Raw genomic sequence first — 56,099 nt, forward strand, 5'->3', positions numbered from 1 at the left:
GGTTACAGGGCATTTGTTCAATGGAGGCTGCAAATGACTTCGCTGAGGCCTATATGGCTGACTATAACCGCCGTTTTGGCAAAGTACCGCGACATGATTTTGACGTACACCGTGCTGTAGAACATGATGAGGACCTGGGGCTTATTTTCACTGTTCGTGAAAAACGTAAAGTCTCAAAATCGTTGACGATACAATATGATAAAATGTTGTACCTGATTGAAGACAGCGAACTGAGTCGCCGTGCAATAGGTAAATATATCGATGTGTATCACTATCCTGATGGCAGAAAAGAGCTGCGCCTGAACGGTACGCTACTTCCCTACTCTACCTACGACCGACTGTCAGAAATCGACCAGGGCGCGATTGTCGATAACAAGCGTCTTGGCCGAACCCTGGAGTTTATCAGTCTGGTGCAGAGCAAGCGGGATAACACGCGCTCTCAGTCAATTCCCGCTGGAGATGGCCCTTCCCGACGACGGCCAAAGCAGGAAGGGAAGAAATCCCAGCGCTCACTGGATAATGATGACATGCTCGAAGCACTCAAACAGCTTCAGTCACGTTCAGAGGACATTTTTGGTAAAAGAGCCCGCTGATGGTACTCACTGGCCGGACAGTGGTTGCTCACCAGTTGATATTGTCCGGCCAGACCCATGATGTATTATTCATTTCGTTCAGCATCTTTATGTCCTGCTTTTCACGGGCATACTTACCCCATAATGAATGAAAAGAACGAACAATACTGATTAACTGCTTTTTTCTTTGCTCCGGAGATAGGCTGATAAAATAGCAGCACCTGCTGTCAATATTATCCTCAATGAAATTAAAATCAGAGTCTGATGCATATTTTACTGTTAGCATAATATCATTCGACGTTGTTCTCTCAGACTCTGTTAATGCTGATTCTATCAGGTATTCAAAGGCATACATGACAGACAGCTGGTTTTTGTCTGTCTGAATATAACCCATTGAGTTTCTGAGTATTGAGGACTGTACCAGGACCAGAGGCCATAAAAGCTCAACACCATAAAGCTTATATGTATCATGTTGATCATACTGATGTTGCTCAACACGACGATTACCTTCCCGTGCTTTACGAATATCATAGGCAAGGGATAACATAAATCCGTCTTTAACTTTAATCAGTGGGCTTTCATCCACGATGTAATGAATGAGTTCATGTAATTCATTCAGGGCTTCTGAATCTCCCCACAGTATAAAACCTGCATTGTTCGGCGTTAACTCGTATCGAAGCATGGGCTCAATCATCCTGTTGTTTCAGTCGGAGGAAAGTCTATCAGTAAAGAGAATGAGAGATCAAAGTGGTCATTTTAATTGAGCTGGATAACGGACATTTCAATTGAGCCTTGACATGGTAAGTATATCTGCACCGGCCATCCTCGGCTTGCCACAAATGCGTACGGAAGTTGCCGGACACTATTTACGTTGTGATACCGATTGTGAAATGTGGGCGATGAGTGCACCCAATGCCGAACTTTTGTTCACTGCGAAGAATCTTTGGAAACATGCATTTGATATTTTAACGCTACATCTGCAACGCTATTTTCAACGAGAAAAATTGCAATCGCATCGTACTATCCGTGAATTGATTATTGAACACCTGAAATATATTTGGTCGATGGAGCCTGAGATGCGTGAAAACACATCTGTGTATACATTCATTCTCGCTCGAAATCATATCTCACGCAGTGCTATCCACAAAGTATTGCAGGAGTTAGTGAGTGACGGAAAAATAATTATGAAGCGAGGGAAACTCTCTTTTTTTGTATGTTAAAGTTAACATTAAAAGCATCTGACGTGTTTTTTTGCACTCAGCTGGAATGATAATGAAAAAACTGGGTTTGTGATTTTTGTTGATTATCAGTATGTTGGTTTTTGTCTTTTTCTTCACCGCTGATGCCAGCTACGCGGAATGTCCATTTTTATCTATAAATTAGTATTTATTTATTAATTTGATATGAATATGATGTTCCCTCCAATAATAACAAAAGTCATATCGCCAATGACCAACGGCAGGCCGGAAAACCTTGAGGCACAGCATAGCCGACTGTTTGGCAACCCTACTACCGATACAACGGATGTTCGCGCTGCACTGCAAAACGCGTTGGATCACAATACCTTTGTCCTGCTGGCCCAGCCTATCGTCAGTACTCGTGGTGATGAATCCTATCATGAGATATTGATCCGCATGCTCAATGAGCACGGGGAATTTCTTTCCCCTGACCATTTTCTGTCGGTTGCACGCGACACAGGGTTAGCACCCGATATCGATCTTTGGGTTATTGAGAACACCCTGAAGTACATGCGCTACCATCCGCTGAGTTGTTTTTCCATTAACCTGGCGCCAGTGACGCTATGTCGTTCAGGTATCGTTGCAAAGATAACTGCGTTGTTGCAGGAATATGTGGTGATACCGCAACGGATTATTTTTGAGATAACCGAGGCTGATACCCTGTCAGATAAAGAACACACGGCAGATACACTACGCTTACTACGTCAATTGGGATGCCGAATCGCGATTGATGACTTCGGTGCCGGGTTTGCAAGCTATGAACGCCTGATGAACATTGAAGCAGATATTTTGAAGATTGATGGGTCTTTCGTTCGTGGGATTATAAAATGTGAGGTTAGTCGCTATATCATCGAATCTTTCTGCCGGGTTGCGGCAATGAAAGGTATGCAGGTTGTCGCCGAGTTTGTTGAAAGTGCCGAAATCCAGATGCACCTGGAACACATGAATGTCGGGTGGTTACAGGGATACCACATTGGCAAGCCAAAACCGTTGTTCACGTTAGAGTAATCTATAATCCGTTTATTTAAACGTATTATCACGATGCTGTAATCTGCCGATAATATAACCTCCTGGCGGAGGCTATATTAATATCAAGAACATTAGCTGACCAATAATTTACGGATCCTGCAGCTGAAGCTGATTCTCTAAACGCCGATCTCGCAGGGTTGCATAAATAAAGGTAATCACAAACAGCAGGGAAAATAGTACGACGATGGTGGGAGCCGGCGCGCTGTCGATGAAAAATGACAGGTACACGCCCATAAATGAGGTAATGACCGACATCGCCACCGCAAGCCATAAGGCGTGGGAAAATTTCCGCGTCATTAAAATCGCGATGGCGCCAGGTGCAATCAGTAATGAAATTGACAAAATAATCCCTACCGATTTTAGCGTGGCGACAATCGTCAGGGCGATCATGCACAATAGGCCGTAATGCAGCAGTGCGGTGTTAAGCCCACTGGCCTTTGCCTGATGTGGGTCGAACGCATGCAGCAGCAAATCTTTCCATTTAAGTCCGATGATAAGCGCGATCCCCAGAGTAATAACCGCGGTTTGCATGATATCGCTTAACGATACGCCCAGCATGTCGCCGAACAGAATATGATCGAGATGGACTTCTGACTGGATAGAGACGTACAGCACCAGACCCGCACCAAACATCCCGGAGAAAATAATACCCATGATGGTGTCGCGTTTGATGCGGCTGTTATCGTCGAGGTATCCGGTCGCCACCGCGCAGAACAGACCGGCGATAAACGCGCCAATTGCCAGCGGGATGCCCGCAATCCACGCCAGGACAATCCCTGGGAAAACCGCATGACTCATGGCATCGCCCATAAGCGCCCAGCCTTTGAGTACTAAAAATACCGACAGCAGCGCGCAGGGCACAGCGACGATGGTAGAGATGACCAGCGCATTAACCATAAAGCTAAACTGAAAAGGTTCCAGCAGCGTTGTTAAGATCATACTTGCTCCTTGTTCACCAGACGGGCGCGGCGGCGATTTGCCAGCAGACCGTGTTTTGGTGCGAAGACAAATGCCAGCAGGAACAGCAGCGTTTGCAGAACGACGATAATTCCGCCGGTTGCACCGTCCAGCCAGTAGCTTAGCCAGGCGCCGAAAAAGCTGGTCAGGCTGCCGAGCGCCACGGCGATGGTGAGCAGGCGAGGAAAACGATCGGTCAGCAGCCAGGCCGTCGCACCGGGCGTAACCACCAGGCAAATCACCAGAAAGGCGCCGACGGTTTGCAGTGCGGCGATCGTGGAAACGGAGAGCAACGTAAAAAACAACAGCTTCAGCCGACCCGGATTCAGACCGATAGACCGCGCGTGGTTTTCATCAAAAAAGACCACCATCAGATCTTTCCACTTCAAAAACAAAATGGTCAGCGAAACCACGCCGATGATCGCCAGTTGCAGAATATCTTCCGGCGCAATCGCCAGGATGTTACCCAGAATAATGGTCTGAATGTTCACCGACATCGGATTAAGCGACACCATAAATAGCCCGATACCGAAAAAGGACGAAAAAATCAGCCCGATAATGGCATCTTCCTTCAGGCGTGAACGCTGATTGAGAATCAGCATGCTGCCCGCCGCCAGTCCACCGGAAAGAAATGCGCCCAGCGCGAAGGGAAGCCCTAACATATAGGCTCCGGCCACGCCTGGAACGATCGAGTGCGACAGCGCATCGCCAATCAGCGACCAGCCTTTGAGCATCAGATAGCAGGAGAGAAATGCGCACAGGCCGCCGACCATCGCCGAAACCCACATGGCGTTGAGCATGTACTGGTAGCCAAACGGCTCCGTCAGCCAGTTCATGATTACTCCCCCTCGCTTGCCGCGCGTCGCGAAATAAACGGACGTTCATCATCGGTAATCACGTGTTGTTCACCGCCGCTCAGCGCGACGTGACGCAGAACGCCGCTGAATGCCAGCTCGAGATTCTCGTGGGTAAAGGTGGTTTCGGTTGGTCCACTTGCCAGCACCGTGCCCTTAATCATCACCGTGTAATCGCAAAATTCGGTGACGGATCCCAGATTATGGGTAGAGACCAGCATAGTCCGGCCTTCATCACGCAGTTCACGCAGCAGATCGATGATCCGGGCCTCGGTTTTCACATCCACGCCGGTGAAGGGTTCATCCAGTAAAATAACCTGCCCGTCCTGTGCGATGGCTCTTGCCAGAAAAACGCGTTTTTTCTGCCCGCCGGACAGTTCACCTATCTGGCGATGGCGATAGTCCAGCATATCTACCCGCGCCAGCGCCGCATCCACGCAGTCGTGGTCGATCTGTTTTGGTCGACGCAGCCACCCCATATGGCCAAAGCGGCCCATCATCACAACATCTTCCACCAGTACCGGAAACGACCAGTCCACCTCTTCTGACTGGGGGACATAGGCGATCAGATTCTGTTTGAGCGCCTTATTAACCGGTTGTTGCAGAATAGATATTTTCCCTTTCGCCAACCGGACAAAACCCATCAGCGCTTTAAAAAGCGTTGATTTTCCCGAACCGTTTACGCCGACCAGAGCGGCAATTGAGCCGCCCGGAACCTGAAAAGTGGCATCCCGCAGCGCGGTGTGGCCGTTGCGATACGTCACCGTAACCTGATTCACGGTAATCGCAGATTGACTCATTTTTGGCTCCTTAACCCGTCGTTGATGCCGCTGACGATGGTTTCTGTCGTCACGCGCAGTAAATCCAGATAGGTCGGTACCGGACCATCGGCAGCGCTGAGCGAATCGACATACAGCACGCCGCCGTAATACGCGCCAGACTCGCGGGCGACCTGACGCGCAGGTTTGTCGGACACGGTGCTTTCGCTAAATACGGTAGGGATTTGATGTTTTCTGATCGCATCGATCACTTTGCGTACCTGCTTGGGCGTGCCTTGCTGATCGGCATTGATCGGCCATAGATACAGCTCTTTCAGGCCGTTATCACGCGCGAGGTAAGAGAATGCGCCTTCGCTGGTGACCAGCCAGCGTTTATCAGCAGGGAGCTTCGCCAGTTCTGCATGCAGTGGCGCCAGAGTCTGCTGGATTTTCGCTTTATAATTCTCCGCATTTTTCTGGTAGGTTGCGGCATGGTCGGGATCGTATTTCATCAGCGCATCGCGAATGTTATCCACGTAGATAAGCGCGTTCTCCGCTGACATCCAGGCATGCGGATTCGGTTTGCCGTTGTATGGCCCTTCGCTGATACCCATTGGCTGCACGCCATTTGAGACCATGACCTCCGGTACGCCGGACAAATTTTGATAGAAGCGGGCAAACCATAGTTCGAGGTTAAGGCCGTTGGAGAGAATAAGCTGTGCGCCTTGTGCCCGTTTAATATCCCCCGGTGTGGGTTGATATTCGTGAATTTCTGCCCCGGGTTTGGTGATGGAACTGACGTCCGCCGCGTCACCTGCCACATTGCTTGCCATATCGGCAATCACCGTAAAGGTGGTTATCACTTTGAACTTTTCTTTCGCCCAGGCAGGTGACAGCGTAAGCGCCGTTAACACGCTGGCAAGGAGAAATGACTTCAGATGGGGCAGATGCGGCATAGTATCCCTCACAACAAAGTGGTTAATTTATCATCGAATATAGCCTTTGCTATGTTATATAGCACACGGCATAAACAAATGAAAATAATTCTTATTTGCGTAGGGTGCTAAGGAATGTATCACCCCCAGGCAATAGTCCTGCGCTTAGTTAAGGTGTATTATTTATGCAACTTAATTATGGAGGCATCATGTCCGGCAAACGTATTGCACGTGAGAAAATGACGATCCAGAGAATGATCTCGCTGTATGAGAGCCAGTGTCCGCAGGCTTCAGATGAACCGGGGCATTACGATGCGTTGTTTGCCTATGCGCAAAAGCGCCTGGATAAGTGCGTATTTGGTGAGGAAAAACCGGCCTGCAAACAGTGTCCGGTGCACTGTTACCAGCCCGCTAAACGCGAAGAGATGAAGCAAATTATGCGTTGGGCTGGACCCAGAATGCTCTGGCGTCATCCGATCCTGACCGTGCGTCATCTGATTGATGACAAACGTCCGGTGCCGGAGTTACCCGAGAAATACCAGCGGAAGAAGTGATTTAGCAATTCTATGCCGGATGGCGGCTGCGCCTTATCCGGCCGACAAAGACAAACGCACCAGTGGCGTAGGCCCGATAAGCGTAGCGCTATCGGGCAATAATCCGTTAAACCAGTGCGTCCTTATCAATGCCCAGGCGCTTCATGCGCGAGAGTAACGTTGTGCGTTTCAACCCCAGTCTTTGTGCCGCGCCTTTAGGACCGGCGACGACGCCATTGGTTTCTTTCAGAACGCGCATTATCAACTGGTATTCATCTTCGCCATCCTGCGCGACTTCGGTCGCCACCGGCGGCGTAGACGGCGCCATAGCGATTACATCCGGCAGGGACAGTTGCAGCACGTTGCCCCGGGTGAGCAGAACCGCGCGTTCTACGACGTTTTCCAGCTCGCGCACGTTACCCGGCCATTCCATGTTGCTCAGCGTACGCAGGGCTTCGGCGGGAATGCTGTCGATATTGCGCCCCATCCGGCGGGCAATTTTGAAGGTGAAGGCTTTCACCAGCAGCGGAATATCTTCCGGGCGCTCGCGCAGCGGCGGCAGATGGATCGGGAAGACGTTCAGTCGATAGTAGAGATCGTTACGAAACTCGCGATCGGCGACCATCTTTTTCAGATCGCGGTTAGTGGCAGCGATCAAGCGAACGTCGGTCTGGATCAGCTTATTGCTGCCCAGACGTTCAAACTCCTGCTCCTGCAGAACGCGCAGCAGCTTGGGCTGAAGCTCCAGCGGCATGTCGCCAACTTCATCGAGAAATAACGAACTTTTGTCCGCCAGTTCAAAGCGTCCAATCCGCTGCGTGCTGGCCCCGGTAAATGCGCCACGCTCATGGCCAAACAGATCGCTTTCCAGCAATCCGGCAGGCATTGCCGCGCAGTTCATTTTCACCATCCGACGGGCGTTACGTCCGCTCAGGTTGTGAATTGCTCGTGCAATCAGCTCCTTACCCGTCCCGGTTTCACCAAGAATCAGGACAGTGCTGTCGCTTTGCGCCACCATTTCGACCTGTTTGAGTACGCTGTACATCGCTTCGCTGCGGCCAATGATTTCTCCGAACTCACTTTCCACGTTGTTGAGTTGTTCAGTCAGCGCCAGGTTTTCATCGACCAGCCGCTCCTTCAGGCGGTGGATCTCCTGGTAGGCGAGGGCGTTATCCACGGCGATCGCCACGCGTTCTGCGATTTGGCGCAGCAGTTTGAGATTGGCGGTGGTGAATACTTTCTCTTCACATTGCGCCAGCTTAAGTACGCCGAGCATATTATTGCCGGACATCAGCGGCAGCAGGCACAGAGTCTGTAGCTGGTTGCCCCAGGTTTCGAACAACATTCTTTCGTAAGGGGCCAGGGTATCGCGTTCGCTCAGGTTAATCAGCAGCATCTCTTTACTTTTGAAGACCCGTTCAGAGAGCGTGCCGGCTTCGTCCACTTCACTTTGTTCGTGTGCCGGATGATGTTCATCCAGATAGTGAGTGGAATAAATGCTGAGCTTGTTTTTGCGATCGCTGCGTAACACGATGCTGATGGCATCAATGTCGAAGTAGTGATGGATCTCTTTGGCGACTTCGCTGACCAGCTCATCAATATCCAGACGTGAGAGCACAGCATTGGTGATGGCGACCAGGATGCGAAAGTTATCACGCTCACGGCACAGGAGATCGTAATCGACATTGTTGCTGACCCGGCTTTGAATTTGTTCAGCAACGACGCCGACTATTTGGGTGAAGGTCTGCAGCCGGTTGTACTCTTTTTCACTCCACGGTTAGTCTTCGTTACGGATAAATTCGCAACCGCCAAAGATTCGTCCATCTGCCGCCAGCGGCAGCAGGCAGTAGTGACCAAATTTAGAATACAGCCCGCCAGAGGCCAACTGTGGCCAGGTTTCGCTAAACTCGTGATAGTTGCAGTGCAGCGCATCGGGGCGAGACAAAATACGGCGTACCGGGCCATGCGCCAGCACCGTTTCGTCTTCATAATCGATGGGGTTACCATTTTCACGCGTCGCAAAATAACGCGCACGCTGCGTTTGTGCCTGCCATAAGACAATAGCCGCGCAGTCGGCCAGCGCTGAACGCTTGACCAGTTGCGAAAGCGCCTCGCTGAGAGACGGCAGGTCGGGCTGCTGTAATAATGTACGAGTAATATCGAACAGGCCTTGCTGTCCGAGGTCACTCATCGGTGTATACGACATATTGCTTTTCCAGGAAAAGCACCGCAGAACGGTGCGAAAACGGTAAATGAATTATAGGTATAAGTCGTAAATTATTGCCGGACTGGTCCAGCTACACGAACCGTAGACCCGATCGGCAAAACGCCATCAGGTGATATTGCAGCGTTAAGGCCGGATGTCGACGCAAATGCGTCTTACCCGGCCTACAGCTTGCTGCCAACCGGCTGTTAGCATATACGAGGTAATGGTTCGGCGTGTGGTAAATCGAGAGTGCGTTTCACGCCGTAGAGTCCGGCAAGACGCACACCTTTGCGTTCTACCACTTCACCAATCATTGCGGCATCGCGTCCTAACGGATGTGCGCGCAGCGCGGCAAGCACCGTTTCAGCAGCCTGACGCTCAACGGCAATCACCAGCTTGCCTTCGTTAGCAAAGTTAAGCGCATCCAGACCCAGCAGTTCGCAAACGCCACGCACCGCGGGCTTCACGGGCAGTGCCGCTTCAGACAGCTCAATACCAAACCCGCATGAGGCGGCAAATTCATGCGTTACCGCATTTACGCCGCCACGGGTCGCGTCACGCAGCGCCTTTACGCCGGGAATATCACGCAGCGTCTGGATAAGCGGTGTCAATACCGCGCAGTCGCTGACCAGTTCGCCATCAAGACCCAGCTGTTCGCGCAGGTTAAGGATAGTTGCGCCGTGATCGCCAAGCGTACCGCTGACCAGCAGCACATCGCCTGGGCCGAGGGTCTGTGCGCCCCAGTGAATGTTGGCGGGGATCGCCCCCATTCCGGCCGTGTTGATGAACAGCTTGTCTGCAGCGCCGCGCTGCACGACTTTGGTATCGCCGGTCACGATGGCGATGCCTGCTTCACGCGCGGTCGCCGCCATACTGTTGACGACGGTTTTCAACGTCTCCATCGGCAAACCCTCTTCGAGGATAAAACCGCAGGAGAGGTAGCGAGGGATCGCGCCGCTGACCGCCACGTCGTTAGCCGTACCGCAGATGGCCAGCTTGCCGATATTGCCACCCGGGAAGAACAACGGATCGATAACATAGCTGTCGGTTGAAAACGCCAGACGATCGCCTTCTGCAACCAGTTGTGCCAGGTCCAGACGGGCCTGATCTTCTTGTTCCGCCAGCCACGGATTAGCAAAAGCCTCCATAAACAGACTGTTGATCAACTGCTGCATAGCCTGACCGCCGCTACCGTGGGCGAGTTGTACGCTGTTCATGCTTCACACTCCTGCTGACGATACTGATACCAGGCGGCACATGCGCCTTCTGAGGAGACCATCAGGGCGCCAAACGCGGTCTCCGGGTTACAGGTTTTGCCAAATAGCGGGCACTGATGCGGTTTGCATCTGCCGGTCAATACCTCGCCGCAACGCGCGCGCGGATCGTCATACACCTGCTGCGGCGCTGGCTGGAAATGCGCTTCGGCATCAAAGCGCTGATAGTCTGGCGTCAGGTGAACGCCAGAGGATTCAATGACGCCCAGACCTCGCCATTCGCTATCGCCATTGACGCAGAACACTTCGGCGATGGCCTGTTGCGCTAGCAGGTTACCGGCGTCCGGCACCACGCGGCGATACTGGTTTTCAACCTGGCTATGCGCGGCAATCTTCTGTTCAATCAACATCACCACGCCCTGCAGCAGATCGAGCGGTTCGAAACCGGCGACCACCAACGGACGATGGAAATCTGAAGCAATGAAATTATAGGCATCGGTGCCAATCACCATGCTGACATGGCCCGGCGCTAAGAAGGCGTCGATGCCGTTGTCCGGCTGTTCCAGCAGGCTGCGCAGCGTAGGGATAAGCGTGATGTGCTGGCAGAAAAAGTAAAAGTTCTGCACGTCACGCTGTTTTGCCTGCTGAAGGGTGATGGCGGTGGTTGGCATTGTGGTTTCAAAACCCAGGCCAAAGAACACAACCTTACGCGTTGGGTTTTCCTGCGCCAGCTTCAGCGCATCCATCGGTGAATAGACGATGCGGATATCCGCGCCGCGCGCTTTGGCTTGTAGCAAAGAACCTTGTTTACCCGGAACGCGCATCGCATCGCCAAAGGTGCAAAAAATCACTTCCGGATGGCTGGCGATTTCCACACAGCTGTCGATTCTGCCCATCGGCAGAACGCATACCGGGCAGCCCGGGCCATGAATAAACTCGACGTTGTCGGGCAACAATTGGTCGAGACCGAACTTGAAGATAGCGTGGGTATGACCACCACACACTTCCATGATGCGCAGCGGGCGTTCAGCAGTGTAGGGGAGGTGTGCGGCACGTTCACACAGGTGCTCTATCAACTGCATCACCTGTTCTGGTGCGCGGTATTCGTCAACAAAACGCATTATTTTTCCTCGCCATACAACAACGCGCCGACATCCGGCTCAACGTCAAACATGTTTTGCAGCGCGTCGAGCGTGTCGCGCGCTTCAGCTTCATTAATGATGCTCATGGCAAAGCCGACGTGGACCAGTACCCACTGGCCCAGACGGGGTTGACCGTGTTCATCGCAGCTTCCGACCAGCGTCAGGTCGACGTCGCGCTGAATACCGCAAACGTCGACTTTGGCCTGGTTGCCATCAATGGTGCGGATTTGACCCGGAACACCTATGCACATCGCTGCGTCTCCAGCCAGGAGAGCCATTGGTCCATGCCTTCGCCACTGGTGGCGGAAATCAGGATAATCTCAATTTCCGGGTTCACTTCCCGGGCGCTGGCGATGCACTTTTCTACGTCAAAATTGAGGTACGGCAGTAGGTCTACTTTGTTGAGCAGCATCAGCGACGCGGCGGCAAACATATGCGGGTATTTCAGCGGCTTGTCTTCGCCTTCGGTGACGGAAAGCACCGCCACTTTATGGCGTTCGCCGAGGTCGAAGCTGGCCGGGCAAACCAGGTTCCCGACGTTTTCAATGAACAGGATGCCGTTGTCTTCAAGCGGCAAACGTGGCGCGGCGTCAGCAATCATTTGTGCGTCAAGGTGGCAACCTTTACCGGTGTTGACCTGGATGGCGGGCGTACCTGTGGCGCGAATACGGGCGGCATCGTTAACCGTCTGCTGGTCGCCTTCAATGACGGCGCAAGGCACGCTGTCTTTGAGCTTCATCAGCGTTTTGGTCAGCAGCGTGGTTTTACCGGAGCCTGGGCTTGAGACAAGGTTTAATACCAGATGTTGACGGGCAGCAAAGCGTGCGCGGTTGCGCTCGGCCAGACGGTTGTTTTTATCCAGCACGTCAATTTCCACTTCCAGCATCCGGCGCTGACTCATGCCTGGTGCGTGGGTGCCTGCTTCACCGTGACCGTAATGCAAATCGCCTTCTTCAGTCTGGCTCGGTGTGAAACTGGAGGTCTTCACCCCGGTAATATTCAGCGCCGGACGAGCCGCTGGGGCAAATGGCGCGCTGCGAAACGCCGAGTGGGGATTATGCTCATCACCCTCTATATAAAGGTTGCCTTCAGCGCAACCACATGTCGTACACATCGCTCACTCCTGATCTTATTACTTGCGATACTTCAGTTGCCGGATGATGACGCTTAGGCGTCGGCATCCGGCGCTGGAGTTTCATCTATTTCAATACGTCGAATCTGTAAGCCGTCATCGGCCACAATTCTCAACATATCGCTGTTGCATTGCGGACATCTGCGCACGCGTTGCGTCAGTAAGGTGACGTATTGCTGACAAGATTCGCACCAACATTCGGCTTCTTGTTCTTCGAGGTGGAGTTTACAACCTTCTGCAAGGGTCCCGCGGCATACCAGATCAAAACAAAAGGCGAGAGCGCTGGTTTCTACGCAAGAAAATGCGCCAATTTTGAGCCAGACCCCAGTTACTCGTTGAGCACCGTATTGCGTGGCCTGTTGTTCAATCAATTCCAGTGCCCGTTGGCAGAGGGTTATTTCGTGCATACCGCCTCCTATGAAGTTGCCGTATTAAAAGCAATAAACATGCCAGCTTGAATTTTTTCTATCGTGACAATGACGACGATGACGAAATGACATGTCGTCACCGCTCTTTGATTTTTTATCTATATGAAAATCAAGGTTTTTAATTTTGGCATGAAATGTGCTTAAAGCTGTTCATCTCTGCTAAACGGGTAACCTGACATGACTATTTGGGAAATAAGCGAAAAAGCCGATTACATCGCTGAACGGCATCGTCGCCTACAGGACCAGTGGCGTATTTACTGCAACTCGCTGGTTCAGGGGATCACCCTGTCAAAAGCGCGTTTGCATCATGCAATGAGCTGCGCACCGGACAAGGATCTCTGCTTCGTCCTTTTTGAACACTTCACTATCTACGTCACGCTGGCGGACGGCTTTAACAGCCACACCATCGAGTACTACGTTGAAACGAAAGACGGTGATGATAAACAACTGATTGCACAGGCTGAGTTGACCATCGACGGTAAGGTTGATGAGCGTATCAGCAACCGCGATCGCGAGCAGGTACTGGAACACTATCTCGAAAAAATCGCCACCGTCTACGACAGCCTCTATACCGCGGTTGAAAACAATATGCCGGTGAATTTAAGCCAGCTGATTGAGGGACATAGCCCGGCTTAAGCCTTGGGTGCTGCCCACTTTTGTCATGATGCACTTTCATACTGCGTCACGACGTTTAGGGAATGGGCATGTCGAAAAATGTCGAAATGACATTTTCCAGACATGTTTTCGTCAAAAATGACTATCACCTGAGGAATGCCTGGTGAATCGTTTTGTAATTGCTGACTCCACTCTTTGCATCGGCTGCCACACCTGTGAAGCCGCCTGCTCAGAGACACATCGCCAGCATGGCCTGCAGTCAATGCCGCGCCTGAAAGTGATGTTAAATGAAAAAGAATCCGCCCCGCAGCTTTGCCACCATTGCGAAGATGCGCCTTGCGCCACCGTTTGTCCGGTTAATGCGATTAATCGCGTTGATGGTGCCGTGCAGCTGAATGAAAGCCTGTGTGTAAGCTGCAAACTGTGCGGGATAGCCTGTCCGTTTGGCGCGATTGAGTTTTCCGGTAGCCGTCCGCTGCATATCCCGGCAAACGCCAATACGCCAAAAGCGCCTCCGGCTCCGCCAGCGCCTGCCCGCGTGAGCACGTTGCTGGACTGGGTTCCGGGTATTCGCGCCATCGCGGTGAAATGCGATCTGTGCAGTTTTGACGAGCTTGGTCCGGCCTGCGTACGCATGTGCCCGACCAAAGCCCTGCACCTGGTGAGTAACGTGGATATTGCCCGCGCCAGCAAACGTAAGCGTGAGCTGACTTTCAATACCGACTTCGGCGATCTCACCTTGTTTCAGCAGGCTCAGAGTGGGGATGCAAAATGAGCGCAATTTCACTGATTAACAGCGGCGTAGCCTGGTTTACGGCGGCTGCGGTTCTGGCATTTCTGTTTTCATTTCATAAACCGCTGAGCGGCTGGATTGCCGGGGTTGGCGGTGCGGTTGGCAGCCTGTGTACGGCGGCTGCGGGTTTCACCGTACTGACTAATGCGCTGGCTTTAAGCGGTGTGATGCCGTTTATTGGTCACAGTGTGCAAATTACCCCGTTGAACGCTATCTGGCTGATTACGCTGGGCCTGTGCGGCCTGTTTGTCAGCCTGTACAACATTGACTGGCATCGTCATCCGCAGGTAAAAGCCAACGGGCTACTGGTGAATCTGCTGATGGCCGCGGCGGTATGTGCGGTGGTTGCCAGCAACCTCGGAACGCTGGTGGTGATGGCGGAAATCATGGCGCTGTGTGCCGTGTTCCTCACCGGCTGCAGCAAAGAGGGCAAACTGTGGTTTGCGCTGGGCCGTGTCGGCACGCTGCTGCTGGCTATTGCCTGCTACCTGGTGTGGCAACGCTACGGCACCCTGGAGCTGCGCCTGCTTGACCTGCGCACTCAGGAGCTGCCGCTCGGGTCTGATATCTGGCTGCTGGGCGTGGCGGGTTTTGGCCTGCTGGCCGGGATTATTCCGCTGCACGGATGGGTGCCACAGGCACACGCCAACGCCAGCGCACCGGCTGCGGCTCTGTTCTCTACCGTCGTCATGAAGGTGGGGCTGCTGGGTATTCTCTCCCTGTCGCTGCTGGGCGGTAACGCGCCGCTGTGGTGGGGCATTACGCTGCTGGTGCTGGGAATGATCACCGCATTTGTCGGCGGTCTGTATGCGCTGATGGAACACAACATTCAGCGTCTGCTGGCATACCACACGCTGGAAAACATCGGCATTATTCTGCTGGGTCTGGGCGCAGGCGTAACCGGAATTTCCCTGAATCAACCTGCGCTGATTGCCCTGGGTTTGACCGGCGGTCTGTACCACCTGGTAAACCACAGCCTGTTCAAAAGCGTTCTGTTCCTGGGCGCAGGCAGCATCTGGTTCCGTACCGGTCATCGTGATATCGAAAAACTAGGCGGTATCGGTAAACGTATGCCGGTTATCTCTCTGGCGATGCTGGTTGGCCTGATGGCGATGGCCGCACTGCCGCCGCTGAACGGTTTTGCCGGTGAGTGGGTTATCTACCAGTCCTTCTTTAAGCTTGGCAACAGCGGCGCGTTTGTCGGTCGTCTGTTAGGACCGTTGCTGGCGGTAGGACTGGCGATTACCGGCGCGCTGGCGGTGATGTGTATGGCGAAAGTCTATGGCGTTACGTTCCTTGGCGCACCGCGCACGAAGGAAGCTGAAAATGCCTGCTGCGCGCCAATTCTGATGGGCGTTAGCGTAGTCGCGTTGGCTATCTGCTGCGTGATTGGGGGCGTTGCTGCGCCGTGGCTGCTGCCGATGATCTCCGCTGCCGTTCCGCTGCCGCTGGAAACCGCGAACACCACCGTTTCTCAGCCAATGATCACGCTGCTGCTGATCGCATGTCCGCTGCTGCCGTTTATCATCATGGCGATTTTCAAAGGCAACCGTCTGCCATCGCGTTCACGCGGTGCGGCATGGGTGTGTGGTTACGATCACGAGCAGTCAATGGTCATTACCGCACACGGTTTTGCCATGCCGGTGAAAGAAGCCTTTGCGCCGGTACTCCAACTGCGCAAATGGCTGAATCCGGTATCACTGGTTCCGGGCTGGCAGAATGCGGCTGCACCGGTGCTGTTCCGTCGCCTGGCGCTGATTGAGCTGGCGGTACTGGTGGTGATTGTGGTTTCACGAGGAGCCTGAGAATGAGTGTTTTATATCCGTTAATTCAGGCGCTGGTGCTGTTTGCCGTTGCGCCGCTGCTGTCCGGTATTACCCGCGTGGCACGTGCGCGTTTGCACAATCGCCGCGGTCCGGGCGTTTTGCAGGAATACCGCGACATCATCAAACTGCTGGGCCGTCAGAGCATTGCGCCTGCGGATTCCAGTTGGGTTTTCCGCCTGACGCCGTTTGTGATGGTGGGTGTGATGCTGACTATCGCCACCGCGTTGCCGGTAGTGACCGTTGGCTCACCACTGCCGCAACTGGGCGATCTGATCACCTTAATTTACCTGTTCGCCATCGCCCGCTTCTTCTTCTCTATCGCGGGCCTGGATACCGGTAGCCCGTTTACCGCTATTGGCGCCAGCCGCGAAGCGATGCTCGGCGTGCTGGTTGAACCTATCCTGCTGTTGGGTCTGTGGGTTGCGGCGCAGGTTGCTGGCTCAACGCATATCAGCAATATCGCCGATACCATTTATCACTGGCCAGCTGCACGCAGCATTCCGTTGATTCTGGCGCTGTGCGCCTGTGCTTTCGCCACCTTTATCGAAATGGGCAAACTGCCGTTCGATCTGGCAGAGGCAGAGCAGGAGCTGCAGGAAGGTCCATTGACCGAATACAGCGGCAGCGGTTTTGCGGTGCTGAAATGGGGCATTAGCCTTAAGCAACTGGTCGTTCTGCAAATGTTCGTTGGCGTGTTCCTGCCGTGGGGACAGATGGAAACCTTCACCTCGGGTGGGCTGCTGCTGGCGCTGGTGATTGCCGTCGTCAAACTGGTTCTCGGCGTGCTGGTCATCGCCCTGTTCGAAAACAGCATGGCGCGTCTGCGTTTTTGCGCCACTTCACGCGTGACCTGGGCCGGTTTTGGGTTTGCGTTTTTAGCGTTCGTCTCCTTGCTGGTGGCGTGATTTAAGAGAGTTTGAGCATGTCTGAAGAAAAATTAGGTCAACAATATCTCGCGGCGCTGCACCAGGCCTTCCCGGGCGTCGTGCTGGATGAAGCCTGGCAGACCAAAGATCAGCTGACGATCACCGTCAAGGTGAACTACCTGCCGGAAGTGGTGGAGTTCCTGTACTACAAACAGGGGGGCTGGTTGTCCGTGCTGTTTGGTAACGACGAACGTCAGCTGTGCGGTCATTATGCTGTGTACTACGTGCTGTCGATGGAGCAGGGTACCAAGTGCTGGATTACCGTGCGCGTTGAAGTCGATGCTAATAAGCTGGAGTTCCCGTCCGTCACGCCGCGCGTGCCTGCTGCGGTCTGGGGCGAGCGCGAAGTGCGCGATATGTACGGTTTGATCCCGGTTGGTTTGCCCGATGAGCGTCGTCTGGTACTGCCGGATGACTGGCCGGACGAACTCTACCCGCTGCGTAAAGACAGCATGGATTATCGCCAGCGCCCCGCGCCGACTACCGATGCTGAAACCTACGAGTTCATCAACGAACTGGGCGACAAGAAAAACAACGTGGTGCCGATTGGCCCACTGCACGTCACCTCCGATGAACCCGGTCACTTCCGTCTGTTTGTTGACGGCGAAAACATCATCGACGCCGACTACCGTCTGTTCTATGTCCACCGCGGCATGGAGAAGCTGGCGGAAACCCGCATGGGTTACAACGAAGTGACCTTCTTGTCCGACCGCGTGTGCGGCATTTGCGGCTTTGCGCACAGCACCGCCTATACCACCTCCGTCGAGAACGCGATGGGCATCGTCGTGCCGGAACGTGCGCAGATGATCCGCGCCATTCTGCTGGAAGTTGAACGCCTGCACTCGCACCTGCTGAACCTCGGCCTGGCCTGTCACTTTACCGGTTTTGACTCCGGCTTTATGCAGTTCTTCCGCGTACGTGAAACCTCCATGAAGATGGCGGAGATCCTCACCGGGGCACGTAAAACTTACGGTCTGAACCTGATCGGCGGTATTCGTCGTGATCTGCTGAAAGAGGATATGATCCAGACCCGTCAACTGGCGCAGCAGATGCGTCGTGACGTGCAGGAACTGGTCGATATGCTGCTCAGCACGCCGAACATGGAACAGCGTACCGTAGGTATTGGCCGTCTGGATCCGGAGATTGCCCGTGACTTCAGTAACGTCGGCCCGATGGTACGCGCCAGCGGCCATGCGCGTGACACCCGCGCCGATCACCCGTTTGTGGGCTATGGCCTGCTGCCGATGGAAGTTCACAGTGAGCAGGGTTGCGACGTTATTTCTCGTCTGAAAGTCCGTATCAATGAAGTCTACACCGCACTGAATATGATCGACTTTGGTCTGGACAACCTGCCAGGCGGCCCGCTGGCTGTGGAAGGTTTCACCTACATTCCACACCGCTTTGCGCTGGGCTTTGCTGAAGCGCCGCGCGGGGATGACATTCACTGGAGCATGACTGGCGACAACCAGAAACTGTATCGCTGGCGCTGTCGCGCGGCGACTTACGCCAACTGGCCGACGCTGCGCTACATGCTGCGTGGCAACACCGTTTCCGATGCCCCGCTGATTATCGGTAGCCTCGATCCTTGCTACTCCTGTACCGACCGTATGACTGTGGTCGATGTGCGTAAGAAGAAGAGCAAAGTCGTGCCGTACAAAGAACTTGAGCGCTACAGCATCGAGCGTAAAAACTCGCCGCTGAAATAAGGAATCGCCATGTTTACCTTTATCAAAAAAGTCATCAAAACCGGGGCGCCGACATCGTCGTATCCGCTGGAGCCGATTGCGGTCGATAAAAACTTCCGTGGCAAACCGGAACACAATCCGCAGCAGTGCATTGGCTGTGCGGCCTGTGTGAATGCGTGCCCGTCGAACGCGCTGACGGTAGAAACCGATCTGGTCACCCATGAGCTGGCGTGGCAGTTCAATCTCGGTCGTTGCATCTTCTGCGCCCGCTGCGAAGAAGTCTGCCCGACGGCGGCAATCAAGCTGTCGCAGGAGTATGAACTGGCGGTGTGGAAGAAAGAGGATTTCCTGCAGCAGTCCCGCTTTGCGCTGTGTAATTGTCGCGTATGTAACCGCCCGTTTGCGGTACAAAAAGAGATCGATTACGCCATTGCGCTGCTTAAGCACAACGGTGACAGCCGTGCGGAAAACCACCGTGAAAGCTTTGAGACCTGCCCGGATTGTAAGCGCCAGAAATGCCTGGTGCCGTCTGACCGTATTGAACTGACTCGCCATATGAAAGAGGCCAGCTGATGAGCAATTTATTAGGCCCACGTGACGCCAACGGTATTCCGGTACCGATGACGGTGGATGAATCCATTGCCAGCATGAAAGCGTCGCTGCTTAAAAGCATCAAGCGTTCAGCGTACGTTTACCGTGTGGACTGCGGCGGCTGCAACGGTTGTGAAATCGAAATCTTCGCTACGCTTTCTCCGCTGTTTGATGCCGAACGTTTTGGTATCAAAGTTGTACCATCACCGCGCCATGCGGATATCCTGCTGTTTACCGGCGCGGTAACGCGTGCCATGCGCTCTCCGGCGCTGCGCGCCTGGCAGTCTGCGCCAGATCCGAAAATTTGTATCTCTTACGGTGCCTGCGGTAACAGCGGCGGTATCTTCCACGACTTATACTGCGTATGGGGCGGCACGGATAAAATCGTACCGGTGGATGTGTATATTCCTGGCTGTCCGCCAACGCCTGCGGCTACGCTGTACGGTTTTGCAATGGCGCTGGGTCTGCTGGAACAAAAAATTCACGCGCGTGCGCCAGGTGAACTGGACGAACAGCCGGCTGAAATTCTGCATCCGAACATGGTTCAGCCGCTGCGCGTGAAGGTGGATCGTGAAGCACGCCGTCTGGCGGGTTACCGCTATGGTCGCCAGATTGCTGATGACTATATGACACAGTTAGGGCAGGGCGAGCATCAGGTGGCGCGCTGGCTGGAAGCGGAAAACGATCCGCGTCTGACCGAGATCGTCACGCATCTTAATCATGTTGTCGAAGAGGCGCGTATCCGATGAGTGAAACGGTGGTGTTCAGTCAACTGAGCCGTAAGTTTATTGATGAGAACGATGCAACGCCCGCTGAGGCGCAGCAGGTTGTCTATTACAGCCTGGCGATTGGTCACCACCTTGGGATCATCGATTGCCTGGAAGCGGCGTTAACCTGTCCGTGGGATGAATATCTGGCGTGGATTGCCACGCTTGCCGAAGGCAGTGAAGCCCGCCGGAAAATGGAGGGCGTGCCGAAGTACGGCGAGATCATCATCGATTTCAACCATGTGCAGATGCTGGCGCGCGCGTTCGATGATGCGCGTGCCGTGCAGACCCCGCAGCAGCAGGAGTGGAGCAAGCTGATGCTTAGCATGCTTCACGATATCCACCAGGAAAGCGCCATCTATCTGATGGTGAGGAGACATCGTGACTGACGTTTTATTATGTGTGGGTAACAGCATGATGGGCGATGACGGCGCGGGGCCGCTGTTGGCCGAAATGTGTGCTGCAAATCCTCAAGGTCAATGGGTTGTCATCGACGGCGGAAGCGCGCCGGAAAACGACATCGTCGCCATCCGTGAGTTGCGCCCGCAGCGTCTGTTGATTGTGGATGCCACCGATATGGGGCTAAATCCTGGTGAAATCCGCATTATCGATCCTGATGATATTGCCGAGATGTTCATGATGACCACCCACAACATGCCGCTGAACTACCTGGTCGATCAGCTGAAAGACGACGTTGGCGAGGTGATTTTCCTTGGTATCCAGCCGGATATTGTCGGTTTTTACTACCCGATGACACAGCCGATCAAAGATGCGGTAGATACCGTCTATCAGCGATTAGCCGGGTGGGAAGGACACGGTGGGTTCGCTGAATTAGAGGCACCGGAAGCCTGAGCCTGAGGGCACTGAATACCGGATGGTGTGTCGCATTACCACCATCCGGATAACGTCGACACCCTCGAAACAGACTATTCACCTGCTTGTTCAATAATTAATTTCCCCTGCGTAACCGATACTTTTACCGACGTGCCCGTTGGGAACCCCGCCTGTTCCAGCCAGTCTCCGTTCATCGTGAGTGAAGCATGGCGGCTTATACGTCGTGTAAAACCGGTTTTGCGATCTTCATGCCGTACTCTGACATAGCTGACTTTAAAATGACGTAATGGCTTGTTGATAACCGCTTCGGCATTGCCATTTTTACCAGACATAAACACTCCCTTGTTACAAATAAAGAGATGGAAAACTACTGAATAAAATGCCAGTAAAAAGGCGGGAGGGCAAACCCGAAACTGGAAGGCAGATCCAGAAAATAGAATGCAAATAATGAAAAAGATGAGAAGTTGATAATAGTTGGGGGGGAATATTCTCTTCTTTTACTAATACGGGAGTTATATTATATTTCGGCGTTGTTCAGGGAGGTTATATACTCGAATTATTTAGAGTTTGAATATATGGGAAATTAATATACAGGAGTTATTTATGCGTTCAGGTATTCGTTTGGTAAATTTAATTATTATTTCCTCTCTTCTTAGCGGGTGCGAGACGGCGGCTGACGCGTTCTTCTCTGCGGGAGACCGATTATTTCAACCGGGGGAGTCATCAGCTGCGTCAATGCCAACCTTGTCCGTCGCTGATTTTGTCGCGCCCTATACCTTAAATCCTGTTAAAGCCAATAAGGACTATCTTGGTGAATGGGTGAAGCTGCGGGGCGTGGTCATTGATATTCGTAAGGTTAATGGTATTTCCAATGCTTATTCTTATCTTGTCAGCCTGAAAGACGAAAATAATAAAACGAACAACGTGATTCAGTTCCTGTTTGGCTCCCATAATAGTACGAATGTTGAGTCATTACAGATTGGCCGGAGCGCGACAATTATTGGTCAGGTCCACGCGTTGGGCGAAGCGCCTTTGCCGCTGCTGCAAAATCCTAAAGTTGTGCAATAAAAATGATAACAGACAGCGGGTATATATATTCTGAATAATACGTGTTGCCGGATGGCAGTGTCATCCGGCAATATTGTTATTCCAGATCGGTCCCGTTGCTCGCAATCACTTTCTTATACCACCAGAACGATTTTTTGCGTTTACGCGCTAACGTGCCGTTGCCCACGTCATCGCGGTCCACATACACAAAACCGTAGCGTTTGCTCATCTCACCGGTTGAGGCTGAAACCAGATCGATACAGCCCCAGGTGGTGTAGCCCAGCAGCGGCACGCCATCCTCAATAGCATCTGCCATAGCGCGAATGTGCTCGCGTAAATAGCTAATGCGATAGTCGTCATTGATTTCGCCGTTAGCATCGATCTCATCTTTCGCCCCCAGCCCGTTTTCCACCAGAAACAACGGCTTCTGGTAGCGGTCATACATCATATTCATGGTGATGCGCAGACCGAGTGGGTCGATGCCCCAGCCCCATTCGCTGGCGGCAATGTACGGATTACGCAGCGACTTCACCACGTTAGCGGCGCTGGTATTGCCAGTATTCATTGCAGCGGAGGCGCAGCGCGATGCGTAATAGCTAAACGAGACGAAATCGACGGTGTTTTTCAGGATATCGTCATCTCCCGCCGCTTTTTCTATCACCACGCCTTTTTCGCGAAACACACGGGCAGAGTAAGCGGGGTAAGCCCCGCGCGCCTGCACATCAATAAAGAACAGGTTTTCGCGGTCTTTTTCCAGCGCGGTCCACACATCTTCCGGTTTACAGGAATAAGGATAAAAATTACCGCCCGCCAGCATACAGCCGACCTGGTTTTGCGGATTAATTTCATGGGCAATTTTAGTTGCCAGGGCGCTGGCAATCAGTTCGTGGTGGGCGGACTGATATTTCACCTGATCCTGATTTTCACCTTCTTCAAACACCAGTCCGGCGCCAGAAAAAGGGCTGTGCAGCATAATGTTGATTTCGTTGAACGTTAGCCAGTACTTCACCAGACCGTCAAAGGCCTCGAAGCAGGTACGGGCGTAGCGGGTAAAGAACTCCACCATTTTGCGGTTACGCCAGGAGCCATACTCGCTGACCAGATGCATCGGCACATCGAAGTGACACAGCGTAACTAACGGCTCAATACCGTATTTTTTACACTCGGCAAACACGGCCCGGTAAAACGCGATACCCTCTTCATTAGGCGTCAGCTCGTCGCCGTTAGGGTAGAGACGGCTCCAGGCAATGGAAGTACGAAAAACCGTAAACCCCATTTCCGCCATTAGCGCGATATCTTCTTTATAGCGATGATAAAAGTCGATTGCCTGATGGCTGGGATAAAATTCGTCATCCCGCAGCGTAAAGCGTTTTTCCTGACCCAGTTTGACGGCCATGCGGTTTGTGCCGTGGGGGATCATATCGACGGTGGTCAGCCCTTTGCCGCCTTCCCGGTATGCCCCTTCTGACTGGTTGGCGGCCAGTGCGCCGCCCCATAAAAATCCTTGCGGAAAAACAGACATAGTTAACCTCAGTTCATACCAGTCAAATGCTGGCTCTATTGATATTGCCTGGTTGCGCGGCCTGGTTTTTTCTGGCCTGCGCGGCTGCATCTTCGACAGGAATATCTTCAAAGCCGAGGAGCAGTGTTAATACAAAGGAAAGCGCGACCGCCAGCGCCATCACGCCAAACACCCAAACGATGGTCATCGGATTGGCGGGATCGAAAAACTGTACGCTGGTGAACAAGCCTGGAGCCGCCATGGAGTGGCTCGCCAGTCCGGCCATTCCGGCAACGGCACCGCAGATAAAGCCGCTGATAAGACTCGCAATCAGTGGGCGCTTCAGGCGGATCGCCACGCCATACAGCGCGGGTTCGGAAATGCCTGCCATGATGGCCGAGGCGGCTGCCGCTAACGCCGTCTGACGCAGTTCCGGGTTTTTGGTTTTCCATGCCACTGCCAGCGATGAACCGCCCAGCGACAAATTGGCGCCAATTTCTGACGGCATCACCATGCCTTCTTTTCCGGTTTCGGCAATGGTCTGAATAATGGTTGGCGTGAAGACGCGGTGCATACCGGTCATCACCAGCAGCGGCCACAATGCGCCCATAATGGCCACCGACAGCCAGCCGAGATAGCCGTGAATGGTATAAACCAGCGCTGAAATTGCACTACCGATCCAGATACCGATTGGGCCAATGATGACGATGGCGAGTGGGGCGGCGATCAGCACGATTAGCATCGGTTTAAGGAAGTTTTTGGTTACCGCCGGAGTGATGCGATCGACCCAGCGTTCGATGTAGGACAGACACCAGGTCATGACCAGCGCCGGGATCACCGTGTAGGTGTATTTCACCGCCGTCACCGGGATCAGGGCAAACTCAACGTGCTCACCCTGCGCGGCCTTCGCCATCAGTTCGATGAAGCTGGGATGCACCAGTACGCCTGCGATGGCGATTGCCAGCGACATGTTGGTTTTGAATTTTATGGCTGCTGAGGCGGCGACCATCAGTGGCAGGAAGAAGAAGGCGCCGTCGCCGATTACGGTCAGAATGGTGAGTGTGGACGATCCTTTCACCAGCACGCCGGTCATTTCGAGGATCATTGCCAGCAGCTTGAGCATTGATCCGCCAATAATGGCCGGGATCAACGGGGACATTGTGCCGATCAGCGCGTCGAGGATCCCCGCGCCAATCCGCTTCAGCGTCAGCCGAGGTTTGGTTTGCGGCTCTGCAGGTTGCATATTGGCAGGTAACAGGCTGACTACCTCGCGATACGCCTGCGAAACGGTGTTGCCGATGATCACCTGGCACTGGTTATCGCTGCGCACCACGCCGAGCACGCCAGGGAGCGTCTTCAGCGTCGTGCTGTCGACCTGCGAGTCATCTTTGATAACGAAACGCAAACGGGTCATACAGTGGGTCACTGCTGTGATGTTGTCCACGCCTCCCAGAGCCGTCACAACCGAGCGCGCCAGCGCTGCATAATTTTTGGACATCGGATTTAATCCTGTTTTATCAGTAGAGTACGTTATGTTTTATCCGTTCACGTTGGTCGCTTTTCTGGGTTGATGAAACGCAGATAGGAAACCGGTTCCACAAAATCATGTTTAAATTACACGTAATGGGCAAGGTTTAATTTTGATCGTTTTTTATAATTGTGACTCCGATCACCATATGTCAGCGTTTGCAATTGAGCAGCAAGGACAGCGGCGAAACGGTGCAGTACACTGCGTCACATTGAGAGAAAAGGGATGAGTAATATGACCACGATGCTGGAGGTGGCGAAGCGTGCCGGGGTGTCAAAAGCGACGGTTTCCCGGGTGCTTTCCGGGAATGGCTATGTCAGCCAGGAAACCAAAGACCGCGTGTTTCAGGCCATTGAAGAGAGTGGTTACCGCCCTAACTTGCTGGCACGCAGTCTGGCAGCGAAAACTACGCAGACGCTGGGTCTGGTGGTAACTAACACCCTTTATCACGGCGTCTATTTCAGCGAACTGCTGTTTCATACCGCGCGGATGGCGGAAGATAAGGGACGCCAGTTGTTGCTGGCTGACGGTAAGCACAGCGCAGAGGAAGAGCGTCAGGCGATCCAGTACCTGCTCGACCTGCGCTGTGACGCGATTATGATCTATCCGCGTTTTCTTAGTGTGGATGAGATAGACGATATCATCGACGCCCACGCCCAGCCGATTATGGTGCTTAATCGGCGGCTGCGGAAAAATACCAGCCACTGCGTGTGGTGCGATCAAAAGCAAACCAGTTTTAACGCCGTTACTCAGCTCATTGCCACCGGGCACAAAGAGATTGGCTTTATTACTGGCTCGATGGATTCGCCTACCGGCGTGGAGCGACTTTCAGGCTATAAAGACGCGCTGGCACATCATGGTATTCCGCTTAATAATGATTTGATTGTTAAAGGGAAATGGACGCCAGCCTGCGGCGCAGCGGGAGTCGATACTTTGCTTTCGCATAAGGTCAATTTTACCGCGCTGGTGGCCAGCAATGATGATATGGCGATCGGTGCGATGAAGCAGTTGCACGCGCATGGCGTGAGCGTCCCTGCTCAGGTGTCGGTGATTGGCTTCGATGATATCGCTATCGCGCCATACACTATTCCGGCGCTTTCCAGCGTCAAAATCCCGGTAACGGAAATGATCCAGGAAACGATAGGCCGCCTGATCTTTATGCTGGATGACGGGGCGTTTACGCCGCCAAAAACCTTCACCGGTGAACTCATTCAACGCGACTCTGTTGCGCCGCTCGTTTTGCGCTGACGGCTGTCATTTGTCATCGTCACTAGTGACGATGACACGGTTTCTCTGCATTCAGCAAAATAAAATACCTTTAATAACAGTTAATTAAATTCTGGCACGATTTATGAATGCTTCGGCAGATAATCTGTCATTGCTGGAGAAATTGATGAACCGTTTCATCATTGCAGACGCCAATAAATGCATTGGTTGCCGTACCTGTGAAGTGGCCTGCGTGGTATCCCATCAGGATAACCAGGACTGCGCATCGCTGACCCCTGAAACCTTTTTACCCCGCATTCACGTCATCAAAGGCGTTAATGTCTCCACGGCGACGCTGTGCCGCCAGTGTGAAGACGCGCCGTGCGCTAACGTCTGTCCGAACGGTGCAATCAGCCGTGATAAAGGCTTTGTCCACGTGATGCAGGAGCGCTGCATTGGGTGTAAAACCTGCGTTGTGGCTTGCCCTTATGGCGCAATGGAAGTGGTCGTGCGTCCGGTTGTTCGTAACAGCGGGGCAGGTCTGAACGTCCGGGCAGAAAAAGCCGAAGCCAATAAGTGCGACCTGTGCCACCATCGTGAGGCCGGCCCTGCCTGTATGGAAGTCTGCCCGACTCACGCGCTGATTTATGTGGATCGCAATAAGCTTGAGCAACTGAGCGCTGAAAAACGCCGTCGCGCGGCGCTGGATTCCACTGCATCTTTGCTGTTCTGATATCTGAAAATCCGCGTAAAATACGTGCCGGATAAGGCGAAGCCGCCATCCGGCAAACGGACATTTCAGGGATACAATACCGCGGGAATTCATCATGACAATAAACAACCACTCCGGCGTACAGCTGCGTATTCGCGGTAAGGTACAGGGCGTCGGATTTCGCCCCTACGTCTGGCAACTGGCGCAGCGTTTACAGCTACATGGCGATGTGTGTAACGACGGTGACGGTGTGGTTGTGCGTATACAGGAAGATTCGGCAGAGTTTATTGCGCAATTGCATCAACACTGCCCGCCGCTGGCGCGCATTGACAGCGTTGAGAGCGAACCGTTCGCCTGGACGCAGCCGCCTGCCGATTTCTCGATTCAGCAAAGTGCTGGCGGCACGATGAATACGCAAATCGTTCCGGATGCCGCGACCTGTCCCGAATGTCTGGTTGAAATGAACACCCCCAGCGAGCGCCGCTATCGTTATCCCTTTATCAACTGCACCCACTGTGGCCCGCGCTTTACGATCATCCGCGCCATGCCCTACGATCGCCTGTTTACCGTGATGGCGTCATTCCCACTCTGTGCGCAATGCGATAAAGAGTATCGTGATCCGTACGACCGTCGCTTCCATGCCCAGCCCGTTGCCTGTCCGGCATGCGGTCCCCACCTCGAATGGTTTAGCGCGGGTGAGCGGGCGGAGAAAGAAGAAGCGTTGCAGGCGGCAGTATCGCGCCTGAAAGCGGGCGGTATTGTGGCCGTTAAAGGGATTGGTGGGTTTCATCTGGTGTGCGATGCACGAAATGATGACGCCGTAGCGCTGCTCAGGCTGCGCAAACACCGTCCGGCAAAACCTCTGGCAGTGATGCTGCCCGGTGATGACGGACTGCCTGAACCCGCTCGTCGTTTGCTGACAACCCCAGCCGCGCCGATCGTGTTGGTGCAGAAACGCTATATCGCAGCATTGAGCGAGGGCATTGCGCCAGGGTTAACGGAAGTGGGCGTCATGCTGCCAGCGAATCCGTTGCAGCATTTGCTCTTACAAGAGATGAATTGTCCGTTGGTAATGACCTCCGGCAATCTCAGCGGCAGACCGCCCGCTATTACCAACGCGCAGGCGCTGGAAGATTTACACGAAATTGCCGATGGTTTCCTGCTGCATAACCGCGAAATTGTGCAGCGGATGGATGACTCTGTGGTACGCGACAGTGGGGAGATGCTGCGTCGTTCACGGGGTTACGTGCCGGATGCGGTGGCGCTGCCGCCAGGATTTCACGACGTGCCGCCGATGCTTTGCCTGGGCGCAGATCTGAAAAATACCTTCTGCCTGGTGCGTGGTGAACAGGCGGTTATCAGCCAGCATTTGGGCGATCTCAGCGATGACGGCATTCAGCAGCAGTGGCGTGATGCGCTGCGCCTGATCCAAAACATTTATGACTTTACGCCGCAGCGTATCGTGCATGATGCACACCCTGGTTATGTTTCCAGCCAGTGGGCCAGCGAAATGAATCTGCCAACCGAAACGGTGCTGCATCACCATGCGCATGCCGCTGCGTGTCTGGCCGAGCACGGCTGGTCGCTCGACGGTGGTGACGTGATTGCCCTGACGTTAGACGGTATCGGCATGGGGGAAAATGGCGCGCTGTGGGGGGGAGAGTGTTTGCGGATCAACTATCGTGAATGCGAACACCTTGGCGGCTTGCCAGCGGTAGCGCTGGCGGGGGGCGATCTGGCGGCAAAACAGCCGTGGCGCAATTTGCTCACGCAGTGCCTGCGTTTTGTTTCTGACTGGCAGCGCTACCCGGAAACATCGGTGCTGCAACATCAAAACTGGAACGTGCTGGCGCGCGCCATTGAGCGGGGGATTAACGCACCGCTGGCGTCATCGTGCGGACGGCTGTTTGATGCCGTTGCCGCCGCGCTTCAATGTGCGCCGGAATCGCTGAGTTATGAAGGTGAGGCAGCCTGCGCGCTGGAGGCGATGGCATCGCAATGTGCTGGCGTTGAGCACCCTGTCACGGTGCCGCTTGATGGCAATCAGCTGGACTTAGCGGTTTTTTGGCATCAATGGCTGACCTGGCAGGCCAAACCTGCCGAAAGAGCGTGGGCGTTTCACGACGCGCTGGCGCGTGGGTTTGCTACCCTGATGCGTTTGCAGGCCGAAGAGCGGGGGATTAAGACGCTGGTATTCAGCGGAGGTGTGATGCATAACCGCTTATTGTCAGCCCGGCTGGCGTTTTATCTGCATGATTTTACCTTACTGTTCCCGCAGCGTTTACCGGCGGGCGACGGCGGGTTGTCGTTGGGGCAGGGCGTGATTGCCGCGGCGCGGGCGTTGGCGCAAAAATAAAAAAAGCCCCGGGACTGGCGGGGCAAGAACTACAGGTCGGGGCATACCGACAAGTGGCAACGCACATCCATGTGCGTGAGGTTAATAAATCAAGCAACGGTATCCTGTACTTACACGGGCAGCGTTTTCAGCAGCGCAAAGGCCTCTTTCATGCGGTCTTCGCTGACGACAAAGGCACATAGCTGGCCTGCGTCGTTCATCCCTCTGGCCACCATCCCTTGCGCTTCGGCGGCTATATGCCAGTTCAGATCGCGGCGCTGGGTTTCCCCAGCCAGATGCAAGGGTAATTCCGGCGTTTTGACTTTTACCAGCATGGCAGGCAACTTCAATGGCGCATTGCCGCCGAGCAGGTTTTTCGCCAGATACATGGCGCTCAGCTGAATCGGTTGCAGGAACGGGAGTACCTGACCGTTAATTTCCGCACAGTCGCCGAGAGCATAAATGTCCGGGTGACTGGTTTGCAGGTAGCTGTCGACGCAGACGCCACGATTGATGTTCAACCCGGCGCGACGCGCCAGCGCGGTTTCAGGGCGCAGGCCCGTTGCGGCGATCACCGCATCGACTTCTACGCTGCGGCTACGATCGAGCGTGGCGCGAATCCCCGACTCCGTTTTCTCCAGCCCCTGAATCTGCGACTTCAGCAGCAGGTGTACGCCCATATCGGTCAGACGATGCTGTAAGCGACTGCTTACTTCTGGCGGCATCAGCGAAGCCAGAATGCTGGCGGCGTTGTCGATAAGCGTCACCGCTTTACCAGCACGACAAAAATCCATCGCCAGTTCGCTGCCAATCAAGCCGCCGCCGACAATCAGCACCCGTTGGGCGTCACGCAGTTGTGTTTCACAGGCGCGATACTCTTGTTGGCTGTTCAATGTGAGCATTAACTCACGTCCGGTAATCGGCGGTACGAAGGCCGACGCTCCCGTCGCCAGCACCAGTTTGTCGTATGGCCACTGTTGCTCCTGGCTTTTCACTACGTGAGCATCGGCATCGATGTCGGTTACCCAGGTGTGCGGAAAGAGGCGCAAATTAAACTGTTCGGCAAACTCCCCCGCCGACTGGCGGGTGAGGTCGTCTGCACGTTGCGACTGACTGATAACATGGCTGAGATCGGGCTTGTTGTACTCATCCATACTGTCTGCAGCAATCAGGGTCAGCGGGACATTTGCATCCTGCTTACGGATATTTTTGACTAACTGGCGGGCGGCGAAGCCTGAACCAATAATGACAATTCCGCGGCTCATTTTGCCTCCGTTGCCAGTACGTCAAAGACGTCTTTACCTAATGAACATTCCGGGCACAGGAAGTTATCCGGCACGTCGCTCCACGGTGTTCCCGGCGCGACATCCTGCAGCGGTTCACCTTTTGCCGGGTCGTAAATCCACTGGCATACGCTGCACTGCATGCTTGGACCAAGATCAGCGGCAGCCGCAGCGGCACAGGCGCACTCTTCCTCTTTGGTTGCCGTTTTGACGATTGTTTCCGGCAGCGGAGCAAGCGCCCACTGACGTGCGATTTCACGGCCATGCTGGCGACACAGTTCCAGCGCGTCCAGATCCGGACGCCATTTCGCTTTCAGACTCAGCGACATCTCGAAACCGGCATCCTGCAAGCGTGTGGACAAACGGTCTACCGCGCCGCCGCTCCAGCCGTGTGAACCAAAGGCGCTGGCGCGTTTGTTACGAAAACGCAGGCCGGTCATCTCTTCTACCAGACCAGCGATTTTTGGCATCATTACGTTATTCATCGTTGAAGTACCAACCAGCACGCCTTTAGAGCGGAAGACGTTAGTCAGGACTTCGTTTTTGTCGCTACGGGCGACGTTAAAGATTTTCACCGCCACGTTCGGGTCAACTTCGTTGATGCCCTGGGCAATGGCGTCCGCCATCATGCGGGTGTTGTTAGACATGGTGTCGTAGAAAATGGTGATACGGTCTTCCTGATAGTCAGCCGCCCATTTCAGATACATTTCAACGATTTGTGTCGGGTTGTCGCGCCATACCACGCCGTGGGAAGTGGCAATCATATCCACCGGCAGGTTGAAGCCGAGAATCTCAGTGATTTTCGGTGTAACCAGACGGCTGAACGGCGTCAGGATGTTGGCGTAGTAACGCTGGCACTGTTCGAACAGTTCGGTCTGGTCAACTTCGTCGTTAAACAGACGTTCATCACAGTAGTGCTGGCCGAAGGCATCGTTACTGAACAGCACCGCATTGCCGGTCATGTAGGTCATCATGCTGTCAGGCCAGTGCAGCATCGGTGTTTCAACGAAGATCAGCTGCTTACCATTGCCAATGTCCAGCGAGTCGCCGGTTTTCACCACGTTGAAGTTCCACTCCGGGTGGTGGTGGTGCCCGTTGATAGAGTCAATAGCGTTGGCTGTGCAGTAAATTGGCGTGTCAGGGATGCAGGACATCAGCTCAGTCAGCGCACCGGCATGGTCCTCTTCCGCGTGGTTAATGATGATGTAGTCGATATCTGCCAGGTCAATTTCACTGCGCAGGTTCTGCACGAATTCACGGCTAAACTTGTGGTCTACTGTATCGATCAGGACATTTTTTTCTTCACGGATGAGATAGCTGTTGTAGCTGCTACCGCGCAGCGTTTTATATTCAGTCCCGTGGAAATCACGAACTTCCCAGTCACGTTGGCCAACCCAATGAATGTTATTTTTAACCAGAATAGACATAGCAACCTCAGTAATTAATTCAGCGTTTTTCTAAAAAAGATGTTTTGCTTATTGCAGGTTGCGTGCCAACTTTTTATTTGTTGATTTTAAAGGGTTTGTTTTTTAATGCCTATAAGGTGGTAGTCAAAATGACTATTCATTTTATTGTCAATATGACAATATGAATTGTCAATATGACAATATGAATTGTCAAAATGACAATGAGGTCGTCATGAGTTTTTCCGTAGACGTGCTGGCGGGTATCGCCATTGAATTACAAAGCGGTATTGGACATCAGGACCGTTTTCAACGCCTGATAACCACATTGCGTCAGGTGCTGGAGTGCGACGCGTCGGCATTGCTGCGCTATGAGTCGCGACAGTTTATTCCGCTGGCGATCGATGGGCTGGCGCAGGACGTTCTCGGCAGGCGCTTTACCCTGGAAGGGCATCCTCGTCTGGAGGCGATTGCCCGCGCCGGGGACGTGGTTCGTTTCCCTGCCGACAGCGATTTGCCAGACCCTTACGATGGGCTGATTCCGGGCCAGGAGAGCCTGAAGGTACACGCCTGCATTGGCTTACCGCTGTTCGCCGGTCAAAATCTGATTGGCGCGTTAACGCTGGATGGCATGGAGCCCGATCAATTCGATGTTTTCAGCGATGAAGAGCTTAGGCTGATTGCCGCGCTGGCGGCGGGAGCGCTGAGCAATGCGCTGCTGATTGAACAACTGGAAAGCCAGAATATGTTGCCGGGCTCGTCGACGGCCTTCGAGCAGGTGACTGAAACCCAAATGATTGGCCTGTCGCCCAATATGCTGCAGTTGAAAAAAGAGATTGAGATTGTGGCGGGATCCGATCTCAACGTACTGATTAGCGGCGAAACGGGGACCGGGAAGGAGCTGGTAGCTAAGGCTATCCATGAAGGTTCGCCGCGCGCGGTGAATCCGCTGGTGTATCTGAACTGCGCGGCGTTGCCGGAAACCGTAGCGGAAAGTGAGCTGTTTGGTCACGTAAAAGGCGCCTTTACCGGGGCTATCAGCAATCGTAGCGGTAAGTTTGAAATGGCTGACAATGGGACGCTGTTTCTCGATGAGATTGGCGAGCTCTCGCTGGCGTTACAGGCTAAGTTGCTACGTGTGTTGCAGTACGGCGATATTCAGCGTGTGGGTGACGATCGCAGCCTGCGCGTGGATGTTCGGGTGCTGGCGGCAACGAACCGTGATTTACGGGAAGAGGTGCTGGCCGGGAATTTCCGTGCGGATTTGTTCCACCGTCTGAGCGTCTTTCCCCTTTCCGTTCCGCCCCTTCGTGAACGCGGCGAAGATGTGGTACTGCTGGCCGGTTATTTTTGCGAACAATGTCGGCTGCGGCTGGGACTTTCCCGCGTGGTGTTAAGTCCCGGCGCGCGTAGCCATCTGTTGAATTACGGCTGGCCCGGGAACGTGCGCGAGCTGGAACATGCTATTCACCGGGCGGTTGTTCTGGCAAGGGCCACCAGGGCAGCGGATGAAGTGGTGCTTGAGGCGCAGCATTTTGCCCTGCAGGATGAAACCCCGGTTCTGCAGGCGGAGGTTGTTGCGGAGATCCCGCAGCATTGCAACCTGCGTGAGGCAACGGAGTCATTCCAGCGGGAGATGATCCGCCGGGCGTTGGCGCAAAATAATCACAGTTGGGCGGCAAGTGCGCGGGCGCTGGAAACAGACGTCGCCAACCTGCACCGGCTGGCGAAACGTCTGGGGCTGAAGGATTAGAGAATACCTGCCTGATAGAAATCCTGCAGGTTGATAGCACCGGTGAGTTTACCGTTTTCATCTACCACCGGTGCGGCAGTGATTTTGCGCTTCATCAGGATCTCTTTGGCGTCAATGGCGCGGCTCTGCGCCTGCAGCGTAATGCCATTATGGGTCATTGCTTCGCTAACCTGAGTGGTGAGCGCTCCGCCGCCAACCAGCCAGCGGCGCAGGTCACCGTCGGTAAAGACGCCTTTCACCAGCGACTCGTCGTCGCAGACTGCCACCAGGCCAAGACCCGTACGGCTTAATTCCAGCATCGCGTCCATGACGCTGGTGGTGAGCGTCACCTGCGGAATGGCATCGTCACGGCGCATCAGATGATGCACTTTATTTAGCAGACGAGCGCCCAGCGCACCCGCCGGATGCGAGCGGGCAAAATCTTCTTCGTTAAAGCCGCGCGCCTGCATCACGGCGATTGCCAATGCGTCGCCCATCATCAGAGTGTTCACGGTGCTGGAAGTCGGTGCCAGGCGCATCGGACAGGCTTCGCGCTCAACGGAAATATCCAGCACGGCGTTGGCTGCCAGACCCAGCGGTGAGGTCGGTTTTCCGGTCATTGCCAGCAGAGCGACGGACTTGTCTTCCAGGCGCGGAATGATGAGATCCAGTTCTTTTGCGCCGCCGGAGTAGGAAATAAACAGCATGACATCACGGCTTTCAATCATGCCTAAGTCGCCGTGCAGCGCTTCAGCCGGATGCACAAAAAAGGCGGGCGTGCCGGTACTGGCGAGGGTCGCGGCTATTTTTTTGCCAATATGGCCTGATTTGCCAATCCCGGAGACAATCACTTTGCCTTCGCAGTGGATGATAGTATTGGCGGCGCGGACAAAATCATCGCCCAGTCGTTCAGGCAGTCGGCTGGCTTCCTGTAGCTCCAGCATTAACGTCTGACGGCCCGCGTTCAGTAGTGCATCACTCATTGGTTTCTCCGGTTATGATCACTTCAATCCCTTTTGCTTCCAGCGCCTGACGAAACGCAGGGTCGATACCCGCATCGGTAATCAGCTTGTCGACGCTTTCCAGACTGCACACAACATTGGGGCTTTTGCGCCCAAATTTTGACGAGTCAGCCATCAGAATCACTTCGCGAGCGGCATTGCACATCGCTTTACTGACGCTAAACACCTCATTAAAGGTGGTCACGCCGGCATTGAGGTCAATGCCGTCGGTGCCCATGAAGAGTTTATCAAAGCTGAACTGCTCAAAGGCGTTTTCTGCCAGCTGACCGTGAAATGACGCAGATTTTTTGCGAAAGGTCCCGCCGGGCATCAGGATAGTTTGCTCGTTGTCCAGCTCTGAAAGGGCGTTAACAATGTGCAGACTGTTGGTCATGACGGTGATGTTGCTAAAGCGGGTGAGCATCGGCACCATCTGCAATACGGTGCTGCCCGCATCCAGAATAATCGAGTCGCCATCGTGAATAAAACGGACGGCGGCTTCGGCAATCTGCTCTTTTTTATGCGTATTGATTAGCGTTTTGTGATCGATTGGCGGGTCGGATTCGTCTTTATTTAATACCACGCCGCCATAGGTACGAATGACGGTTCCGGCATTCTCCAGAATGACCAGGTCTTTGCGAATGGTCGTGCCGGTTGTGTCAAAGTAGTGGGCCAGTTCTTCAACCGAGCATTTTCCCTGCTTTTGCAGATGCTCCAATATGGCTGCCTGTCGCTGACGAGGTTTCATAGGCGTGATTACCCTGACTTATTAGGTTGCAAAATGATAATTTCGCAAGCTATTAGCATTCACAACGAAATTACCCATGTTTCAGTTTAAGCGCCAATGATAGTGCATTCTGCGCTAACGGATCATGGGGAAAGATCACATCAGGCTGTAAATCATCAAGATGTTTGCCCATTATCGTGGCAATTTTACCGGGCCTGGCAAATACAGTAAGACCTTTCATAAATAACGAATCGGTAACCCGCTGCTGCTCATCCAGCGCGATGGCGACCACCACGCGGGGTTTAAACCGTCCACCGGAACGACCTACGCCAACCCGACCCCGCTGGCAGAGTTGATCAAACGCCCGGTTAAAGCGGGATATTTGCCAGCCACCGAGCGCCAATTGCAGGCACCAGGCGATAGCGGCGACGGTAATCAGTGCGGAAACCATAATGTGCTCCTTTGATTGTGCCGGATGGCGGCTGTGCCTTATCCGACCAGATGTGTGTAGGCCCGGTAAGCGCAGCGCCACCGGGCAATCATGTTTCTTAGAACATCACCTGACCACCGGTCACGTTAATGGACTGACCGGTGCAGTAAGAGGCTTTCGGGCTGGCGTAAAACAGCAGCATGTTCAGCACGTCCTGATAATCGCAGCCGCGCTTAAGCGGAACCTTATCAATGTAGTACTGCTCGACTTCGTCTGGCTTAAGGCCAAGCTTGGTCGCATATTGCGGTAATAATGACTGGAACATCGGTGATTTCAGCAGATTGCCGAGCATCAGTGAATGCACGGTGATCCCGTACTCTGCCAGATCCAGCGCCAGCGACTGGGTTAAACCTACGCCGCCAAATTTTGCCGCGCTATAGCCTGAGTTGTGTTTACTGCCCACTTTCCCTGATTTGGAGTTGATCTGGATAATGCGTCCCTGGACGCCATCGCGGATCATCAGGCGTGAAAATTCACGTGCGCAGAGGAAGTAGCCGACCAGATTCACCTGCAGCGAGCGGTCGAAATCCCCAAGCTGAAAGTCGCTGATAAACGCGGCTTTTGCGATACCCGCGCTGTAAACCAGCAGATCGACGTGGCCAAATATTTCATCCACTCCGCGCGACAGCGCCAGCACACTCTGTTCGCTGGTGGCATCAGCGCCAAAACCGTAGGCGGTGCCTTCGCCAAACTCGGCGTTAATTTCCTGCGCGACGTTGGCGGCTTTATCGCTTTGGATATCCACCACCGCGACGCGGTACCCTTCTGTCGCAAGCCCACGGCAAAGGAATGCCCCCAGGGTCTGGCCTCCACCAATGACAACGGCAACCTGATTCATCTTTATCTCCTTAAATCTTAAGCAATAAACTTCAAAATACAGCCTGGTGCGATACCGTCCGGTACGGGGCCCGCAACGTGTACGGTGCCGGGAAATTCCGCTTCACTCAGTCCGTCAAAACGCAGAGTGATATGCCCCAGTTCACGTAAGTTTTGTTCCGCCACGCTGCCAACGGCTGTGACCGGGTAGTGATGCTGGCCTAGCTCAAATTGGATCCCAGCCTGCAAAGAGCCGTTCAGCTCCCCATGGCAATGGATGAAGCAAAATTCTTCGATATCCGCAGGCGCGCCTTCACGAAAGGTAATTAGCATCTGGTCGCAGAGTGCATCCGGGGCGCTCTGGCCGATGCGGGTGATGGTGGTTTCATAAATCACGGTCATTTTTGAGAGCCTCTTATTGGTAAATAAAGCCGGAAACAAACCAGGCGATGAGAACGGTCGGTGCGCCGGTCAGAAAACGACTCACCAGTACGGATGGCACACCGACGCGGACCGTGTCCTGGCGCGCTTCGGCTAGCGACAATCCGACTGGAATAAAGTCGCATGCCGCTTGGGCGTTAATGGCGAACAGGGCAGGTAGCGCCAGATGCGGAGGAATGTTCCCCAAACCAATCTGTACGCCGATCAGGACGCCGATAACCTGGGCGATGACCGCACCAGGGCCGAGGAAAGGGGACAGCAGCGGGAAAGAGCAGATCAGCGCCAGGGTTACCAGCCCCAGCGGATGGCTGGCCAGCGGTGCGAGTCCATGGGCAATCCAGTCACCCAGGCCAGACGCCATAATGATGCCGATCAGCGCCGAGACGAACGCCATAAACGGCAGAATGGTTTTCAGGACGGTATCGATAGTGTCTCGCCCGGCCTGAAACAGAACCGCAACGGCTGAACCCATTCCCATGCCGACTTTTGCCAACAGACCGTCGCTTTGTTCGGTAATTTTCTTGCTGGTGTCGTACTCGCGACCCATCGTGCTGTTTGCAGGCGTTGGCGCAGCGGATGCTTCACCGACAACGGTAATGTTTTCTTCTTTCACGCCAGAGACATAGATATCTTCGATAATATATTGGGCCAGCGGACCGGATTTACCCGTCGCGTGAATATTCACTGTTGGTATACGGCGTTTTGGATAGATCCCGCAGCGCAGCGTGCCGCCGCAGTCGATGATCGCCACGCCAATTTCGTTCTCTGGCGGCTCGCCTTCTTTGAAGCCATCAACGGCCTGCCAACCTGTCAGGCTGGCTATCCTGTCGACTATTGCGGGGCGAGTCCCGGCGGTGATATAGACAATTTTCTTGCCTGGCACGGCATCCAGTTCAAGCGGGCCGCCCCAGCCGCCGGTGCCTTTTTCAATACGAATACGCGTCATGATGCTGCTCCCGCCAGATGTACTTTCTGCTCAAGTTGAATGCCCATTTTTTTCTCAAAGATGGTGGTGGTGAAATCGGTCACCCAGCCGCGGAAGAAGTTGGTCACCAGGCCGACCAGCAAATAGCTCACCGCCAGCGGGCCGAGCGGAAGACCCAGCGTGGTCAGACCGCTGGCGATCCCCAGATAGACGAACAGCTCACCGGGGTTGATGTGGGGAAATAAGCCGTTCATTGAATGGCAGCTGTAAGAGGCGGCTGCGTAGTAGCTGGGCTTGAACTTTTCCGGCATAAAGCGGCCCAGGCTCAGCGTCATAGGATTACAAAACACAAATGTGCCGATGCACGGCAGCAGTAGATAGCGGGACAGCGGGTTTCCGGCGCAGCGCTGGGCAAAACGTTCAATACGTTGCTGACCGATAAAGTTAATCAGCGCATTCATGATGACCAGCAGACTGATCAGCAGAGGCAGAATACCGGTCACCATGCCGGTAAACACCTCTCCGCCTTTCTGGAACAATCCGATAAACCACTCAGCACCGAGTGTGATGGTGTCGATCATTATTCTCTCCTGTAGGGGTTTTAGTTATCTTGCCAAACGGTAACTAATTTTAATCAGATCGAAAGATTTAAAAGTGTTATTTTGATCGCAAAATGAAAGATAAATATTTTAATTTGAAAGATTGTGCGTGAGAACGCGCAAATGTGCCGGTCAGGAGTGCAAGAGGGGGGAAATTCTGTGAAGGAGAGCGACTACTGCTTCCTTGTGTGGCGGAGGATGCTTTACCATACTTCTCCCAGGCTGAATTTGTTTAATGGATGTCTCATGTTCAAGCGTCGTTATGTAGCGTTACTTCCCCTTTTCGTATTGCTTGCTGCTTGTAGCAGCAAACCTAAACCTTCAGAGACTCAAACGACTACGGGTACGCCATCCGGCGGCTTCCTGCTTGAGCCACAGCACAATGTCATGCAAACGGGCGGCGATTTTGCCAATAATCCGAACGCGCAGCAGTTCATCGAGAAAATGGTGAACAAGCACGGCTTTGACCGCCAGCAGTTGCAGGAGATCCTGTCGCAGGCCAAGCGTCTGGACTCGGTATTGCGTTTGATGGACCGCCAGGCGCCGACGACTCAACCGCCAGCCGGACCTAACGGTGCATGGCTGCGGTATCGTAAACAGTTCATCACCCCGGATAACGTACAAAACGGTGTGGCCTTCTGGAACCAATATGAAGATGCGCTGAACCGTGCATGGCAGGTCTACGGCGTACCGCCGGAAATTATCGTTGGCATTATTGGCGTAGAGACGCGCTGGGGCCGCGTGATGGGTAAAACGCGGATTCTGGATGCGTTGGCGACGTTGTCGTTTAACTATCCTCGTCGTGCGGAATATTTCTCTGGTGAACTGGAAACCTTCCTGCTGATGGCGCGAGATGAAAGCGACGATCCGCTCGATTTGAAAGGTTCTTTCGCAGGGGCGATGGGCTACGGCCAATTTATGCCATCTTCCTATAAACAATATGCCGTTGATTTCAATGGCGATGGTCACATTAACCTATGGGATCCGGTTGATGCTATCGGTAGCGTGGCGAACTATTTCAAAGGCCACGGTTGGGTGAAAGGCGATACGGTCGCGGTTCCGGCGAATGGCCAGGCGCCTGGGCTGGCGAACGGCTTTAAAACCCAGTACAGCATTTCTCAGCTTACCGCCGCAGGCCTGACGCCGCAGCAGTCATTGGGGAATCATCAGCAGGCCAGCCTGCTGCGACTGGATATCGGTACCGGTTATCAGTATTGGTATGGACTGCCGAACTTCTACACCATCACCCGCTATAACCACAGTACCCACTATGCAATGGCCGTGTGGCAATTGGGTCAGGCGGTCGCGCTGGCGCGCGTGCAGTAATCATTTGTTATCGGTCTACAGGGGCAATTCCTTGTAGACCGAATACGCTATCCTGGTGCGTTATCCGGTACTCTTTTGAATGCGGTTTATCTATTTTCTGAATGCCCCTCGTAAAATTGTCTCCTCATCCCCATCTTGGTTATGAAAGTGCTATCTTGTCCGGCATATTTTTTTAACTGACAGAGGCTGAAATGACCGACAGTGAACTGATGCAGTTAAGCGAGCAGGTTGGCCTGGCGTTGAAAGCGCGCGGGGCAACCGTGACGACGGCGGAATCCTGCACCGGCGGCTGGGTAGCTAAAGCAATTACGGATATTGCCGGCAGCTCCGCCTGGTTTGAGCGCGGGTTTGTGACCTACAGCAATGAAGCCAAAGCGCAGATGATTGGCGTGCGCGAAGAGACGCTGGTCCAGCATGGGGCGGTGAGCGAACCTGTGGTGGTGGAGATGGCGATTGGCGCGCTAAAAGCGGCCCGCGCGCATTTCGCTGTTTCGATTAGCGGTATTGCGGGGCCAGATGGCGGCAGTGAAGAAAAGCCCGTGGGGACGGTATGGTTCGCTTTTGCCAGCGCGAGCGGCGAGGGGATTACTCGCCGGGAATGCTTCAGCGGCGATCGCGATGCGGTACGTCGACAGGCGACCGCCTACGCGTTACAAACCCTGTGGCAACAATTTCTACAAAACACTTGATACTGTATGAGCATACAGTATAATTGCCCCAACAGAACATTATCTATCACGTTTCGCGGTTTAACCCGAAAGCGGCATGACAGGAGTAATTAATGGCTATCGACGAAAACAAACAGAAAGCGTTGGCGGCAGCGCTGGGTCAGATCGAAAAGCAATTCGGTAAAGGCTCCATCATGCGCCTGGGTGAAGACCGTTCCATGGATGTGGAAACCATCTCCACTGGTTCGCTTTCTCTGGATATCGCATTGGGCGCGGGCGGTTTGCCAATGGGCCGTATCGTTGAAATCTACGGGCCTGAATCTTCCGGTAAAACGACGCTGACCCTGCAGGTTATTGCTGCCGCACAGCGCGAAGGTAAAACCTGTGCGTTCATCGATGCTGAACACGCGCTGGATCCCGTCTATGCGCGCAAGCTTGGCGTTGATATCGACAACCTGCTGTGCTCTCAGCCTGATACCGGTGAACAAGCGCTGGAAATCTGTGATGCGCTGGCGCGCTCCGGTGCGGTTGACGTTATCGTTGTCGACTCCGTTGCCGCATTGACGCCGAAGGCAGAAATCGAAGGCGAGATTGGTGACTCTCACATGGGCCTTGCGGCACGTATGATGAGCCAGGCCATGCGTAAGCTGGCCGGTAACCTGAAGCAGTCCAACACGCTACTGATTTTCATCAACCAGATCCGTATGAAGATTGGCGTTATGTTCGGTAACCCGGAAACCACCACCGGTGGTAACGCCCTGAAATTCTATGCTTCTGTTCGCCTGGATATCCGTCGTATTGGCGCGGTGAAAGAAGGCGACAACGTGGTTGGTAGCGAAACCCGTGTTAAGGTCGTGAAAAACAAAATTGCAGCGCCGTTCAAACAGGCTGAATTCCAGATTCTTTACGGTGAAGGTATCAACTTCTACGGCGAACTGGTCGATTTGGGCGTGAAAGAGAAGCTGATTGAAAAAGCCGGTGCATGGTACAGCTACAACGGTGAGAAAATTGGTCAGGGTAAAGCGAATGCCACTAACTGGCTGAAGGAAAACCCGGCAACTGCGAAGGAAATTGAGAAGAAAGTACGCGAGTTACTGCTCAATAACCCGGATTCAAAACCAGACTTCTCTGTTGATGACAGCGGTGAAGATGTAAAAGAAACGAACGAAGATTTCTGATAATCTGACGTTATCGCACATAGAAGGGCTGCATACCATGCAGCCCTTTTCCATTTCTGAAGGCTCACTATGACAGAAGCAACTTCCCGCCGCTCCGCTTATTCCCGACTTCTTGACCGCGCTGTACGTATACTGGCGATGCGCGATCACAGCGAGCAGGAACTGCGGCGTAAGCTGGCCGCTCCGGTGATGGGAAAAAATGGACCGGAAGACATTGATGCAACGCCGGAGGATTACGACAAGGTCATCGCCTGGTGTATTGAAAGCCGTTATCTGGATGATGACCGCTTCGTTCAGCAGTTTATCTCCAGCCGTAGCCGTAAAGGTTATGGACCCGCGCGTGTGCGTCAGGAATTAAACCAAAAAGGGATTTCGCGTGAAGCCGTTGAACGAGCCATGCGCGAGTGTGAAATTGACTGGGCAGCACTTGCGCGCGCGCAGGCCATTCGTAAATACGGAGAACCTTTACCTGTAGATTTTTCAGATAAGGTAAAGGTCCAGCGCTTTTTGCTCTACCGTGGCTATCTGATGGAAGATATTCAGGCAATATGGCGAAATTTTGACGATTGAGCGCATACGGGATTTTACTTCCCAGTAAAGAAAACTTATCTTATTCCCACTTTTCGATTGCCAGAGGCGCAGTTTACGTGCCGATGCTGGTAATGACATTTCGTTAGCTTGATTTCTTCAGGATAATTATGAGCAAGAGCACCGCTGAGATCCGTCAGGCGTTTCTCGATTTTTTCCATAGTAAAGGACATCAGGTAGTTGCCAGCAGCTCCCTGGTACCGAACAATGACCCTACTTTGTTGTTTACCAACGCCGGGATGAACCAGTTCAAGGATGTGTTCCTTGGCCTCGACAAGCGTAATTATTCCCGCGCAACCACCTCGCAGCGTTGCGTGCGTGCGGGCGGTAAGCACAACGACCTGGAAAACGTCGGTTACACTGCACGTCACCATACTTTCTTCGAAATGCTGGGCAACTTCAGCTTCGGCGATTATTTCAAACATGATGCTATTCAATACGCATGGGAACTGCTGACCGGTGAAAACTGGTTTGCCCTGCCAAAAGAGCGTCTGTGGGTCACCGTCTATGAAACTGACGATGAAGCCTATGAAATCTGGGAAAAAGAAGTTGGCATTCCGCGCGAACGTATCATCCGTATCGGTGATAACAAAGGCGCGGCTTATGCTTCCGACAACTTCTGGCAGATGGGTGATACCGGCCCTTGCGGTCCGTGCACCGAAATTTTCTACGACCACGGCGACCACATTTGGGGTGGCCCTCCGGGAAGCGCAGAAGAAGATGGCGATCGCTACATTGAGATCTGGAACATCGTCTTCATGCAGTTCAACCGTCAGGCTGACGGCACCATGGAACCGCTGCCGAAGCCGTCCGTGGATACCGGTATGGGCCTTGAGCGTATTGCGGCCGTGCTGCAACACGTTAATTCCAACTATGAAATCGACCTGTTCCGTTCACTGATTGAGTCCGTGGCGAAAGTCACCGGCGCGACCGATCTGAGCAACAAGTCGCTGCGCGTTATCGCTGACCATATCCGCTCCTGTGCATTCCTGATTGCCGATGGCGTTGTCCCGTCGAATGAAAACCGTGGTTATGTGCTGCGTCGTATCATTCGTCGCGCGGTACGTCATGGCAACATGCTGGGCGCGAAGGATACCTTCTTCTACAAGCTGGTTGGTCCGCTGGTGGACGTCATGGGCTCCGCAGGTGAAGAACTGAAGCGTCAGCAGGCTATGGTTGAGCAGGTTCTGAAAACCGAAGAAGAGCAGTTTGCGCGTACACTGGAGCGTGGTCTGGCGCTGCTGGATGAAGAACTGGCAAAACTGTCCGGTGATACACTGGATGGCGAAACCGCATTCCGTCTGTATGACACCTACGGTTTCCCGGTTGACCTGACGGCGGACGTTTGCCGCGAGCGCAACATTAAGGTTGACGAAGCGGGCTTTGAAGCCGCAATGGAAGAACAGCGCCGTCGCGCGCGTGAAGCCAGCGGCTTTGGCGCAGACTACAATGCGATGATTCGTGTTGATGGCGCCTCTGAATTTAAAGGCTACGAACATCTGGAACTGAACGGCAAAGTGACCGCGCTGTTTGTTGATGGTAAAGCGGTAGACGCAATTAACGCAGGTCAGGACGCAGTTGTCGTACTGGATCAGACTCCGTTCTATGCGGAATCTGGTGGTCAGGTTGGCGACAAGGGTGAACTGAAAGGCGCAGGCTTCGCGTTTGCCGTGAGCGACACGCAGAAATATGGCCAGGCGATTGGTCACATTGGTAAGCTGTCTGCGGGTTCTCTGAAAATTGGCGATGCAGTACAGGCTGATGTTGATGAAGCTCGTCGTGCGCGCATTCGCTTGAACCACTCCGCAACGCACCTGATGCACGCGGCGCTGCGCCAGGTACTGGGCACGCATGTGGCACAGAAAGGCTCGTTGGTTAACGATAAAGTGCTGCGCTTCGACTTCTCTCATACTGAAGCTATGAAGCCTGCTGAAATCCGTGCCGTTGAAGATCTGGTGAATGCGCAAATTCGTCGCAATCTGCCGATTGAAACGAACATCATGGATCTCGAAGCGGCGAAAGCCAAAGGCGCAATGGCGCTGTTTGGCGAGAAATATGACGACCACGTGCGTGTTCTGAGCATGGGTGATTTCTCTACCGAACTGTGTGGTGGTACTCATGCCAGCCGTACGGGGGATATTGGTCTGTTCCGTATTGTGTCTGAGTCAGGCACTGCGGCGGGCGTTCGTCGTATTGAAGCTGTGACCGGTGAAGGCGCTATCCAAACCGTGCATGCTGAGAGCGATCGCTTAAGCGATATTGCGCAGCTGCTGAAAGGCGATAGCCAGAATATTGGTGACAAAGTTCGTTCCGTGCTGGAGCGTACGCGTCAACTCGAAAAAGAATTGCAGCAATTGAAGGAACAGGCTGCGGCGCAGGAGAGTGCAAATCTCTCCAGCAAAGCGGTTGATATTAATGGCGTGAAGCTGCTGGTCAGCGAACTCGCGGACGTTGAGCCGAAAATGTTGCGTACCATGGTTGATGATCTGAAAAATCAACTGGGGTCTACCGTTATCGTTCTGGCAACGGTAGTGGAAGGTAAGGTTTCTCTGATTGCGGGTGTGTCTAAGGACGTGACAGATCGCGTGAAAGCAGGGGAACTGGTTGGAATGGTCGCTCAGCAGGTAGGCGGTAAGGGTGGTGGTCGTCCGGACATGGCGCAAGCCGGTGGTACGGATGCTGCGGCTCTGCCAGCAGCGTTAGCCAGTGTGAAAGGCTGGGTCAGCGCAAAACTGTAATAATTATAAGCGTAAGTCGACGCTGCGGACTTCAATCCGCAGCGTTTGTATCAACGCTATCGACAACGATAAAGTCAGGTTGAAGTTGTGTATATCGGCTAAACTTAGGTTTAACAGAATGTGATGCCGTGACTGCTTACACTTAGGTGTTTGTCATCGCTTACTTTTTGGCGTTATATGATGGATAATGCCGGGATACAGAGAGACCCGACTCTTTTAATCTTTCAAGGAGCAAAGAATGCTGATTCTGACTCGTCGAGTTGGTGAGACCCTCATGATAGGCGATGAGGTCACCGTGACAGTTTTAGGGGTGAAGGGCAACCAGGTGCGCATTGGCGTAAACGCCCCGAAAGAAGTTTCTGTCCATCGTGAAGAGATCTACCAGCGTATCCAGGCTGAAAAATCCCAGCAGTCCAGTTACTAAGGTTTTCGCGTCTCACCTTTCTGGTGAGGCGCAACCTGATTGAATTATCCCTTTTCTTCTCTTTTCTTCTTCGTTTTCCTCATTTTTTCGATTCTCATCCGCGCATTGCCTTTCCCTGCGATTTTTCCGTTTGTTCATTGCTTCAGGAAATTGCCAATTTATCTGTTGATAAAACACTCTTTTTGCCGTTTTTGCAGACTAATTGCGCGTGAAATGTGCAAACGATAAAAGCGCTGGAAAAATTGTTTGACTTATAAGTCCCAGAAAGTAATATGTGCGCCACGCAGCGACGATGAGCAGAAACAAGTTCTTCGAAGCACTCGCAAGAGGCGTGTTGGTGAGGTGGCCGAGAGGCTGAAGGCGCTCCCCTGCTAAGGGAGTATGCGGTCAAAAGCTGCATCCGGGGTTCGAATCCCCGCCTCACCGCCATTTGCATCCGTAGCTCAGCTGGATAGAGTACTCGGCTACGAACCGAGCGGTCGGAGGTTCGAATCCTCCCGGATGCACCATCTTCTCTGCAATAGCGCATTAGCGTTGTTACAGAAAATCGATATCACTTTAGCAGCGATATCAAATCTGCAGTAAGTAAGTTTCCCTGATGCATCCGTAGCTCAGCTGGATAGAGTACTCGGCTACGAACCGAGCGGTCGGAGGTTCGAATCCTCCCGGATGCACCATCTTCTCCGAGATAACAGCAAAACTGTTGTTTCATGGTCTGCGAGATAATCGCGAGCACCAGGGAGGATAACGTTGCTTCAGCAACGGCCCACAGGGCGAGGCGCAGCCGAGTAATCCTCCCGGATGCACCATCTCTTACTTGATATCGCTCATTACGATATCAATATCGGCAGTAAAGCAAGTTTCCCGATGCATCCGTAGCTCAGCTGGATAGAGTACTCGGCTACGAACCGAGCGGTCGGAGGTTCGAATCCTCCCGGATGCACCATCTTCTCCGAGATAACAGTAAAACTGTTGTTTCATGGTCTGCGAGATAATCGCGAGCACCAGGGAGGATAACGTTGCTTCAGCAACGGCCCGCAGGGCGAGGCGCAGCCGAGTAATCCTCCCGGATGCACCATCTCTTACTTGATATCGCTCATTACGATATCAATATCGGCAGTAAAGCAAGTTTCCCGATGCATCCGTAGCTCAGCTGGATAGAGTACTCGGCTACGAACCGAGCGGTCGGAGGTTCGAATCCTCCCGGATGCACCATCTTCTCCGAGATAACAGCAACACTGTTGTTTCATGGTCTGCGAGATAATCGCGAGCACCAGGGAGGATAACGTTGCTTCAGCAACGGCCCCAGGGCGAGGCGCAGCCGAGTAATCCTCCCGGATGCACCATCTTCTCTCCTTTGAATCATTTCCACATACTCCCGGAACACCCCTTAATTCGCTGTCAGCGACAAAATCAATCAATTACGATAAAATAACGTCTGGTCATTCGGCTTGTGAGAAGACGATGTACGAACGTTATGCGGGTTTGATTTTTGATATGGATGGCACCATCCTGGATACCGAGCTAACGCACCGTAAGGCGTGGCATGAGGTATTGGGGCATTATGGATTACGTTTTAATGAACAAGCCATGGTCGCCCTCAATGGCTCCCCAACGTGGCGTATTGCCCAGTCGGTAATTGAATTGAATCATGCCGATCTTGACCCTCATGCATTGGCGCGTGAAAAAACCGACAAGGTGAGAAGTATGCTGCTGGATAGCGTCCAGCCTTTGCCATTGGTTGACGTCGTGAAAGCCTGGCATGGTCGTCGTCCTATGTCGGTAGGTACGGGGAGTGAAAGCGCGATTGCGGAAGCTCTGCTCGCACACCTTGGGCTGCGTCGCTATTTTGATGCTGTAGTCGCAGCCGATCACGTACAACACCATAAACCTGCTCCTGATACGTTTTTGCTCTGTGCCGAACGTATGGGTGTTGCTCCGGCGCGCTGTGTCGTATTTGAAGATGCCGATTTTGGACTGCAGGCGGCGCATGCCGCAGGAATGGATGCTGTGGATGTCCGGTTATTGTGAGTGATGGACTATCGCTCCTGTCACTGTTTGCCAGCAGTTTTCTCAGCGCTACGCTATTACCCGGCAATTCTGAAGTTGTTTTAGTTGCTTTGCTGGTCTCTGGGGTAAGTCATCCCTGGGTCTTAGTCTTAACAGCAACAATGGGTAATAGCCTTGGAGGGTTAACTAACGTTATCCTTGGGCGTTTCTTTCCATTGCGTAAAACATCGCGCTGGCAAGAAAAAGCCACTGGCTGGCTGCGGCGCTATGGCGCTGTCACACTATTATTAAGCTGGATGCCGGTTGTGGGTGATTTACTGTGCCTGTTAGCTGGATGGATGCGCATCTCGTGGGGTCCAGTACTTTTTTTCTTATGCCTTGGCAAGGCGCTGCGCTATGTAGTTGTCGCAGCGGTTACGACGCAAGGCATTATGTGGTGGCACTAATTGTGTTGTGAGATAGCCTTCAGGGTAACCAATACCATTATGCTAATTAAAACGATTTTGACAGGCGGGAGGTCAATTTGATCCCGGACGTATCACAGGCGCTGGCCTGGCTGGAAAACCATCCTCAGGCGTTAAAGGGGATTCAACGTGGGCTGGAGCGCGAAACGCTGCGCGTTAATGCAGATGGGTCATTAGCAACGACAGGCCATCCTGAGGTGTTAGGCTCAGCGCTAACGCATAAATGGATAACCACTGACTTTGCCGAAGCACTGCTGGAGTTTATTACGCCTCCAGGCGACGACATTGAGAAAATGCTCACGTTCATGCGCGACCTGCATCGGTATACCGCCAGGAACCTGGGCGACGAGCGTATGTGGCCGCTGAGCATGCCTTGCTATATTGCCGAAGGCCAGGATATCGAACTGGCGCAGTACGGTACGTCGAATACCGGTCGTCTGAAAACGCTGTACCGTGAAGGCCTCAAAAACCGTTACGGTGCGTTGATGCAGACTATCTCCGGCGTACACTACAATTTCTCATTGCCGATGGCTTTCTGGCAGGCGAAATGTGGCGTAACGGACGGCGAAGATGCTAAAGAGAAGATCTCCGCGGGTTACTTCCGTCTGATCCGCAACTACTACCGTTTTGGTTGGGTGATCCCGTATCTGTTTGGCGCCTCTCCGGCCATTTGTTCCTCTTTCCTGCAAGGAAAACCGACAACCCTGCCGTTTGAAAAAACCGACTGTGGGATGTATTACCTGCCGTATGCGACGTCGCTGCGCCTGAGTGATTTGGGCTATACCAATAAGTCGCAAAGCAATCTCGGAATTACGTTTAACGATTTGCATGAGTATGTGGCAGGATTAAAGCGCGCGATTAAAACCCCTTCCGAGGAGTACGCGGCGATCGGTCTGGAGAAGGACGGTAAGCGTCTGCAAATCAACAGCAACGTTCTGCAGATTGAAAATGAGCTGTATGCGCCTATTCGCCCGAAACGCGTCACTCGTCGTGGCGAAACGCCTTCTGACGCGCTTCTGCGTGGCGGTATTGAGTACATCGAAGTTCGTTCACTGGATATCAACCCGTTCTCACCGATCGGCGTGGACGAGCAGCAGGTGCGTTTCCTCGATCTGTTTATGGTCTGGTGTGCGCTGGCCGATGCCCCGGAAATGAGCAGCGATGAATTGCTGTGTACGCGTAAAAACTGGAATCGTGTGATTCTCGAAGGTCGTAAGCCTGGGCTGACGTTAGGTATTGGCTGTGAAACAGCCCAGTTCCCGCTGCCTAAGGTAGGGAAAGATCTGTTCCGTGATCTGAAACGCGTGGCACAAACGCTGGACAGCATCGATGGGGGAGAGGAGTATCAAAAGGTCTGTGATGAACTGGTTGCCTGTTTTGACAACCCAGAACTGACTTTCTCTGCCCGCATCCTACGGTCTATGATTGATGAAGGCATTGGCGGCACGGGTAAAGCGCTGGGTGAGGCTTACCGAAATCTGCTGCGTGAAGAGCCGTTAGAAATATTGCAGGAAGCGGAATTTATTGCTGAAACCGAGGCTTCAAAGCGTCGTCAGCAGGAGATCGAAGCGGCTGATACTGAGCCGTTTAGCGTGTGGCTGGAAAAGCACGCTTGATACAAAAGAAAAAGGCCACTCGGGAGTGGCCAAAATTTCATCTCTGAAAACAGGGATGATGATAACAAATGCGCGTCTTTCATATACTCAGACTCGCCCCGGAACAAAGAGTTCAGATTATTTTCAAAAAATTTATCGGAGGTGGCTAAATGCCGTTGTTAGATAGTTTTACTGTCGATCACACCCGGATGGAAGCTCCCGCGGTCCGGGTTGCAAAAACGATGAACACCCCGCATGGCGACGCAATCACCGTGTTTGATCTGCGTTTCTGCATTCCGAACAAAGAAGTGATGCCTGAGAAAGGTATCCACACGCTGGAACATCTGTTTGCAGGTTTTATGCGTAACCATCTCAACGGCAACGGCGTGGAGATTATCGATATCTCTCCGATGGGATGCCGCACTGGCTTTTACATGAGCCTGATTGGTACGCCAGACGAGCAGCGTGTTGCCGACGCGTGGAAAGCGGCGATGGCGGACGTGCTGAAAGTGCAGGATCAAAACCAGATCCCGGAGCTGAACGTTTACCAGTGTGGCACGTATCAGATGCACTCTCTTAGCGAAGCACAGGATATCGCACGTCATATTCTGGAGCATGATGTACGCGTTAACAGCAATGAAGAGCTGGCGCTGCCGAAAGAGAAACTGCAGGAACTGCATATTTAGTCATACTGATTAGTTGTTCCAGTATTTAAATTAACCTCGGCTTATAACCGGGGTTTTTTATTGCCTCCCGTAAACCATCTCCCTGGGAGGTGGTTTACGGGGCAATAAAAAAGGGATCCGCAGATCCCTTTTATCAGATATTTAGTGCGCGCCACCGCCGCCGCCGCCCGCACCGAAGGGTGGCTTGGCAAACCACACCAGGCCAAGCAAGACCAGGAAGATCCCCGCCGACATCCAGAAGATTTCGTTGGCGGAAATAATCAGCCCCTGATTGGTGATCTGCTGGGCTATCCAGCCTGACGCCTGCTGGTGCGTCATCCCTAAATCCTGCAGCTTATCGTACATTGCCTGCGCATTTGGATTGTAAGGATTAACGGATTCCGTTAACTGCGCATGGTGAAGTGACTCGCGGTTAGTCCACATCGTCGTCGTAATTGATGTACCAATAGAGCCGGCCAGCGTTCGCGTAAAGTTCGACAAACTTGATGCCGCGGCCAGACGCTCAGGCGGTAAGCCGGACAGCGTGATAGTCGTCAGCGGCATAAAGAAGCAGGCTACCGCGAAACCCTGAATAAACTGTGGCCAGGCCGATGCGCCAAAGTCCATACCCGGTTCGAACGTCCACGCACGCCAGTAGAAACAGACGGCGTACATAATAAAACTGAACGTGACTAACCGACGCATATCAAGCTTGTGCGCGAAGCGGCCGATAATCGGCGATAAGATCACCGGAATCACCCCAACCGGCGCTGACGCCAGACCGGCCCAGGTTGCCGTATAGCCGTATACCTCCTGCAACAGCTGCGGCAGCAGGACGATTGCGCCGAAGTAGAGCATATAGGCCAGACTGATACACAGACAGCCGATGGTAAAGTTGCGCGACTTAAACAGTGAGAGGTCGACAATGGGGTGCTCGTCGGTAAGCTCCCAGACGATCAGGAAGCTGATGGCGACAACGGCGACCACCGTCAGGATGATAATCTCCTGAGAGGCGAACCAGTCCAGCTCTTTGCCGCGGTCGAGCATAATCTGCAAACTGCCGATACCAATGACCAGCAGTGCCAGACCAATGGCATCGATGCGCCGCTGCTCGGTTTTGGTTTCCCGACCGCGCAGGGTTTGCAGGGTCATCAATACCACCGCAGCACCGATTGGCACGTTGATGAAAAATATCCAGCCCCAGTGATAGTTGTCGCTGATATAGCCCCCAAGAATAGGGCCACATATCGGGGCAACAATCACCGTCATCGACCATAGCGCCAGGGCGATGGAACGCTTGGCGGGAGGATAGTTATTCAGCAACAAGCTTTGTGACAGCGGAATTAATGGTCCGGCGACAATCCCCTGGATTACGCGGAAGAAAATCAGCATGTTCAGGCTGGTGGACATCCCGCATGCCCATGACGCAATGACGAAGGCGATAGTTGACCACATGAATAGCCTTACTTCGCCAAAGCGCTTTGCCAGCCAGCCGGTGATCGGAATCGAGATAGCGTTCGCCACCCCGAATGAGGTGATCACCCAGGTTCCCTGGCTCAGTGAAGAGCCGAGGTTCCCGGCGATAGTGGGGATCGCCACGTTAGCAATGGTGGAGTCCAGCACCTGCATGAATGTCGCCAGGGACAGCGCGATCGTCATAATGACGAGCTGCGCGCCTTCCAGCGGTTTTTGCTGTTGCATCACACGCACCTTTGAATTAGCCCGCGTTGGCCTGCACGATCTCTTCGATCATCTTATTGACCGGAGCAAGGTTGATTTCCCGTGCATTACTTTCTGATACCGGCGTGGTGCGAACCTGGCTTGCCAGAATTTGTCCGTCACGATTTGAGGTATCTACCGTAACCAGCGTAGATAAACCGATACGCAGCGGATGCTGCGCCAGCTGCTGTGCATCCAGTTCAATACGCACCGGCAGACGCTGGACGACTTTGATCCAGTTACCCGTCGCGTTTTGTGCTGGCAGCAGGGAAAAGGCGCTGCCCGTACCCATATCCAGGCCGACAACCTTACCGGTATATTTCACGTCATCGCCGTAAATATCGCTGATCACGGTCGCCGGTTGACCGATACGCATGTGCGCGAGCTGTGTTTCTTTGAAGTTGGCATCCACCCACAGGTTAGTGGCTGGAACGACCGCCATCAGCGGCGTGGTCGGGCTAATTTGCGCTCCCGGCTGCACGGAACGACGGGAAACATAGCCAGTCATTGGGCTGACGATTCTGGTTCGTTCCAGCGCCAGCCAGGCATTGCGCACTTCAGTGGCCGCCTGTTGCACGGCGGGCTGGTCTTCCAGCTTACTGCCGAGAATCATCGCCTGGTTGGCATTATATTGTTGGATAGCGACATCAAGCTGAGCCTGAGCGCTGGCGACGGCATCACGCGCATGTTGCAGCTCTTCGCGGCCAATCAGGTTGGCGTTGCCCAGCGGGACACGGCGATTAAAGTCGCTTTGTGCCTGCGCCAGCGCGGTTCTCTGCACTTCAATGCTTGCCTGTAACTGCTTGCTGTTGATCATCAACTGGTGCGTCTGACGCACGCTGGAAGCCAGCGCAGTTTTGGCTTTTTCAAATGCCTGCTTTGCGTCCGTCTGGTCGAGGGTGACCAGCACATCGCCTTGTTTTACAAAGTCAGTGTTATCAGCCCAGACTTTCGTCACGCTGCCTGATACCTGCGCCATGATTTGAACCTGGTTCCCTGCCACGTACGCATCGTCTGTCTCTTCGACATGACGCAGTACTAAAAACCAATAAATCCCATATGCCACGGCAATAATAATAAAGAGCAAGGTCAGAAGGAGCAGCATACTTTTACGTTTGCCATTCTTCTTGACCGGTTGCTGCGGGGTTTGAGTCTCCGCATTTACGCTCATGTTGTTCTCCACGATCTTCTTTTTTTTCACATCGGCTGAGCCGACCTGTTTATCAGACAGGCCAGCAGTATGCGTGCTGGCCTGTCGGTTTTTTCATTTATAAATCTGGATTTCTGAGCGAGTCGGCGCGTTAGCGCAACGCTTCTAATACCGCGCCATCCTGTTCCATCTGGTCAAGACGGGTCAGAAGTTTACGGGTAATTTGCTCAAGCTGATCTTTTTCGGTGGTGCTGAGAGATGACCAAAGCTGATGCAGGCAGTTATGCTGAGGCGGTAACACCTCTTGCAAAAATGCGTGGCCTTTCTCGGTCAATTGCAGATGCAGACAGCGGCGATCGTTATCGCTTTCGCGACGTTCGATCCAGCCACGTTTTTCTAACTCATCCGCAATGCGGGTTGCGTTAGTGCGTGACGAGCCAAGCGCGCAACTCAGTTCAGAAGGCTGAATACTGTGGTTTTCCTGAGACTCCAGCGTAATCAACGCCATAAACAATGTCTCGTTAATCCCTTGAGCTTTCAGCATCTTATTGCGGTTTTCCAGCAGCTTGCCCTGCATGTGCATGCATAGACGAGTCAGAAGCACTTCCTGATAAGGGAACTCTTCGTAGCGGCTGGCGCGAAATTTTAGCATTTGTTCAATGGGCGTAAACGAACTATCCATTTGGGTATAACCTCATTAATTTCAGCCGATATAGTAACGACAGTGACAAATAAAGTAAATGTATTATTTATTTAAAATGATTGTTTTTATCTATAAGACAATCAGCATTTTCCAGGCTAATCCATAGCCCAGAGCACTCAGTAAGGTTGGAATGATGATGCTGCGGGTCTTATAGAAGCTTGCGCCCAGTATGACAAACCCCACCAGCGTAGGCACGAACCGACGAGAATCGTGCATCACTTCTGGCGCGGTAGACACCACCAACAGGGCGCAAATTGATGCAATGCCAATGGTGTCGAGTAATATGCCCGTCGCGCCGCGCTTCGTCGGGCGAACATTCCCCACTCCAAGACGGAGCGGCAAATAACGAAAACAGTAGTTAACGCAGCCGACCAACAGGCCAAGCAGCAGGACCTCATAGCTCATCGGGACCTCCCTGCCAAAATGACTGGATAAGAGCCGTCAGACATCCGCAGACAATGCCTGCAAGGATGGCGGCAGGAATGGAAAACAGCATGACGCCAGCCAGCGCGCCGGCCAGTGCTGCAGTCACGCAGAGTGCTTGTTGACGCTGGAAAGAGGCGAGCAGGAAGCTCATGAACAGCGCCGGGAGCATGAAGCCCAACGCGGCTTCAACTGCCGGGTAATCCTTGAGTAAACCACTACCGGAAAACGCGCCGATCACCGTGCCAAACACCCAGGAGGCCCAGGAGCATAGCGCAATGCCGATCATCCAGTTTTCACTCCAGCGCCGGTTATCCCGTACCAGCTTCGCCGTGGCGGCGGCAAAGACTTCATCGGTGAGGCCAAAGGCCCACAGCGCGCTTTTGGGTTTGCTCAGTCGCTGGGCGATTCGGCTACGCAGGGAAGGTCCGTACAAAACATGGCGTACATCCATGGCCATGACGGTCAGTGCGGCGACCCACAAAGAACTGCCTGCGGCGAGCATTGTGGTGATGACAAACTGGCTGGCTCCCGCATAGATAATGCAGGAGAAAAACACGCTTTCAACCGGAGTAAAGCCAAGGCGAGTGGCATTGAGACCAAATGCAAAAGCGACCGGAATATAGCTGATGACTATTGGCAGGCTGTCTTTGAATCCTTCAGTTAGCGTCGCAGAACTGGGTTCAGACTGGGATATCGGGCTTTCCATAGGGTTATAGGTTTCATTACCGAAATTAATATAACTTGGTTCAATGAGTTATAACCTTAGCAGACTGATGGGCTCCTTAACACCCTGCGGAGCCCAATCAGCGGTAAACATACGCTATATGCTTAATTTACGGCTTCCTGACGGTGATATCCTCGCCACCAGACCAACAGGTTGAGTAGGGCAACGGTCGTACCGGCCAGACAAACGCCAGCCCAACCGGCATGCTGCCAGGCGGAGGCCGAAATCAGCGAACCAGCAGCCCCGCCAATAAAATAGCTGGTCATGTATCCGGCGGTCAGGCGATTACGCGCGTCCGGATGAATGCGATAGATAACCGTCTGGTTGGTGATATGCACACCCTGAACGGTGAGGTCCAGGACCAGGATACCGATAATCAGCATTGGCACGGAACTATGCCCTAACCAGATAGCCCACCAGGAGAGCAGCAGTAATAACAGACCTGTGGTCGTGGTGAGATGTGATTTTCCCTTATCGGCAAAACCACCTGCCGGACGCGCGCCTAACGCCCCTGCGGCCCCTGCCAGGCCAAACAGCCCGATCGTTCCTTCGGAGTAGTTAAACGGCGGCGCGGCGAGCAAAAACGCCATAGAGGTCCAGAGAATACTGAAATTGGCAAAGGTCAGGCAGCCCAACATCGCGCGGGTACGCAGCAATTTATCATGGATAAACAGGCTGAATACGGAGCTTAACAGTTGCGGATAGTTGAGATGAGTATCTGATTTCATCTTCGGCAGACCGCGCCACAGCGCAATCGCCATCAGTGCCATTAATATCGATGCGACCCAAAATACGGTGCGCCAGCCGCCAAGATTGGCCAGTAATCCCGCCACGGTGCGCGCCAGCAGGATACCCAGCAGCAGGCCGCTCATAATGGTGCCGACAACTTTACCGCGCTTATCCGGCGTGGCAAGCGTCGCCGCCAGCGGAACCAGAATCT

The 56,099-nt window shown here is 53.4% G+C and carries 56 protein-coding genes, 5 tRNA genes and 1 pseudogene (2 of these 62 running past the window's edge); 33 read left to right on the top strand and 29 right to left on the bottom strand.

The window, feature by feature from the left end:
• Window positions 1–593: the 3' portion of an ISNCY-like element ISKpn21 family transposase gene (locus HV037_RS05860; protein WP_001567368.1), read on the top strand. 811 nt of this gene lie to the left of the window's left edge; only the last 593 of its 1,404 coding nucleotides appear in the window; the start codon falls outside the window, past its left edge; its stop codon occupies window positions 591–593.
• 28 nt (window positions 594–621) lie between these two features.
• Here the strand turns inward: HV037_RS05860 and HV037_RS05865 are convergent, their stop codons facing one another.
• The gene (locus HV037_RS05865; protein ID WP_001567369.1) at window positions 622–1,254 is read right to left on the bottom strand and encodes a hypothetical protein; all 633 of its coding nucleotides are present in this window, start codon (window positions 1,252–1,254) and stop codon (window positions 622–624) included.
• Window positions 1,255–1,369: 115 nt separating this feature from the next.
• Here HV037_RS05865 and HV037_RS05870 point away from each other — a divergent pair, with 115 nt between their 5' ends.
• Both HV037_RS05870 and HV037_RS05875 read left to right on the top strand, forming a co-directional pair.
• Window positions 1,370–1,792 carry a helix-turn-helix domain-containing protein gene (locus tag HV037_RS05870; RefSeq protein ID WP_249414963.1) on the top strand — a complete coding sequence of 141 codons (423 nt, stop codon included), beginning with the start codon at window positions 1,370–1,372 and terminating at the stop codon, window positions 1,790–1,792.
• Window positions 1,793–2,020: 228 nt separating this feature from the next.
• On the top strand, window positions 2,021–2,818 hold the full coding sequence (locus HV037_RS05875) for an EAL domain-containing protein (protein ID WP_016157329.1): 798 nt from the start codon (window positions 2,021–2,023) through the stop codon (window positions 2,816–2,818).
• A 108-nt stretch (window positions 2,819–2,926) separates the two neighbouring features.
• Here the strand turns inward: HV037_RS05875 and sitD are convergent, their stop codons facing one another.
• The 4 genes from sitD to HV037_RS05895 are packed head-to-tail and all read right to left on the bottom strand — an operon-like array spanning window position 2,927 to window position 6,364.
• A complete protein-coding gene (gene sitD, locus HV037_RS05880; RefSeq protein WP_016157328.1) occupies window positions 2,927–3,778 on the bottom strand; it encodes an iron/manganese ABC transporter permease subunit SitD in 852 nt (283 codons plus the stop codon).
• Entirely contained in the window at window positions 3,775–4,632 is an 858-nt protein-coding gene (gene sitC / locus HV037_RS05885; RefSeq protein ID WP_103284150.1) for an iron/manganese ABC transporter permease subunit SitC, read from the bottom strand. Before sitC ends, sitD begins: the two co-directional genes overlap by 4 nt.
• Before the next feature lie 2 nt (window positions 4,633–4,634).
• Window positions 4,635–5,450, bottom strand: coding sequence for an iron/manganese ABC transporter ATP-binding protein SitB (gene sitB / locus HV037_RS05890; RefSeq protein ID WP_049268533.1), 816 nt, complete (start codon window positions 5,448–5,450; stop codon window positions 4,635–4,637).
• Complete coding sequence (locus tag HV037_RS05895; protein WP_019077550.1) at window positions 5,447–6,364, bottom strand: metal ABC transporter substrate-binding protein; 918 nt, start codon at window positions 6,362–6,364, stop codon at window positions 5,447–5,449. Before HV037_RS05895 ends, sitB begins: the two co-directional genes overlap by 4 nt.
• A gap of 188 nt (window positions 6,365–6,552) precedes the next feature.
• On the opposite strand from HV037_RS05895, the gene HV037_RS05900 reads away from it, so the two are divergent.
• The gene (locus HV037_RS05900) at window positions 6,553–6,897 is read left to right on the top strand and encodes a nitrous oxide-stimulated promoter family protein (protein WP_003825888.1); all 345 of its coding nucleotides are present in this window, start codon (window positions 6,553–6,555) and stop codon (window positions 6,895–6,897) included.
• Window positions 6,898–7,003: 106 nt separating this feature from the next.
• Here HV037_RS05900 and flhA read toward each other — a convergent pair.
• The 6 genes and pseudogenes from flhA to hypA all read right to left on the bottom strand — a co-directional run bounded on the left by flhA (window position 7,004) and on the right by hypA (window position 12,977).
• Window positions 7,004–9,082, bottom strand: a pseudogene (gene flhA, locus HV037_RS05905) (formate hydrogenlyase transcriptional activator FlhA).
• A gap of 206 nt (window positions 9,083–9,288) precedes the next feature.
• A complete protein-coding gene (hypE, locus tag HV037_RS05910) occupies window positions 9,289–10,299 on the bottom strand; it encodes a hydrogenase maturation carbamoyl dehydratase HypE (protein ID WP_016157324.1) in 1,011 nt (336 codons plus the stop codon).
• Window positions 10,296–11,417, bottom strand: coding sequence for a hydrogenase formation protein HypD (gene hypD, locus HV037_RS05915; RefSeq protein ID WP_019077547.1), 1,122 nt, complete (start codon window positions 11,415–11,417; stop codon window positions 10,296–10,298). Before hypD ends, hypE begins: the two co-directional genes overlap by 4 nt.
• Window positions 11,417–11,689 (bottom strand): hydrogenase 3 maturation protein HypC, encoded by a 273-nt coding sequence (gene hypC, locus HV037_RS05920; RefSeq protein WP_003037411.1) that lies wholly within the window; start codon window positions 11,687–11,689, stop codon window positions 11,417–11,419. The genes hypD and hypC overlap by 1 nt, the downstream gene beginning before the upstream one ends.
• Window positions 11,680–12,552 (bottom strand): hydrogenase nickel incorporation protein HypB, encoded by an 873-nt coding sequence (gene hypB, locus HV037_RS05925; RefSeq protein WP_103284149.1) that lies wholly within the window; start codon window positions 12,550–12,552, stop codon window positions 11,680–11,682. The genes hypC and hypB overlap by 10 nt, the downstream gene beginning before the upstream one ends.
• A gap of 53 nt (window positions 12,553–12,605) precedes the next feature.
• Complete coding sequence (gene hypA / locus HV037_RS05930) at window positions 12,606–12,977, bottom strand: hydrogenase maturation nickel metallochaperone HypA (RefSeq protein ID WP_016154191.1); 372 nt, start codon at window positions 12,975–12,977, stop codon at window positions 12,606–12,608.
• Window positions 12,978–13,175: 198 nt separating this feature from the next.
• On the opposite strand from hypA, the gene hycA reads away from it, so the two are divergent.
• The 9 genes from hycA to hycI all read left to right on the top strand — a co-directional run bounded on the left by hycA (window position 13,176) and on the right by hycI (window position 21,053).
• Window positions 13,176–13,634, top strand: coding sequence for a formate hydrogenlyase regulator HycA (gene hycA / locus HV037_RS05935; protein ID WP_016154190.1), 459 nt, complete (start codon window positions 13,176–13,178; stop codon window positions 13,632–13,634).
• A gap of 142 nt (window positions 13,635–13,776) precedes the next feature.
• Complete coding sequence (gene hycB, locus HV037_RS05940; RefSeq protein ID WP_016154189.1) at window positions 13,777–14,388, top strand: formate hydrogenlyase subunit HycB; 612 nt, start codon at window positions 13,777–13,779, stop codon at window positions 14,386–14,388.
• Window positions 14,385–16,211: a formate hydrogenlyase subunit 3 gene (hycC, locus tag HV037_RS05945; protein ID WP_181500201.1), complete on the top strand. Its 1,827-nt coding sequence runs from the start codon at window positions 14,385–14,387 to the stop codon at window positions 16,209–16,211. The genes hycB and hycC overlap by 4 nt, the downstream gene beginning before the upstream one ends.
• Before the next feature lie 2 nt (window positions 16,212–16,213).
• The gene (locus HV037_RS05950) at window positions 16,214–17,137 is read left to right on the top strand and encodes a respiratory chain complex I subunit 1 family protein (protein WP_046274832.1); all 924 of its coding nucleotides are present in this window, start codon (window positions 16,214–16,216) and stop codon (window positions 17,135–17,137) included.
• A gap of 17 nt (window positions 17,138–17,154) precedes the next feature.
• A complete protein-coding gene (gene hycE, locus HV037_RS05955) occupies window positions 17,155–18,864 on the top strand; it encodes a formate hydrogenlyase subunit HycE (RefSeq protein ID WP_016154186.1) in 1,710 nt (569 codons plus the stop codon).
• Between the two features lie 9 nt (window positions 18,865–18,873).
• The gene (gene hycF / locus HV037_RS05960) at window positions 18,874–19,416 is read left to right on the top strand and encodes a formate hydrogenlyase subunit HycF (RefSeq protein ID WP_016154185.1); all 543 of its coding nucleotides are present in this window, start codon (window positions 18,874–18,876) and stop codon (window positions 19,414–19,416) included.
• On the top strand, window positions 19,416–20,183 hold the full coding sequence (gene hycG, locus HV037_RS05965; protein WP_049040387.1) for a formate hydrogenlyase subunit HycG: 768 nt from the start codon (window positions 19,416–19,418) through the stop codon (window positions 20,181–20,183). Before hycF ends, hycG begins: the two co-directional genes overlap by 1 nt.
• Complete coding sequence (locus tag HV037_RS05970; protein WP_053389523.1) at window positions 20,180–20,590, top strand: formate hydrogenlyase maturation HycH family protein; 411 nt, start codon at window positions 20,180–20,182, stop codon at window positions 20,588–20,590. Before hycG ends, HV037_RS05970 begins: the two co-directional genes overlap by 4 nt.
• Window positions 20,583–21,053, top strand: a complete 471-nt coding sequence (hycI, locus tag HV037_RS05975) for a hydrogenase maturation peptidase HycI (protein ID WP_016154183.1) — start codon at window positions 20,583–20,585, stop codon at window positions 21,051–21,053. The genes HV037_RS05970 and hycI overlap by 8 nt, the downstream gene beginning before the upstream one ends.
• A gap of 74 nt (window positions 21,054–21,127) precedes the next feature.
• On the opposite strand, the gene HV037_RS05980 is transcribed toward hycI, so the two are convergent.
• The gene (locus tag HV037_RS05980; RefSeq protein WP_016154182.1) at window positions 21,128–21,367 is read right to left on the bottom strand and encodes a SymE family type I addiction module toxin; all 240 of its coding nucleotides are present in this window, start codon (window positions 21,365–21,367) and stop codon (window positions 21,128–21,130) included.
• A 271-nt stretch (window positions 21,368–21,638) separates the two neighbouring features.
• On the opposite strand from HV037_RS05980, the gene HV037_RS05985 reads away from it, so the two are divergent.
• Entirely contained in the window at window positions 21,639–22,103 is a 465-nt protein-coding gene (locus HV037_RS05985; RefSeq protein ID WP_103284147.1) for an OB-fold putative lipoprotein, read from the top strand.
• A gap of 76 nt (window positions 22,104–22,179) precedes the next feature.
• On the opposite strand, the gene HV037_RS05990 is transcribed toward HV037_RS05985, so the two are convergent.
• Both HV037_RS05990 and ascF read right to left on the bottom strand, forming a co-directional pair.
• On the bottom strand, window positions 22,180–23,604 hold the full coding sequence (locus HV037_RS05990; RefSeq protein ID WP_103284146.1) for a 6-phospho-beta-glucosidase: 1,425 nt from the start codon (window positions 23,602–23,604) through the stop codon (window positions 22,180–22,182).
• Between the two features lie 22 nt (window positions 23,605–23,626).
• The gene (gene ascF, locus HV037_RS05995) at window positions 23,627–25,081 is read right to left on the bottom strand and encodes a PTS cellobiose/arbutin/salicin transporter subunit IIBC (protein WP_103284145.1); all 1,455 of its coding nucleotides are present in this window, start codon (window positions 25,079–25,081) and stop codon (window positions 23,627–23,629) included.
• Between the two features lie 264 nt (window positions 25,082–25,345).
• On the opposite strand from ascF, the gene HV037_RS06000 reads away from it, so the two are divergent.
• The 3 genes from HV037_RS06000 to hypF all read left to right on the top strand — a co-directional run bounded on the left by HV037_RS06000 (window position 25,346) and on the right by hypF (window position 29,385).
• Window positions 25,346–26,359, top strand: coding sequence for a LacI family DNA-binding transcriptional regulator (locus HV037_RS06000; protein ID WP_103284144.1), 1,014 nt, complete (start codon window positions 25,346–25,348; stop codon window positions 26,357–26,359).
• 145 nt (window positions 26,360–26,504) lie between these two features.
• Window positions 26,505–27,050 (top strand): electron transport protein HydN, encoded by a 546-nt coding sequence (gene hydN / locus HV037_RS06005; RefSeq protein ID WP_003037366.1) that lies wholly within the window; start codon window positions 26,505–26,507, stop codon window positions 27,048–27,050.
• A gap of 94 nt (window positions 27,051–27,144) precedes the next feature.
• Window positions 27,145–29,385, top strand: coding sequence for a carbamoyltransferase HypF (gene hypF / locus HV037_RS06010; RefSeq protein ID WP_103284143.1), 2,241 nt, complete (start codon window positions 27,145–27,147; stop codon window positions 29,383–29,385).
• A 110-nt stretch (window positions 29,386–29,495) separates the two neighbouring features.
• Here hypF and norW read toward each other — a convergent pair whose 3' ends face one another.
• Together norW and norV are read right to left on the bottom strand one after the other, a co-directional pair.
• Window positions 29,496–30,629 (bottom strand): NADH:flavorubredoxin reductase NorW, encoded by a 1,134-nt coding sequence (norW, locus tag HV037_RS06015; protein ID WP_103284142.1) that lies wholly within the window; start codon window positions 30,627–30,629, stop codon window positions 29,496–29,498.
• Window positions 30,626–32,074, bottom strand: a complete 1,449-nt coding sequence (gene norV, locus HV037_RS06020) for an anaerobic nitric oxide reductase flavorubredoxin (protein WP_103284141.1) — start codon at window positions 32,072–32,074, stop codon at window positions 30,626–30,628. The genes norW and norV overlap by 4 nt, the downstream gene beginning before the upstream one ends.
• Before the next feature lie 211 nt (window positions 32,075–32,285).
• Here norV and norR point away from each other — a divergent pair, with 211 nt between their 5' ends.
• Window positions 32,286–33,803, top strand: a complete 1,518-nt coding sequence (gene norR, locus HV037_RS06025) for a nitric oxide reductase transcriptional regulator NorR (protein WP_103284140.1) — start codon at window positions 32,286–32,288, stop codon at window positions 33,801–33,803.
• On the opposite strand, the gene gutQ is transcribed toward norR, so the two are convergent.
• From gutQ to srlA, 7 genes are all read right to left on the bottom strand, one after another.
• The gene (gene gutQ, locus HV037_RS06030; protein WP_047499450.1) at window positions 33,800–34,765 is read right to left on the bottom strand and encodes an arabinose-5-phosphate isomerase GutQ; all 966 of its coding nucleotides are present in this window, start codon (window positions 34,763–34,765) and stop codon (window positions 33,800–33,802) included. The genes norR and gutQ overlap by 4 nt on opposite strands.
• A complete protein-coding gene (locus HV037_RS06035) occupies window positions 34,758–35,531 on the bottom strand; it encodes a DNA-binding transcriptional repressor (RefSeq protein ID WP_003037350.1) in 774 nt (257 codons plus the stop codon). The genes gutQ and HV037_RS06035 overlap by 8 nt, the downstream gene beginning before the upstream one ends.
• Before the next feature lie 70 nt (window positions 35,532–35,601).
• The gene (gene gutM / locus HV037_RS06040) at window positions 35,602–35,961 is read right to left on the bottom strand and encodes a transcriptional regulator GutM (protein ID WP_016154172.1); all 360 of its coding nucleotides are present in this window, start codon (window positions 35,959–35,961) and stop codon (window positions 35,602–35,604) included.
• Between the two features lie 97 nt (window positions 35,962–36,058).
• The gene (srlD, locus tag HV037_RS06045) at window positions 36,059–36,838 is read right to left on the bottom strand and encodes a sorbitol-6-phosphate dehydrogenase (protein ID WP_049040395.1); all 780 of its coding nucleotides are present in this window, start codon (window positions 36,836–36,838) and stop codon (window positions 36,059–36,061) included.
• A gap of 17 nt (window positions 36,839–36,855) precedes the next feature.
• Window positions 36,856–37,218: a PTS glucitol/sorbitol transporter subunit IIA gene (srlB, locus tag HV037_RS06050; protein WP_016157310.1), complete on the bottom strand. Its 363-nt coding sequence runs from the start codon at window positions 37,216–37,218 to the stop codon at window positions 36,856–36,858.
• 13 nt (window positions 37,219–37,231) lie between these two features.
• Window positions 37,232–38,203, bottom strand: a complete 972-nt coding sequence (locus tag HV037_RS06055) for a PTS glucitol/sorbitol transporter subunit IIB (RefSeq protein ID WP_016157309.1) — start codon at window positions 38,201–38,203, stop codon at window positions 37,232–37,234.
• Window positions 38,200–38,763: a PTS glucitol/sorbitol transporter subunit IIC gene (gene srlA, locus HV037_RS06060; RefSeq protein ID WP_016154169.1), complete on the bottom strand. Its 564-nt coding sequence runs from the start codon at window positions 38,761–38,763 to the stop codon at window positions 38,200–38,202. The genes HV037_RS06055 and srlA overlap by 4 nt, the downstream gene beginning before the upstream one ends.
• Before the next feature lie 264 nt (window positions 38,764–39,027).
• On the opposite strand from srlA, the gene mltB reads away from it, so the two are divergent.
• From mltB to luxS, 15 genes are all read left to right on the top strand, one after another.
• Window positions 39,028–40,107: a lytic murein transglycosylase B gene (mltB, locus tag HV037_RS06065; protein WP_049040396.1), complete on the top strand. Its 1,080-nt coding sequence runs from the start codon at window positions 39,028–39,030 to the stop codon at window positions 40,105–40,107.
• A 191-nt stretch (window positions 40,108–40,298) separates the two neighbouring features.
• Window positions 40,299–40,796, top strand: coding sequence for a nicotinamide-nucleotide amidase (gene pncC / locus HV037_RS06070; RefSeq protein WP_016154167.1), 498 nt, complete (start codon window positions 40,299–40,301; stop codon window positions 40,794–40,796).
• A 92-nt stretch (window positions 40,797–40,888) separates the two neighbouring features.
• Window positions 40,889–41,953, top strand: a complete 1,065-nt coding sequence (recA, locus tag HV037_RS06075) for a recombinase RecA (protein WP_016154166.1) — start codon at window positions 40,889–40,891, stop codon at window positions 41,951–41,953.
• Between the two features lie 69 nt (window positions 41,954–42,022).
• Entirely contained in the window at window positions 42,023–42,523 is a 501-nt protein-coding gene (gene recX / locus HV037_RS06080; protein ID WP_016154165.1) for a recombination regulator RecX, read from the top strand.
• A gap of 128 nt (window positions 42,524–42,651) precedes the next feature.
• The gene (gene alaS / locus HV037_RS06085; protein WP_016157306.1) at window positions 42,652–45,279 is read left to right on the top strand and encodes an alanine--tRNA ligase; all 2,628 of its coding nucleotides are present in this window, start codon (window positions 42,652–42,654) and stop codon (window positions 45,277–45,279) included.
• 238 nt (window positions 45,280–45,517) lie between these two features.
• Window positions 45,518–45,703, top strand: a complete 186-nt coding sequence (gene csrA, locus HV037_RS06090) for a carbon storage regulator CsrA (protein ID WP_000906486.1) — start codon at window positions 45,518–45,520, stop codon at window positions 45,701–45,703.
• Between the two features lie 336 nt (window positions 45,704–46,039).
• Window positions 46,040–46,132 (top strand) — tRNA-Ser (locus HV037_RS06095).
• A 3-nt stretch (window positions 46,133–46,135) separates the two neighbouring features.
• Window positions 46,136–46,212, top strand: a tRNA-Arg gene (locus tag HV037_RS06100).
• A 91-nt stretch (window positions 46,213–46,303) separates the two neighbouring features.
• A tRNA-Arg gene (locus HV037_RS06105) sits at window positions 46,304–46,380 on the top strand.
• 192 nt (window positions 46,381–46,572) lie between these two features.
• Window positions 46,573–46,649, top strand: a tRNA-Arg gene (locus tag HV037_RS06110).
• A 192-nt stretch (window positions 46,650–46,841) separates the two neighbouring features.
• A tRNA-Arg gene (locus HV037_RS06115) sits at window positions 46,842–46,918 on the top strand.
• A 249-nt stretch (window positions 46,919–47,167) separates the two neighbouring features.
• Window positions 47,168–47,734, top strand: a complete 567-nt coding sequence (gene yqaB / locus HV037_RS06120; RefSeq protein WP_181500202.1) for a fructose-1-phosphate/6-phosphogluconate phosphatase — start codon at window positions 47,168–47,170, stop codon at window positions 47,732–47,734.
• Window positions 47,731–48,159, top strand: a complete 429-nt coding sequence (locus tag HV037_RS06125) for a YqaA family protein (protein WP_003825961.1) — start codon at window positions 47,731–47,733, stop codon at window positions 48,157–48,159. Before yqaB ends, HV037_RS06125 begins: the two co-directional genes overlap by 4 nt.
• 77 nt (window positions 48,160–48,236) lie before the next feature.
• A complete protein-coding gene (gene gshA, locus HV037_RS06130; RefSeq protein WP_016154161.1) occupies window positions 48,237–49,793 on the top strand; it encodes a glutamate--cysteine ligase in 1,557 nt (518 codons plus the stop codon).
• 149 nt (window positions 49,794–49,942) lie between these two features.
• Window positions 49,943–50,458, top strand: coding sequence for an S-ribosylhomocysteine lyase (gene luxS / locus HV037_RS06135; protein WP_016154160.1), 516 nt, complete (start codon window positions 49,943–49,945; stop codon window positions 50,456–50,458).
• Window positions 50,459–50,599: 141 nt separating this feature from the next.
• Here luxS and emrB read toward each other — a convergent pair whose 3' ends face one another.
• The 6 genes from emrB to HV037_RS06165 form a co-directional block, all read right to left on the bottom strand.
• Window positions 50,600–52,138: a multidrug efflux MFS transporter permease subunit EmrB gene (gene emrB / locus HV037_RS06140; RefSeq protein ID WP_016154159.1), complete on the bottom strand. Its 1,539-nt coding sequence runs from the start codon at window positions 52,136–52,138 to the stop codon at window positions 50,600–50,602.
• A gap of 16 nt (window positions 52,139–52,154) precedes the next feature.
• Entirely contained in the window at window positions 52,155–53,327 is a 1,173-nt protein-coding gene (gene emrA / locus HV037_RS06145; RefSeq protein ID WP_016154158.1) for a multidrug efflux MFS transporter periplasmic adaptor subunit EmrA, read from the bottom strand.
• A 130-nt stretch (window positions 53,328–53,457) separates the two neighbouring features.
• Window positions 53,458–53,988, bottom strand: coding sequence for a multidrug efflux transporter EmrAB transcriptional repressor EmrR (gene emrR, locus HV037_RS06150; protein ID WP_003037300.1), 531 nt, complete (start codon window positions 53,986–53,988; stop codon window positions 53,458–53,460).
• Window positions 53,989–54,078: 90 nt separating this feature from the next.
• Window positions 54,079–54,414: an L-valine transporter subunit YgaH gene (gene ygaH / locus HV037_RS06155; RefSeq protein ID WP_016154157.1), complete on the bottom strand. Its 336-nt coding sequence runs from the start codon at window positions 54,412–54,414 to the stop codon at window positions 54,079–54,081.
• A complete protein-coding gene (locus tag HV037_RS06160) occupies window positions 54,404–55,141 on the bottom strand; it encodes an AzlC family ABC transporter permease (RefSeq protein ID WP_019077531.1) in 738 nt (245 codons plus the stop codon). Before HV037_RS06160 ends, ygaH begins: the two co-directional genes overlap by 11 nt.
• A 122-nt stretch (window positions 55,142–55,263) precedes the next feature.
• Window positions 55,264–56,099, bottom strand: partial view of an MFS transporter gene (locus HV037_RS06165; protein WP_046274847.1) — the 3' portion only. Its footprint extends 349 nt past the window's final position; 836 of the gene's 1,185 nt are visible here — the last part of the coding sequence; its start codon lies off the right edge, out of view; it ends in the stop codon at window positions 55,264–55,266.

The organism is Citrobacter sp. RHBSTW-00017 (assembly GCF_013797615.1).
GTDB lineage: Bacteria > Pseudomonadota > Gammaproteobacteria > Enterobacterales > Enterobacteriaceae > Citrobacter > Citrobacter braakii.

Excerpts from the sequence above, each read along its gene's own strand:
- HV037_RS05865 (WP_001567369.1), bottom strand. The coding sequence starts at position 1,254 with ATGCTTCGATACGAGTTAACGCCGAACAATGCAGGTTTTATACTGTGG.
- HV037_RS05870 (WP_249414963.1), top strand. The coding sequence starts at position 1,370 with ATGGTAAGTATATCTGCACCGGCCATCCTCGGCTTGCCACAAATGCGT.
- HV037_RS05875 (WP_016157329.1), top strand. The coding sequence starts at position 2,021 with ATGACCAACGGCAGGCCGGAAAACCTTGAGGCACAGCATAGCCGACTG.
- sitD (WP_016157328.1), bottom strand. The coding sequence starts at position 3,778 with ATGATCTTAACAACGCTGCTGGAACCTTTTCAGTTTAGCTTTATGGTT.
- sitC (WP_103284150.1), bottom strand. The coding sequence starts at position 4,632 with ATGAACTGGCTGACGGAGCCGTTTGGCTACCAGTACATGCTCAACGCC.
- sitB (WP_049268533.1), bottom strand. The coding sequence starts at position 5,450 with ATGAGTCAATCTGCGATTACCGTGAATCAGGTTACGGTGACGTATCGC.
- HV037_RS05895 (WP_019077550.1), bottom strand. The coding sequence starts at position 6,364 with ATGCCGCATCTGCCCCATCTGAAGTCATTTCTCCTTGCCAGCGTGTTA.
- HV037_RS05900 (WP_003825888.1), top strand. The coding sequence starts at position 6,553 with ATGTCCGGCAAACGTATTGCACGTGAGAAAATGACGATCCAGAGAATG.
- hypE (WP_016157324.1), bottom strand. The coding sequence starts at position 10,299 with ATGAACAGCGTACAACTCGCCCACGGTAGCGGCGGTCAGGCTATGCAG.
- hypD (WP_019077547.1), bottom strand. The coding sequence starts at position 11,417 with ATGCGTTTTGTTGACGAATACCGCGCACCAGAACAGGTGATGCAGTTG.
- hypC (WP_003037411.1), bottom strand. The coding sequence starts at position 11,689 with ATGTGCATAGGTGTTCCGGGTCAAATCCGCACCATTGATGGCAACCAG.
- hypB (WP_103284149.1), bottom strand. The coding sequence starts at position 12,552 with ATGTGTACGACATGTGGTTGCGCTGAAGGCAACCTTTATATAGAGGGT.
- hypA (WP_016154191.1), bottom strand. The coding sequence starts at position 12,977 with ATGCACGAAATAACCCTCTGCCAACGGGCACTGGAATTGATTGAACAA.
- hycA (WP_016154190.1), top strand. The coding sequence starts at position 13,176 with ATGACTATTTGGGAAATAAGCGAAAAAGCCGATTACATCGCTGAACGG.
- hycC (WP_181500201.1), top strand. The coding sequence starts at position 14,385 with ATGAGCGCAATTTCACTGATTAACAGCGGCGTAGCCTGGTTTACGGCG.
- HV037_RS05950 (WP_046274832.1), top strand. The coding sequence starts at position 16,214 with ATGAGTGTTTTATATCCGTTAATTCAGGCGCTGGTGCTGTTTGCCGTT.
- hycE (WP_016154186.1), top strand. The coding sequence starts at position 17,155 with ATGTCTGAAGAAAAATTAGGTCAACAATATCTCGCGGCGCTGCACCAG.
- hycF (WP_016154185.1), top strand. The coding sequence starts at position 18,874 with ATGTTTACCTTTATCAAAAAAGTCATCAAAACCGGGGCGCCGACATCG.
- hycG (WP_049040387.1), top strand. The coding sequence starts at position 19,416 with ATGAGCAATTTATTAGGCCCACGTGACGCCAACGGTATTCCGGTACCG.
- HV037_RS05970 (WP_053389523.1), top strand. The coding sequence starts at position 20,180 with ATGAGTGAAACGGTGGTGTTCAGTCAACTGAGCCGTAAGTTTATTGAT.
- HV037_RS05980 (WP_016154182.1), bottom strand. The coding sequence starts at position 21,367 with ATGTCTGGTAAAAATGGCAATGCCGAAGCGGTTATCAACAAGCCATTA.
- HV037_RS05985 (WP_103284147.1), top strand. The coding sequence starts at position 21,639 with ATGCGTTCAGGTATTCGTTTGGTAAATTTAATTATTATTTCCTCTCTT.
- HV037_RS05990 (WP_103284146.1), bottom strand. The coding sequence starts at position 23,604 with ATGTCTGTTTTTCCGCAAGGATTTTTATGGGGCGGCGCACTGGCCGCC.
- ascF (WP_103284145.1), bottom strand. The coding sequence starts at position 25,081 with ATGTCCAAAAATTATGCAGCGCTGGCGCGCTCGGTTGTGACGGCTCTG.
- HV037_RS06000 (WP_103284144.1), top strand. The coding sequence starts at position 25,346 with ATGACCACGATGCTGGAGGTGGCGAAGCGTGCCGGGGTGTCAAAAGCG.
- hydN (WP_003037366.1), top strand. The coding sequence starts at position 26,505 with ATGAACCGTTTCATCATTGCAGACGCCAATAAATGCATTGGTTGCCGT.
- hypF (WP_103284143.1), top strand. The coding sequence starts at position 27,145 with ATGACAATAAACAACCACTCCGGCGTACAGCTGCGTATTCGCGGTAAG.
- norW (WP_103284142.1), bottom strand. The coding sequence starts at position 30,629 with ATGAGCCGCGGAATTGTCATTATTGGTTCAGGCTTCGCCGCCCGCCAG.
- norV (WP_103284141.1), bottom strand. The coding sequence starts at position 32,074 with ATGTCTATTCTGGTTAAAAATAACATTCATTGGGTTGGCCAACGTGAC.
- norR (WP_103284140.1), top strand. The coding sequence starts at position 32,286 with ATGAGTTTTTCCGTAGACGTGCTGGCGGGTATCGCCATTGAATTACAA.
- gutQ (WP_047499450.1), bottom strand. The coding sequence starts at position 34,765 with ATGAGTGATGCACTACTGAACGCGGGCCGTCAGACGTTAATGCTGGAG.
- HV037_RS06035 (WP_003037350.1), bottom strand. The coding sequence starts at position 35,531 with ATGAAACCTCGTCAGCGACAGGCAGCCATATTGGAGCATCTGCAAAAG.
- gutM (WP_016154172.1), bottom strand. The coding sequence starts at position 35,961 with ATGGTTTCCGCACTGATTACCGTCGCCGCTATCGCCTGGTGCCTGCAA.
- srlD (WP_049040395.1), bottom strand. The coding sequence starts at position 36,838 with ATGAATCAGGTTGCCGTTGTCATTGGTGGAGGCCAGACCCTGGGGGCA.
- srlB (WP_016157310.1), bottom strand. The coding sequence starts at position 37,218 with ATGACCGTGATTTATGAAACCACCATCACCCGCATCGGCCAGAGCGCC.
- HV037_RS06055 (WP_016157309.1), bottom strand. The coding sequence starts at position 38,203 with ATGACGCGTATTCGTATTGAAAAAGGCACCGGCGGCTGGGGCGGCCCG.
- srlA (WP_016154169.1), bottom strand. The coding sequence starts at position 38,763 with ATGATCGACACCATCACACTCGGTGCTGAGTGGTTTATCGGATTGTTC.
- mltB (WP_049040396.1), top strand. The coding sequence starts at position 39,028 with ATGTTCAAGCGTCGTTATGTAGCGTTACTTCCCCTTTTCGTATTGCTT.
- pncC (WP_016154167.1), top strand. The coding sequence starts at position 40,299 with ATGACCGACAGTGAACTGATGCAGTTAAGCGAGCAGGTTGGCCTGGCG.
- recA (WP_016154166.1), top strand. The coding sequence starts at position 40,889 with ATGGCTATCGACGAAAACAAACAGAAAGCGTTGGCGGCAGCGCTGGGT.
- recX (WP_016154165.1), top strand. The coding sequence starts at position 42,023 with ATGACAGAAGCAACTTCCCGCCGCTCCGCTTATTCCCGACTTCTTGAC.
- alaS (WP_016157306.1), top strand. The coding sequence starts at position 42,652 with ATGAGCAAGAGCACCGCTGAGATCCGTCAGGCGTTTCTCGATTTTTTC.
- csrA (WP_000906486.1), top strand. The coding sequence starts at position 45,518 with ATGCTGATTCTGACTCGTCGAGTTGGTGAGACCCTCATGATAGGCGAT.
- yqaB (WP_181500202.1), top strand. The coding sequence starts at position 47,168 with ATGTACGAACGTTATGCGGGTTTGATTTTTGATATGGATGGCACCATC.
- luxS (WP_016154160.1), top strand. The coding sequence starts at position 49,943 with ATGCCGTTGTTAGATAGTTTTACTGTCGATCACACCCGGATGGAAGCT.
- emrB (WP_016154159.1), bottom strand. The coding sequence starts at position 52,138 with ATGCAACAGCAAAAACCGCTGGAAGGCGCGCAGCTCGTCATTATGACG.
- emrA (WP_016154158.1), bottom strand. The coding sequence starts at position 53,327 with ATGAGCGTAAATGCGGAGACTCAAACCCCGCAGCAACCGGTCAAGAAG.
- emrR (WP_003037300.1), bottom strand. The coding sequence starts at position 53,988 with ATGGATAGTTCGTTTACGCCCATTGAACAAATGCTAAAATTTCGCGCC.
- ygaH (WP_016154157.1), bottom strand. The coding sequence starts at position 54,414 with ATGAGCTATGAGGTCCTGCTGCTTGGCCTGTTGGTCGGCTGCGTTAAC.
- HV037_RS06160 (WP_019077531.1), bottom strand. The coding sequence starts at position 55,141 with ATGGAAAGCCCGATATCCCAGTCTGAACCCAGTTCTGCGACGCTAACT.